General features: G+C 38.5%; 64 protein-coding genes (2 of these 64 cut by a window edge). 27 read left to right on the top strand and 37 right to left on the bottom strand.

From position 1 onward, the window contains the following. The 10 genes from HH214_RS01080 to HH214_RS01035 all read right to left on the bottom strand — a co-directional run. A protein-coding gene (locus tag HH214_RS01080; RefSeq protein ID WP_211166284.1) for a glycosyltransferase crosses the window boundary here: on the bottom strand, positions 1–270 show its start. It extends 951 nt beyond the left edge of the window; only the first 270 of its 1,221 coding nucleotides appear in the window; the start codon lies at positions 268–270; the stop codon falls past the left edge of the window. A gap of 21 nt (positions 271–291) precedes the next feature. After that, positions 292–1,389: an O-antigen ligase family protein gene (locus tag HH214_RS01075; RefSeq protein ID WP_169605582.1), complete on the bottom strand. Its 1,098-nt coding sequence runs from the start codon at positions 1,387–1,389 to the stop codon at positions 292–294. A 23-nt stretch (positions 1,390–1,412) separates the two neighbouring features. Then, positions 1,413–1,814 (bottom strand): hypothetical protein, encoded by a 402-nt coding sequence (locus HH214_RS01070; protein ID WP_169605581.1) that lies wholly within the window; start codon positions 1,812–1,814, stop codon positions 1,413–1,415. Further along, positions 1,815–1,964, bottom strand: a complete 150-nt coding sequence (locus HH214_RS01065) for a hypothetical protein (protein WP_169605580.1) — start codon at positions 1,962–1,964, stop codon at positions 1,815–1,817. Then, positions 1,954–3,153, bottom strand: coding sequence for a glycosyltransferase (locus tag HH214_RS01060; protein ID WP_169605579.1), 1,200 nt, complete (start codon positions 3,151–3,153; stop codon positions 1,954–1,956). The genes HH214_RS01065 and HH214_RS01060 overlap by 11 nt, the downstream gene beginning before the upstream one ends. A 37-nt stretch (positions 3,154–3,190) precedes the next feature. After that, positions 3,191–5,350, bottom strand: coding sequence for an exopolysaccharide transport family protein (locus HH214_RS01055; RefSeq protein WP_169605578.1), 2,160 nt, complete (start codon positions 5,348–5,350; stop codon positions 3,191–3,193). After that, positions 5,350–6,063 carry a TolC family protein gene (locus HH214_RS01050; protein ID WP_169605577.1) on the bottom strand — a complete coding sequence of 238 codons (714 nt, stop codon included), beginning with the start codon at positions 6,061–6,063 and terminating at the stop codon, positions 5,350–5,352. The genes HH214_RS01055 and HH214_RS01050 overlap by 1 nt, the downstream gene beginning before the upstream one ends. Positions 6,064–6,197: 134 nt before the next feature. Next, entirely contained in the window at positions 6,198–7,289 is a 1,092-nt protein-coding gene (locus HH214_RS01045; protein ID WP_169605576.1) for a DegT/DnrJ/EryC1/StrS family aminotransferase, read from the bottom strand. Then, positions 7,286–7,660 (bottom strand): sugar 3,4-ketoisomerase, encoded by a 375-nt coding sequence (locus HH214_RS01040; RefSeq protein WP_169605575.1) that lies wholly within the window; start codon positions 7,658–7,660, stop codon positions 7,286–7,288. The genes HH214_RS01045 and HH214_RS01040 overlap by 4 nt, the downstream gene beginning before the upstream one ends. 24 nt (positions 7,661–7,684) lie before the next feature. After that, the gene (locus tag HH214_RS01035) at positions 7,685–8,548 is read right to left on the bottom strand and encodes a beta-1,6-N-acetylglucosaminyltransferase (RefSeq protein ID WP_169605574.1); all 864 of its coding nucleotides are present in this window, start codon (positions 8,546–8,548) and stop codon (positions 7,685–7,687) included. 200 nt (positions 8,549–8,748) lie between these two features. On the opposite strand from HH214_RS01035, the gene HH214_RS01030 reads away from it, so the two are divergent. The 4 genes from HH214_RS01030 (at position 8,749) to araA (ending at position 13,614) form a co-directional block, all read left to right on the top strand. Then, positions 8,749–9,456: an NUDIX hydrolase gene (locus HH214_RS01030; RefSeq protein ID WP_169605573.1), complete on the top strand. Its 708-nt coding sequence runs from the start codon at positions 8,749–8,751 to the stop codon at positions 9,454–9,456. Between the two features lie 78 nt (positions 9,457–9,534). Then, positions 9,535–11,238 carry a ribulokinase gene (locus tag HH214_RS01025; protein WP_169605572.1) on the top strand — a complete coding sequence of 568 codons (1,704 nt, stop codon included), beginning with the start codon at positions 9,535–9,537 and terminating at the stop codon, positions 11,236–11,238. Positions 11,239–11,323: 85 nt separating this feature from the next. Next, a complete protein-coding gene (locus HH214_RS01020) occupies positions 11,324–12,025 on the top strand; it encodes an L-ribulose-5-phosphate 4-epimerase (protein WP_169605571.1) in 702 nt (233 codons plus the stop codon). Positions 12,026–12,114: 89 nt separating this feature from the next. After that, complete coding sequence (gene araA / locus HH214_RS01015; protein ID WP_169605570.1) at positions 12,115–13,614, top strand: L-arabinose isomerase; 1,500 nt, start codon at positions 12,115–12,117, stop codon at positions 13,612–13,614. 102 nt (positions 13,615–13,716) lie between these two features. Here the strand turns inward: araA and HH214_RS01010 are convergent, their stop codons facing one another. After that, positions 13,717–15,060 carry an APC family permease gene (locus HH214_RS01010; protein WP_169605569.1) on the bottom strand — a complete coding sequence of 448 codons (1,344 nt, stop codon included), beginning with the start codon at positions 15,058–15,060 and terminating at the stop codon, positions 13,717–13,719. A 167-nt stretch (positions 15,061–15,227) separates the two neighbouring features. On the opposite strand from HH214_RS01010, the gene HH214_RS01005 reads away from it, so the two are divergent. Both HH214_RS01005 and HH214_RS01000 read left to right on the top strand, forming a co-directional pair. Further along, entirely contained in the window at positions 15,228–15,815 is a 588-nt protein-coding gene (locus HH214_RS01005; RefSeq protein WP_169605568.1) for a hypothetical protein, read from the top strand. A gap of 119 nt (positions 15,816–15,934) precedes the next feature. Further along, complete coding sequence (locus HH214_RS01000) at positions 15,935–17,812, top strand: DNA topoisomerase IV subunit B (protein ID WP_169605567.1); 1,878 nt, start codon at positions 15,935–15,937, stop codon at positions 17,810–17,812. A 107-nt stretch (positions 17,813–17,919) separates the two neighbouring features. Here HH214_RS01000 and HH214_RS00995 read toward each other — a convergent pair whose 3' ends face one another. Further along, positions 17,920–19,944 carry a PAS domain-containing sensor histidine kinase gene (locus HH214_RS00995; protein ID WP_169605566.1) on the bottom strand — a complete coding sequence of 675 codons (2,025 nt, stop codon included), beginning with the start codon at positions 19,942–19,944 and terminating at the stop codon, positions 17,920–17,922. 275 nt (positions 19,945–20,219) lie between these two features. On the opposite strand from HH214_RS00995, the gene HH214_RS00990 reads away from it, so the two are divergent. Further along, the gene (locus tag HH214_RS00990) at positions 20,220–20,420 is read left to right on the top strand and encodes a hypothetical protein (RefSeq protein ID WP_169605565.1); all 201 of its coding nucleotides are present in this window, start codon (positions 20,220–20,222) and stop codon (positions 20,418–20,420) included. 408 nt (positions 20,421–20,828) lie between these two features. On the opposite strand, the gene HH214_RS00985 is transcribed toward HH214_RS00990, so the two are convergent. Continuing rightward, a complete protein-coding gene (locus HH214_RS00985; protein WP_169605564.1) occupies positions 20,829–21,107 on the bottom strand; it encodes a hypothetical protein in 279 nt (92 codons plus the stop codon). 219 nt (positions 21,108–21,326) lie between these two features. On the opposite strand from HH214_RS00985, the gene HH214_RS00980 reads away from it, so the two are divergent. The 4 genes from HH214_RS00980 (at position 21,327) to HH214_RS00965 (ending at position 23,890) form a co-directional block, all read left to right on the top strand. After that, positions 21,327–21,791, top strand: coding sequence for a BLUF domain-containing protein (locus HH214_RS00980; RefSeq protein ID WP_169605563.1), 465 nt, complete (start codon positions 21,327–21,329; stop codon positions 21,789–21,791). 141 nt (positions 21,792–21,932) lie between these two features. Further along, entirely contained in the window at positions 21,933–22,757 is an 825-nt protein-coding gene (locus tag HH214_RS00975) for an MOSC domain-containing protein (protein WP_169605562.1), read from the top strand. 76 nt (positions 22,758–22,833) lie between these two features. Continuing rightward, positions 22,834–23,076: a hypothetical protein gene (locus tag HH214_RS00970; protein WP_169605561.1), complete on the top strand. Its 243-nt coding sequence runs from the start codon at positions 22,834–22,836 to the stop codon at positions 23,074–23,076. Between the two features lie 196 nt (positions 23,077–23,272). Then, on the top strand, positions 23,273–23,890 hold the full coding sequence (locus HH214_RS00965; protein WP_169605560.1) for a GAF domain-containing protein: 618 nt from the start codon (positions 23,273–23,275) through the stop codon (positions 23,888–23,890). A gap of 187 nt (positions 23,891–24,077) precedes the next feature. On the opposite strand, the gene HH214_RS00960 is transcribed toward HH214_RS00965, so the two are convergent. Further along, on the bottom strand, positions 24,078–25,130 hold the full coding sequence (locus HH214_RS00960; protein ID WP_169605559.1) for a spore photoproduct lyase family protein: 1,053 nt from the start codon (positions 25,128–25,130) through the stop codon (positions 24,078–24,080). Between the two features lie 137 nt (positions 25,131–25,267). On the opposite strand from HH214_RS00960, the gene HH214_RS00955 reads away from it, so the two are divergent. Continuing rightward, on the top strand, positions 25,268–25,717 hold the full coding sequence (locus tag HH214_RS00955; RefSeq protein ID WP_169605558.1) for a hypothetical protein: 450 nt from the start codon (positions 25,268–25,270) through the stop codon (positions 25,715–25,717). 2 nt (positions 25,718–25,719) lie between these two features. Here HH214_RS00955 and HH214_RS00950 read toward each other — a convergent pair whose 3' ends face one another. The 3 genes from HH214_RS00950 to HH214_RS00940 are packed head-to-tail and all read right to left on the bottom strand — an operon-like array spanning position 25,720 to position 28,768. Next, positions 25,720–26,079 carry a hypothetical protein gene (locus HH214_RS00950; protein WP_169605557.1) on the bottom strand — a complete coding sequence of 120 codons (360 nt, stop codon included), beginning with the start codon at positions 26,077–26,079 and terminating at the stop codon, positions 25,720–25,722. A 32-nt stretch (positions 26,080–26,111) separates the two neighbouring features. After that, the gene (locus HH214_RS00945) at positions 26,112–26,534 is read right to left on the bottom strand and encodes a response regulator (protein WP_169605556.1); all 423 of its coding nucleotides are present in this window, start codon (positions 26,532–26,534) and stop codon (positions 26,112–26,114) included. Next, complete coding sequence (locus HH214_RS00940) at positions 26,534–28,768, bottom strand: ATP-binding protein (RefSeq protein ID WP_169605555.1); 2,235 nt, start codon at positions 28,766–28,768, stop codon at positions 26,534–26,536. Before HH214_RS00940 ends, HH214_RS00945 begins: the two co-directional genes overlap by 1 nt. Positions 28,769–29,007: 239 nt before the next feature. On the opposite strand from HH214_RS00940, the gene HH214_RS00935 reads away from it, so the two are divergent. The 3 genes from HH214_RS00935 (at position 29,008) to HH214_RS00925 (ending at position 32,587) form a co-directional block, all read left to right on the top strand. Then, positions 29,008–30,876: a PAS domain-containing sensor histidine kinase gene (locus tag HH214_RS00935; protein ID WP_169605554.1), complete on the top strand. Its 1,869-nt coding sequence runs from the start codon at positions 29,008–29,010 to the stop codon at positions 30,874–30,876. Positions 30,877–30,988: 112 nt separating this feature from the next. Further along, entirely contained in the window at positions 30,989–31,342 is a 354-nt protein-coding gene (locus HH214_RS00930) for a YtxH domain-containing protein (RefSeq protein ID WP_169605553.1), read from the top strand. 126 nt (positions 31,343–31,468) lie between these two features. Beyond that, positions 31,469–32,587: a TlpA disulfide reductase family protein gene (locus HH214_RS00925; protein ID WP_169605552.1), complete on the top strand. Its 1,119-nt coding sequence runs from the start codon at positions 31,469–31,471 to the stop codon at positions 32,585–32,587. 72 nt (positions 32,588–32,659) lie between these two features. Here the strand turns inward: HH214_RS00925 and HH214_RS00920 are convergent, their stop codons facing one another. Beyond that, positions 32,660–32,938 (bottom strand): hypothetical protein, encoded by a 279-nt coding sequence (locus HH214_RS00920; protein ID WP_169605551.1) that lies wholly within the window; start codon positions 32,936–32,938, stop codon positions 32,660–32,662. 98 nt (positions 32,939–33,036) lie between these two features. On the opposite strand from HH214_RS00920, the gene HH214_RS00915 reads away from it, so the two are divergent. Next, positions 33,037–33,213, top strand: a complete 177-nt coding sequence (locus HH214_RS00915) for a hypothetical protein (protein WP_169605550.1) — start codon at positions 33,037–33,039, stop codon at positions 33,211–33,213. Positions 33,214–33,258: 45 nt separating this feature from the next. On the opposite strand, the gene HH214_RS00910 is transcribed toward HH214_RS00915, so the two are convergent. The 6 genes from HH214_RS00910 to HH214_RS00885 all read right to left on the bottom strand — a co-directional run bounded on the left by HH214_RS00910 (position 33,259) and on the right by HH214_RS00885 (position 36,894). Further along, positions 33,259–33,639: an RNA recognition motif domain-containing protein gene (locus tag HH214_RS00910; protein ID WP_169605549.1), complete on the bottom strand. Its 381-nt coding sequence runs from the start codon at positions 33,637–33,639 to the stop codon at positions 33,259–33,261. 278 nt (positions 33,640–33,917) lie between these two features. Then, positions 33,918–34,157: a hypothetical protein gene (locus HH214_RS00905; protein WP_169605548.1), complete on the bottom strand. Its 240-nt coding sequence runs from the start codon at positions 34,155–34,157 to the stop codon at positions 33,918–33,920. 267 nt (positions 34,158–34,424) lie between these two features. Then, the gene (locus HH214_RS00900; RefSeq protein ID WP_169605547.1) at positions 34,425–34,736 is read right to left on the bottom strand and encodes a hypothetical protein; all 312 of its coding nucleotides are present in this window, start codon (positions 34,734–34,736) and stop codon (positions 34,425–34,427) included. Positions 34,737–34,780: 44 nt separating this feature from the next. Then, complete coding sequence (locus HH214_RS00895) at positions 34,781–35,275, bottom strand: ankyrin repeat domain-containing protein (RefSeq protein WP_169605546.1); 495 nt, start codon at positions 35,273–35,275, stop codon at positions 34,781–34,783. Positions 35,276–35,467: 192 nt separating this feature from the next. Continuing rightward, entirely contained in the window at positions 35,468–36,574 is a 1,107-nt protein-coding gene (locus HH214_RS00890) for an NADH:flavin oxidoreductase (RefSeq protein ID WP_169605545.1), read from the bottom strand. Positions 36,575–36,594: 20 nt separating this feature from the next. After that, positions 36,595–36,894 carry an ArsR/SmtB family transcription factor gene (locus HH214_RS00885; protein WP_169605544.1) on the bottom strand — a complete coding sequence of 100 codons (300 nt, stop codon included), beginning with the start codon at positions 36,892–36,894 and terminating at the stop codon, positions 36,595–36,597. 212 nt (positions 36,895–37,106) lie between these two features. Between HH214_RS00885 and HH214_RS00880 the strand changes: the two genes are divergently transcribed. Both HH214_RS00880 and HH214_RS00875 read left to right on the top strand, forming a co-directional pair. Further along, on the top strand, positions 37,107–37,487 hold the full coding sequence (locus HH214_RS00880; RefSeq protein ID WP_169605543.1) for a hypothetical protein: 381 nt from the start codon (positions 37,107–37,109) through the stop codon (positions 37,485–37,487). A 5-nt stretch (positions 37,488–37,492) separates the two neighbouring features. Further along, positions 37,493–37,942, top strand: coding sequence for an SH3 domain-containing protein (locus tag HH214_RS00875; protein WP_169605542.1), 450 nt, complete (start codon positions 37,493–37,495; stop codon positions 37,940–37,942). 143 nt (positions 37,943–38,085) lie between these two features. Here HH214_RS00875 and HH214_RS00870 read toward each other — a convergent pair whose 3' ends face one another. Beyond that, positions 38,086–38,331 (bottom strand): hypothetical protein, encoded by a 246-nt coding sequence (locus HH214_RS00870; RefSeq protein WP_169605541.1) that lies wholly within the window; start codon positions 38,329–38,331, stop codon positions 38,086–38,088. Between the two features lie 394 nt (positions 38,332–38,725). Between HH214_RS00870 and HH214_RS00865 the strand changes: the two genes are divergently transcribed. From HH214_RS00865 to HH214_RS00855, 3 genes are all read left to right on the top strand, one after another. Further along, complete coding sequence (locus HH214_RS00865) at positions 38,726–38,983, top strand: hypothetical protein (protein ID WP_169605540.1); 258 nt, start codon at positions 38,726–38,728, stop codon at positions 38,981–38,983. Positions 38,984–39,307: 324 nt separating this feature from the next. Continuing rightward, complete coding sequence (locus HH214_RS00860; RefSeq protein WP_169605539.1) at positions 39,308–39,988, top strand: porin family protein; 681 nt, start codon at positions 39,308–39,310, stop codon at positions 39,986–39,988. Positions 39,989–40,231: 243 nt separating this feature from the next. Then, positions 40,232–40,804: an NUDIX hydrolase gene (locus HH214_RS00855; RefSeq protein ID WP_169605538.1), complete on the top strand. Its 573-nt coding sequence runs from the start codon at positions 40,232–40,234 to the stop codon at positions 40,802–40,804. 19 nt (positions 40,805–40,823) lie between these two features. Here HH214_RS00855 and HH214_RS00850 read toward each other — a convergent pair whose 3' ends face one another. Then, entirely contained in the window at positions 40,824–41,513 is a 690-nt protein-coding gene (locus tag HH214_RS00850) for a pseudouridine synthase (RefSeq protein ID WP_169605537.1), read from the bottom strand. Between the two features lie 124 nt (positions 41,514–41,637). Between HH214_RS00850 and HH214_RS00845 the strand changes: the two genes are divergently transcribed. Both HH214_RS00845 and HH214_RS00840 read left to right on the top strand, forming a co-directional pair. Next, positions 41,638–41,952 carry a hypothetical protein gene (locus tag HH214_RS00845; RefSeq protein ID WP_169605536.1) on the top strand — a complete coding sequence of 105 codons (315 nt, stop codon included), beginning with the start codon at positions 41,638–41,640 and terminating at the stop codon, positions 41,950–41,952. A gap of 2 nt (positions 41,953–41,954) precedes the next feature. Continuing rightward, positions 41,955–42,341, top strand: coding sequence for a hypothetical protein (locus tag HH214_RS00840; RefSeq protein ID WP_169605535.1), 387 nt, complete (start codon positions 41,955–41,957; stop codon positions 42,339–42,341). Positions 42,342–42,400: 59 nt separating this feature from the next. Here HH214_RS00840 and HH214_RS00835 read toward each other — a convergent pair whose 3' ends face one another. The 6 genes from HH214_RS00835 to HH214_RS00810 all read right to left on the bottom strand — a co-directional run bounded on the left by HH214_RS00835 (position 42,401) and on the right by HH214_RS00810 (position 48,455). After that, the gene (locus HH214_RS00835; RefSeq protein ID WP_169605534.1) at positions 42,401–43,162 is read right to left on the bottom strand and encodes an SDR family NAD(P)-dependent oxidoreductase; all 762 of its coding nucleotides are present in this window, start codon (positions 43,160–43,162) and stop codon (positions 42,401–42,403) included. A gap of 70 nt (positions 43,163–43,232) precedes the next feature. Then, positions 43,233–43,655, bottom strand: coding sequence for a helix-turn-helix domain-containing protein (locus HH214_RS00830; RefSeq protein ID WP_169605533.1), 423 nt, complete (start codon positions 43,653–43,655; stop codon positions 43,233–43,235). Between the two features lie 76 nt (positions 43,656–43,731). Next, positions 43,732–44,631 carry an aldo/keto reductase gene (locus HH214_RS00825; protein WP_169605532.1) on the bottom strand — a complete coding sequence of 300 codons (900 nt, stop codon included), beginning with the start codon at positions 44,629–44,631 and terminating at the stop codon, positions 43,732–43,734. Between the two features lie 17 nt (positions 44,632–44,648). Next, on the bottom strand, positions 44,649–45,893 hold the full coding sequence (locus HH214_RS00820; protein WP_169605531.1) for a cation:proton antiporter: 1,245 nt from the start codon (positions 45,891–45,893) through the stop codon (positions 44,649–44,651). Between the two features lie 58 nt (positions 45,894–45,951). Beyond that, positions 45,952–47,250 (bottom strand): MFS transporter, encoded by a 1,299-nt coding sequence (locus HH214_RS00815; RefSeq protein ID WP_169605530.1) that lies wholly within the window; start codon positions 47,248–47,250, stop codon positions 45,952–45,954. A gap of 56 nt (positions 47,251–47,306) precedes the next feature. Then, a complete protein-coding gene (locus tag HH214_RS00810; protein WP_169605529.1) occupies positions 47,307–48,455 on the bottom strand; it encodes a GAF domain-containing protein in 1,149 nt (382 codons plus the stop codon). Positions 48,456–48,721: 266 nt separating this feature from the next. On the opposite strand from HH214_RS00810, the gene HH214_RS00805 reads away from it, so the two are divergent. Next, on the top strand, positions 48,722–50,008 hold the full coding sequence (locus HH214_RS00805; protein WP_169605528.1) for a DUF2851 family protein: 1,287 nt from the start codon (positions 48,722–48,724) through the stop codon (positions 50,006–50,008). Between the two features lies 1 nt (position 50,009). Then, positions 50,010–50,228 carry a PspC domain-containing protein gene (locus HH214_RS00800; RefSeq protein WP_169605527.1) on the top strand — a complete coding sequence of 73 codons (219 nt, stop codon included), beginning with the start codon at positions 50,010–50,012 and terminating at the stop codon, positions 50,226–50,228. Between the two features lie 21 nt (positions 50,229–50,249). Here the strand turns inward: HH214_RS00800 and HH214_RS00795 are convergent, their stop codons facing one another. After that, on the bottom strand, positions 50,250–50,609 hold the full coding sequence (locus HH214_RS00795; protein ID WP_169605526.1) for a PleD family two-component system response regulator: 360 nt from the start codon (positions 50,607–50,609) through the stop codon (positions 50,250–50,252). Positions 50,610–50,912: 303 nt separating this feature from the next. Continuing rightward, positions 50,913–51,062 (bottom strand): hypothetical protein, encoded by a 150-nt coding sequence (locus tag HH214_RS00790; protein WP_169605525.1) that lies wholly within the window; start codon positions 51,060–51,062, stop codon positions 50,913–50,915. A gap of 304 nt (positions 51,063–51,366) precedes the next feature. On the opposite strand from HH214_RS00790, the gene HH214_RS00785 reads away from it, so the two are divergent. Together HH214_RS00785 and HH214_RS00780 are read left to right on the top strand one after the other, a co-directional pair. Continuing rightward, on the top strand, positions 51,367–52,431 hold the full coding sequence (locus tag HH214_RS00785) for a M20 family metallo-hydrolase (protein ID WP_169605524.1): 1,065 nt from the start codon (positions 51,367–51,369) through the stop codon (positions 52,429–52,431). Positions 52,432–52,439: 8 nt separating this feature from the next. Further along, on the top strand, positions 52,440–53,354 hold the full coding sequence (locus HH214_RS00780) for a DUF72 domain-containing protein (protein WP_169605523.1): 915 nt from the start codon (positions 52,440–52,442) through the stop codon (positions 53,352–53,354). 129 nt (positions 53,355–53,483) lie between these two features. Here the strand turns inward: HH214_RS00780 and HH214_RS00775 are convergent, their stop codons facing one another. The 3 genes from HH214_RS00775 to HH214_RS00765 form a co-directional block, all read right to left on the bottom strand. Further along, positions 53,484–56,060, bottom strand: coding sequence for a zinc-dependent metalloprotease (locus tag HH214_RS00775; protein ID WP_211166283.1), 2,577 nt, complete (start codon positions 56,058–56,060; stop codon positions 53,484–53,486). 122 nt (positions 56,061–56,182) lie between these two features. After that, positions 56,183–56,875, bottom strand: a complete 693-nt coding sequence (locus tag HH214_RS00770) for a DUF1345 domain-containing protein (RefSeq protein WP_169605522.1) — start codon at positions 56,873–56,875, stop codon at positions 56,183–56,185. A gap of 80 nt (positions 56,876–56,955) precedes the next feature. Then, positions 56,956–57,010, bottom strand: partial view of a YwbE family protein gene (locus HH214_RS00765; protein WP_169605521.1) — the final stretch only. The gene runs 149 nt beyond the window's last position; only the last 55 of its 204 coding nucleotides appear in the window; its start codon lies off the right edge, out of view; it ends in the stop codon at positions 56,956–56,958.

Here is a 57,010-nt window from a genome sequence, read left to right as displayed (position 1 = left end):
TTCATCCGGGTAAAGGTTCCAGATGTTATCCTGTATTTTTACCAGCCCATTGGCTTTACCTTTTATTACCTGAAGACGTTTTTGTACTGCGGAAATATTCTTATGCTTAAACAGCGTAATTCTGTCTAACGGCGAGTTAATGTACAAAACCCGGTTATGCTTACTAAACTCAAGCGCAATGTTTTTGCAGTTGCTGCCAATTTCAACATCCCAGGGTTGCTGGCCTACAATCAGAATGTCTCTACCTTTAATCATATTGTTTTCGTTCATCTGCTTTTACGCAGCATATATTTAGGAAAGTTGTGTTTTTAAGGAATTTTGTTTTTGCAGCGTAAGCTCCTGATCAAGACGTAGTGTAATATTTATAAGCGCCACTTCCATATAAAAGAATATGTTAGACGGATACTGCACTAAAGCCTCCTGCGGAAAGTTGCCTAAGTTGTAAGCAAACAATACCATCGTCATGGCCAAACAATAGGTTTTCAGTTCCGGGTCTTGTATCTTATAAAAGTTGCTGATGCCTGTTTTTAAAATCAAAAACATCATTGTGCAAAAAATGAATAAACCTAACCAACCATCTTCTACCGCTACCCGTATGTAGCCGCTATCGGGCGGGAAACTAGCCAGATAAGAACCCGGTGCAAATTTTTTACCCCATGCACCTGTAGAGCCCAAGCCACCACCCATGGGGTGTGTTAAAATATAAGGTTGTATGCGTTTCTGGTTGTTTTTACGTGCCGTGTAGGAGTCGTCATTATTAGGCCGGAAAGCGGTTTGAAAACGCAAGAGGTTCTGATTGCTGGTAGGCATATTAATCAGTACAACTAAAAATACAGCAGCAACACAGGTAAATATTAATACATTTTTGTTGTAATTCAGAATGGCGAAAATAACCAGTGCGCCCGGTAGCAGCACGTTGGCACCACGCGTGCCTGAAAACAACATAGCATCAAAGAAAAACAGGATTAGAAGCCCTAACACTATCTTTTTCCAAAGCTTAATTTTTCCGGCAATCAGGCAAATGCACAAAATGCTGGGCATAACCATATTGTAAGAGAATGCTACTGGATCAGAAAAAATAGAGAATTTTCGCCAATGCCCACCTATCAGCAGTAGAGATGCAATATTAGGGTCGGAGTTAAGATAAGCTTCTTCAGAGGCCGAGAAACCAATGTATTCCTGCTTAAAAGCGTATGCCGCCGCTATAACGCTTAACAGCAACCATAACTTAAGTAGTAACCTGATGAATTTAACTGACCGTACATTGTACATGTATATGAAGTACCCTAATGTAACTACGGCAACACTACGCACTGTATATATCCATGCTCCACGGGCTTCAGTAGTGGGATTGCCTACTTCCAACAGGTTATAAACCAGCCAGACCATCAGGATGTTGGTGATAGGGCCTTTTAAAATGTCACCATCTTGGTTTTTTTTGGAATGTATAAGTACCCCAATAGCAATAAGCCTTGTAAACCATCCATAGCAGTACCTATGGGTATAGGTATGTAATCAGCCACTTGCCATAACATGTATGCCATGACCAATAGTATAATAATGCCGAACTTAGGATAAGTAACAATACTATATAAAAGAGGGAAAGCGCATAAAACCCCAACTAATATAGCACCAAATATAACCCCTTTGTAGGCGGTACCTGCGGCTATAATTAAAGCAAATACAACTAATAAGGCAACCCCGGTTTTGTTGTACAACTTCTCAATAATAAATACATTCTTTAGCCTGCTCAAAAAACTTTGGCGAGCAGATGCATGGTCAATGCCTTGGAGGGTTACAAAAAAATCAGTCACTTACAGGAATAAAATTTTTACGAATAAGCCGAATGTGCTTAGAAATGCAACCACGATAGCCACAATGCGGGTAATCCGATCTATACGTGCTTGTGTTACCGGATTAACAACATTACCTCGCAGAACTTTTTCACTAGGATTAATTCTCATGATTATTCAGGTTAACGTTATCGGATGTACTATTATAGGTGTGCTGTGTAGCTACTGAATACTGGTTTGCTTTGCGCGATTTAAGTAACGACAATACCTGGAAATAGATGAATTTAGGAATGTTAACCAACGATTGATAAATACGCTTATCTGTAGGCGACATTACCAGCGCTATCCAAAATCCTAATACAAACAGCAGAAATCCGCTTACCCAAACCAACACACCTGCTACGCTGATGAATAGATTAGCTATTAAGCAGATGATAGCTAATAGTAAAAATATAAACAGCGGCGGACGTAGTAAAATCAACCCGAACAAAAATTGATTCATGCTCAGGTTACTGAAAGATTTGCCTAGTAGGGTAAAGCCGTATTTGAAATATTTAAACCAAGTATTAATCCAGCGTGAACGTTGTTTAACCAACTGATCGGAGTGGGTGGTTTTTTCATCATATACAACAGCTTTACTGGTAAAAGCTATTCGTTTATTCTGGCTTAGTATAGCTGATTGTAAAACTTTATCAAAACCTGCACCCGATACATCACGGCTCTCTAAGCAGTCACGGTACAATTTCGTGGTAAAGGCCATACCGGAACCTGCCAGCGTTGCTGATGAACCTAAACCAAACAATATTTTACCATCATAAAAATGATAATATATATCACGAGCTGCATCCAGGCAGGCGTAAGTAGTGTTCAGGTTTTTAGCTTCACGAATACCTTGTACAGCTACAAAACCTTGATTAAAAAGCTTATTTAATTCATGTAAGTATGTTGGTTCAACTAAATTATCACTATCAATAATTGTAAGTCGTTCATGCGGACGTTTAAAATGATTGATAGCATAAAAATGTGAGCGCGTGTTGCTGGCTAAAGTTTCTTCTGGGCGCAAAATAACTACACGTTCATCAGCAAAGTGCAGAGTACTGATATCGCATTTATCAGCAACTACATAAATAAGATAGTTGCTATAGTTCAGCTTTAATAAAGAGTTTACTACATCGGGTATAGCGCTTATCTGTTCATAAGCTGTTACAATAATGCCGTAATCAGCTTCTTCAGTAGGAGAGGCAACCAGCGGGTAATTTTTTCTTTTTAGATTATAAAATAAATATAGTATCACTGGCAAAAACAGATTATAGCCAACCAGTACTTGAAATGCAATCCAAACTATTTTTAATATTATCATTACGCTATATTCCGCTATCTATTTTAAACTGATTAAATTATGATGCAGGCAACTGATTTTTATCTACTTCATTTAGTACCCATCCGCTAAAATGTGCATCCAGGCTTTTCAAATAATTAACCTGCTGCTTTCTGGTTCCTTTAATGGTTTGCCCTGCTTTAAACACGGTTACTATTTTATCGGTAAAGTCAATCCACTCTTTTGATTTGTTGAGGGTAGATAAAGCTGATGCCTCAATAATAATGATGTCAAATTGCGCTTTAAGTGCATTAAATGCATTGGTAATGTTATGCTCAGTATCCAATTGTAGTAAAGAAATATCACCGCCTTTATTACCCAACACGCTTACCTTTGATGCAGCTACTAAATTTTCTGCCGAGAGTTTACCTGATAAATAATCTTCCAAAAAATATTTAGCTTTTACCGCTTCAGTAATGCCAGGTGCATTAAAATTACCATCAATCAGCAATACATTTTTGTTAATTAATGCATAAGCATAAGCCAGGTTAAGGGCTAAAAATGTTTTACCTTCGGCAGCTGTTAAGCTGTTGATCAGAAGCACTTTGTTTTCATGAAGGTCGTGGTCTACCTCATAACGGATAGACTGCAATAAATTTTTAAATAGTTGTGTATCCTGGTCAGTTTGCGCACCGGTCCAAATCTGTCTTAAATCAAGCGATGAGCCTTTAAGTTTGTGTAGATAACCTAATACCGGAATTTTGGTGGTATTAGCTAGTTCATTAGGGGTCTTAACGCTATTATCCAGGTAGAACAAGATAAATAGTACCACAATACAAAACACAAAGCTGATTATACCGCTGATAATTACCAGCAGCATCTTTTTCGAGGGCTGTGCCGTGCCAGGCATGGCCATTTCAATTTGGCGTAACTGCACCGAAAAGTTTGATTGCAGCTGGCTTTGATTGTATTTGTTTAAAGCATCAATATATTCATCATGCGCCACGTTAATGGCATTCTCGTCGGCTTGTACAACAGCCTCGTGCGGTACTAAAGTGTTCAGTCGAACATTAAGCCGGTTCAATTCATTCTGAATAGATTTAACACTGTTTTGAGATAAGTCATACTGTATTTGTAGTGCAAGCTTTTGTTCTATTAAGTGCTGTTTAGAACTCAACGGATTAACCGTATAGGTATCAGAGTTCTGGTAAATTTGTCCGGTTAATACACTGTTTAACGAGTCGAGCTGCCTTTTAATAGCGGGATTGAAGCTGCTTTGTACATATTCGCTATTCAAGCGCTGTAACTGAAAGCGGGTATTCAGTACTTGCTGACTCAGCTTAATCATGGAGCTTTCCACATATTTCCGATCGGCTGGGTCAAACTGCTTGTCAATATCTCGTATGGCAGCTAGGGTAGAAATAGTGTTTTTTTGAGCTTCTTCTGCACGGGTTTCAAAATCAGCAATCTGCCCGTATAAAGCTCTCGCCTGTTCATTCAAATTTAGTACACGATTTTGAATCTTATACGTTTTAAGGCGGTTCATGCGCACGTTAAGACTATCTTCTTTGGCTTTCATTAAATCGCCATAGAATGTTACTGCTTTGTGCTGATTATCTTTTACCAGTAAAGTATAGTACTGAATAAATTCTTTACACAAATCATTAATCAGCAAAGCTGACAAATTGGGGTTTTCTGAATCATACTGCAAATCAATAAAGTCGCTGTTATCTGCACGATATATTAACAGTTTTTGAAGTACTGATTCATCATCATATTTCATGGATTTTATCAGCTCATACAAACCTTTCTGGTCAGAGTTGAATAGCGATAAGGACTGGCGTTTGTTATAATAACTTGTGTAAACCTCAACAGCATGTTTTTTAGCATTCGAATTTAACTGCTCCATCAATTTGCTGGGCTTCCGAAAAGGGGTGGCACTGGTTAAGTCATGAATCATTAACTGGTAAGATACCTGATCCAACATCTTTTTGGATTTAATCATCGCAATCAGATTGCTGAATTCCTGGCTAATGCGTGAATCTTGCAATACCTCACCGGCAATGCTTAAACTTTGCTGCGTTTGATCAACCAAGCCTGTAGCCAGCTGCGCGTTAGAAGTATAAGTATCCGGTTGGTTACGTACCAGAAAGTAAGTAATAATGACAGTAACTAGCGGAATAATAATAAGGGTGAACTTGTGACGTACAAGTAATTTAATAAAGCTACTTAATTCCATTACTTAATATTTTCTAGTTTATCACCTATCAGTTCTTCCAAGTCAGCTTTAGCTAAAAACAGGTTAGCTTCAGCTCCAATTTTACTTTCGTTCTGTTGAGTGAGGGTGATACGCGCTTTGGTGTAGTTATCTAAAGTTTCTTCTCCTTTTTCAAACTTATAGCGTACATTTTTCAGCATGGTTTCAGCATCAATGCTAGCTTCCGATTGCAATTTTAATGCGGCTATTCTTTGCAGGTAAGTGTAATAACGTTTTTTTACCAGGGTAGCCAGGGTAATTAGATATTCATCCTTTTCATCAGTAGCTACTAATAGTTCTTTTCTAGCCTGTTTTACTTGATAAGGCTTTTGCAATAAGGAGCCCAAACTGAAAAATAAGCCAAATTGTGCACCATTAAATAAGCTTTGATGACTGTTCACGCTCCCGCTATTATCAACCGATTGGTACAGGTTCAAGGTGTTATTGGGCTGATATACGTACGAAACGGTAAACGGATCGAAGTATGCAACTTTAGCTTTGCCAATGTTGTTCTTGGCAACATCAACACGGTGATCCAATGCTTTTACGTGCGGGTAATTAGCTTTTGCTGTAGCTATTAATTTATCCAGATAAGTTTCAGAAATGTCTGGTATAATCGTGTTTTGTGCCAGTACAAAGCAAGGTATGCTTACTGTAAATAACAAAAAAGTAGCAATTGTAAATATTTTGTTCATCAATAAGTATCTCTCTAAAATTAGGTTTCTTAATTTTCTTGAATAGGGCTGAAGTACCTAAAGTATCCTTATACGATAAAAATTTAGCTTAGTTATTTACACAACAAAGTTTTGTAAAACTGAACAGAAAGTCACTAGCTTTCAAATGCATTCATGGTTTCAATCACCTGCATAATGTTTTCAGGTGTATGGCAATATGAGCAAGGTAAGCTTAGTGTGGTTTGATGTATTTCTTCAGCAATTGGGTATCGCTGGTCCTTAAACAAGGGCTGCAACGCTTTTTGCTGGTGTGGTGGTAGAGGATAATGAATCTCGGTTCCAATACCGTTTTGCTGTAAATAATCTTTCAGCTTATTACGTTGTGCATAACGTATATTAAAAATGTGGTAAACATCTTGATAATCATCTTCAACAACAGGTAATACATAATCACTTTTTAAATGCTTTATGTACAAGGCGGCCAGTTTTTGTTTGTGCGTGTTAATTTCATCCAGCGCCTTCAATTTTATAGTTAAGAAGACAGCCTGCAATTCATCTAATCTGGAATTAACGCCAACACGCTCGTTGTAATATTTCACTGATGAGCCATAATTGCGTAACTGTCGGATGATGTGAGCAAGTTCACTGTTATTAGTAGTTAGTGCACCGGCATCACCCAATGCACCCAGGTTTTTAGTAGGGTAAAAGCTGAAAGCACCAAATTCACCGAAAGTGCCTGCTTTTTGGCCCTTGTAAGTAGCACCATGGGCTTGAGCGCAGTCTTCAATTAAAATCAACTGATATTGACTTCTTATTGCCAACAATGCATCCATATCGCAGCATTTGCCATACAGGTGCACAGCCATAATTGCTTTGGTTTTAGACGTAATAGCTTGCTCTACTGATTGCGGATCCAGGTTGTAGGTGCGAATATCCGGCTCCACTAAAACAGGCACCAAGTTGTTGTTCAAAATAGCGAGTATAGTAGCAATGTAGGTGTTGGAGGGAACAATAACTTCACTACCCGGTTCAAAGTTGTAAGCCTTGAGTGCCAGTGTAAGCGCATCTAGCCCATTGGCTACGCCCACGCAAAAATCTGACTGGTTGTAGGTAGCAAATTGTTGCTCAAATTCTGCTACTTGTTTACCTAATATATACCAACCCGAATCTAAGAAAGTGGCAAATTGGCTTTTAAAGGCTTCTGTAAAGGGCTTGTTTAGTTGCAACAGATTTTCATACGGTATCATGCGCTGTGCTGGTAAGGTTCAAAAATATAATCCTTAGCATTGAATGATGTAGAAGCCATCACCAGCAAAATAGCATCAGGACTAAAGTTGGTCATTACATGCCAGTCTTGCGTTTCCAGAATCAAGCATTTTTCAGGCGTATCCATTTCAAAGTGCTCAGTTACATCACTATTATCATTAATAATGGTACAACTGCCTTGTATGCAAATGGCAGCTTGTACAGTGGTGTGATGCCGATGACCGCCACGGGCCGAATTGTCTACACCATAAATGTAAAAGATACGTTTAATATCAAAGGGGATGGCTTCATCCAGTACAGAAAGGTGTCCGCGGTTGTCAGTAAATGTAGGTATATGAATTAGGTAAGCCATTCAATAAGTATGCTCAGATTTTTACTAGAAAGTATCCAGTATATCTAACAAACGTTCGTCTGTATTTACACTGAATTTGCGGGCAAACAAATCATCTGAGGCTTTAAGTTTTTCTACGTCCTCCATACCTAATACTTTAGGATGTGATCCGCCTGCCGACCAATCAATATACCGATAATCGTTATTGACTAGCTCATCCTTGTACGGCGAATTCATTAAAATAGTTTGAAAAACAAATTCATCACTGCCCCAAGTGAAGTTAAAGAAGCGCCTGAGATGTGGATTACTTTCTACATAATCAACCACATACAAAGCTTTTTCTATTTGCAGCATCCAAAACATGCTTTTGCCATAAGGTTTAAGATCATTCGGTATACGACGCGGCGGAAGTATTCGGTTAATCCAGCGTTCTAAAAAGTATTGCCCTTTAAACTTGTAATTAGTAAAATGGTATTTTGTAATGCGCGGAATTGCTTCATGCCATTCCTCTTCAAAGCTTTGATATTCAAGAAATTGTTTGCCATTGTTGCGCTCTAGAAAGTCCAGAATATATTCAGCTGATTTAATAGGGTAATCTTGTCCGCTTATAAAATTTAAATACTGGTAAGTTTTACCTGTAGCTGCAACTTCCTTAATACATTTAAAAGTGGCTTTTATGGTGTTGTAACCTGCCCATCTTACATCTTCCCGATCTTTTATAAAATAAACATTAGGGTATTGTTGTAGATAGAGGTATGGCTCCAAACTGTATTTTTTATCTACATGTATATAGAAATCAAACTTATTGTGCGACAATCTTTTAATTAGTCGCTCAGTAAGTTGAGGATTGGTATAGGTAAGTATAATATGTGCTACTTTCATATAATTAGTATCCATTCTGCTGCGCATAGATGGATAGTTTTAGCGTATTCTGCAATTGATATGTGACATTGCTAACAATATTGTGCCACTTCATTCAGACTTATACTGATTGTATAGAATTTTAGTTTAAAGAAATTGATAATGAATTAAGATTTACAACTGATTGAAAAGCTATAGGTAAAGCTGTATTTATTACACTAATTTGCTACTTTAGCCCTGTTAACATTATGAAACATATAGGCTCGCCTAAACTTACCGTTGCTGTTGATTGTATTGTATTTGGTTTTGACGGCTTTAATCTAAAATTGCTATTAATTAAGCGCGCATTGCAGCCTCAACAAAACAAATGGAGTTTAATGGGCGGTTTTGTTAATGAAAGCGAAGGCGTAGATGAAGCGGCTAGCCGGATATTACAAACCTTAACCGGGCTTACCGGCGTGTACCTGGAGCAATTGCATGTTTTTGGCGGTGTAGACCGTGATACAACGGAGCGAACCATTAGCGTAGCTTATTTTGCTTTAATTGATATTGAAAGATATAAGTTGCAGCTAAGCCATGAGTACGCTGCCGAATGGTTTCCGGTACAAAGCACGCCTAAGCTGATTTTTGACCATGACCAAATGGTAGAAGCAGCTAAAAAGAAGTTGCAGTATAAAGCAGCATTACATCCAATATTATTTGAATTGCTGCCCAGTAAATTTACCATTCCGCAAATACAGAGCATGTATGATGCTATTTATAATGTAAGCTTTGATAAGCGAAACTTTAGTAGAAAACTGCTGTCAACCGGGTTGCTGATCAAACTAAATGAAAAGGATAAGCTAGGCTCAAAGAAAGGTGCTTTTTATTATACATTGAATAAAGACAAATACCAGCAAAATCTGTATAAGATTTTAGGGTTAATTATAGCACCGGAACACTTGCAACTTTTATAATAAAAATTTTTGGTTATTGCCGCAGACACTTACTTTTACAGAAGTATTTAAGTGTCAAACTAACAATTAAAACCAATTATGAAAGAAGATGCCTACGTCATAGGAGTAGATTATGGTTCAGACTCTGTGCGTTCGGTAATTGTAAATGCCGGCAATGGGAAAGAATTGGCTACTTCGGTGTTTTACTATCCGCGCTGGCAAAAGGGTTTATATTGCCAAGCTTCCGAAAACCAATTTCGCCAGCACCCGCTGGATTATGTGGAAGGGTTGGAGCATACCATCAAAGCTTGCATTGCTAAAGCAGGTACAGAAATTGCATCCAAAATTAAAGCTATTGCGGTAGATACTACTGGGTCAACTCCGGTGGCTATAAACCAGCAAGGAGTACCTTTGGCCTTACTTCCTGAGTTTGCCGAAAATCCTAATGCCATGTTTGTGCTCTGGAAAGATCATACTTCGGTTCAGGAAGCCGCTCAAATCAATCAGCATGCTACACAGTTTTCTACTAATTATTTGCAGTATGTAGGTGGTATCTACTCTTCGGAGTGGTTTTGGGCTAAGCTGCTACATATTTTGCGCGTAGATGAACAGGTGCGGCAAGCTTGCTACTCCTGGGTAGAGCATTGCGACTGGGTTCCATTCCTGTTAACTGGCGGTAATGATGCCGCTGCTATAAAACGCAGTCGTTGTGCGGCAGGGCATAAAGCACTATGGGCTGCCGAGTTTGGTGGTTTGCCACCTAATGAGTTTTTCTCTTCACTTGATCCGCTATTGCAGGGTTTTACCGAGCGTTTGTTTAAAGATACTTATACTTCTGATGTTGCAGCTGGCAATCTATGCCAAGAGTGGGCGCAACGTTTAGGCTTATCTGCCGATGTAGTGGTTGGTGTAGGTGCTTTCGATGCACACATGGGTGCTGTAGGCGGGCAAATTGAACCCTATCACCTGAGTAAGGTAATGGGTACATCTACCTGCGATATTTTAGTAGCACCTAACCGGGATATGGAAGGTAAACTGGTTAGCGGTATTTGCGGGCAAGTGGATGGATCTGTTATCCCGGGCATGTCGGGCCTGGAAGCTGGACAGTCAGCTTTTGGGGATACCTATGCATGGTTTAAAAACTTAATTGCTTGGCCATTGCATAACCTACTATCTGGTTCCAGCCTGATTGATGTGCAAACTGCTGGTGCATTGCGTGAAGAAGCTGAAGGCAAAATCATACCTGAACTGAGCCGCCAAGCCGCCTTATTACCCTTAGATGAAGAGGCGGAGCTGGCAATAGATTGGTTTAACGGTCGTCGTACGCCGGATGCTAACCAGTTGTTGGAAGGTACCATTACTGGCTTAAATTTAGGCAGTGATGCGCCTCGGGTATTCCGTGCTTTAGCTGAAGCAACTTGTTTCGGTGCCCGCAACATTGTGGAACGGTTCCGGGCTGAAGGCGTGCCGGTAGAAGGCCTGATAGGTATTGGTGGTGTAGCTAAAAAATCACCATATATCATGCAAATGATGACGGATGTACTGCAAATGCCAATCCGCATACATCAGTTTGAGCATACGTGTGCTCTTGGTGCAGCCATGTTTGCAGCTACCGTAGCTGGTTTGTACATTAAGGTAGAGGATGCAATGGAAGCTATGGGTGGTGGTTTCGAAATCGAATACCAGCCTGATGCTAATAATGCCGAGTTCTATAACAAACGCTATCAGCGTTATTTGAAATTAGGTGCATTTACCGAGCAAATGATAGTGGGTGCTGATGAATTTGCATCAAGCAATGGATAGTAGTGCAAGCTGTCCTATACACTATCAAGCAAATTAACTCTAACCCGAAAAAACATAAAAATAAATATTCGATAACCGAATCAAGATGAGCCAATACGAACATATACAGAAAGCCGCTTACGAGGCAAATATGGAACTACCTAAGTTGGGGCTGGTTATTTTTACCTTTGGTAATGTAAGCGCAGCTGATCATACTCTTGGCGTATTTGCTATTAAGCCAAGCGGTGTGCCTTATGAAGATTTATCACCCGAAAAGATGGTGATTGTTGACTTTGACGGTAATACAGTTGAAGGTACTTTACGCCCTTCATCCGATACCAAAACTCACGCTGTTTTGTACAAGAACTGGCCAGAAGTTGGTGGTATTTGCCACACACATTCTACATACGGAACAGCATGGGCTCAGTCTCAGCGCGATATCCCGATTTTTGGTACTACCCATGCCGATTATAATACGTTTGATATTCCATGTGCTCCACCTATGAGTGATGAATACATTCAAGGCAATTATGAATACCAAACAGGTTTTCAGATTATGGATGCATTTACCCAAAAAGGCTTGGATTATAAGGAGGTAGAAATGGTACTGGTAGGTAATCACGCACCTTTTACCTGGGGCAAAACCGCAGCTAAAGCAGTACACAACAGCGCCGTACTAGAAGCCGTTGCTAAAATGGCTTATCTCACCGAGCAAATTAATCCGCAAGCGCCCAAGCTAAAAGAATCTTTAAAAAGAAAGCACTTTGAACGCAAGCACGGACCTGATTCTTATTATGGTCAGGCCTAATTTCAGCTAAGTTATTACTTGATGAATATAATAGTCTTAATAACTCAATGCACTTAAACTAAATTAATATTTAATAACCATTAACCACAATGATAAATTTAAAAGAACTTGAAGTATGGTTTGTAACCGGTAGCCAAGATTTATATGGTGAAGACACTCTGCGCCAGGTAGCTGAACATTCGCAGCAAATTGCTGCGGGTTTGAATAATGCTGCACCAGTACCTGTTACTGTAGTTTTTAAACCTACTGTAAAATCATCTGAAGAAATATTTAACCTTATTCAGCAGGCTAATACAGCAGGGAATTGCATTGGTTTAATTACATGGATGCACACTTTCTCGCCAGCTAAAATGTGGATACGTGGATTGAGTATCTTGAAAAAGCCAGTGCTGCATTTGCATACACAATTTAACAGCGAAATTCCATGGTCAAGTATTGATATGGACTTTATGAACCTAAACCAAAGTGCTCACGGCGATCGTGAGTTTGGTTTCATGATGTCGCGTATGCGTTTACGCCGCAAGGTAGTGGTAGGTCACTGGCAAGAGGCTGAAGTAGCTGAACAAATTGGCGTGTGGGCTCGTGCAGCGGCTGGTTGGCACGATTGGCAAGGCGCTAAATTTGTACGCTTTGGCGATAATATGCGCTTTGTGGCCGTTACTGATGGTGATAAAGTGGAAGCTGAACTTCAGTTTGGGTTTTCAGTAAATACTCACGGTATAGGCGATTTAGTGCAGGTAATTAATGCAGTAGATTACGCGCAGGTTGATCAGCAAATTGCTGAATATCATGATTTGTATGAGGTGGTACCAGCATTACAAAAAGGCGGCGACCAACATCAGTCGTTGGTAGAGGCAGCAAAAATTGAAGTAGGTCTGCGTACCTTCCTGCAGCAAGGCGGCTATAAAGGTTATAGTGATACTTTTGAAGATTTGCATGGTATGGCGCAACTGCCTGGTATAGCATCACAACGCTTAATGGGCGAAGGTTATGGCTTTGCTGGCGAGGGTGACTGGAAAACCGCAGCCTTGGTACGTGCCATGAAAGTGATGGGATCAGGATTACCGGGTGGTAACGCCTTTATGGAAGATTACACCTATCATTTTGATGGTAATAATTCATTGGTGCTGGGTTCACACATGCTGGAGGTTGATAGCTCGTTAGCAATAGGCAAAGCACGTGTAGAGGTACACCCGCTAGGTATTGGTGGTAAAGCTGATCCGGTACGATTGGTATTTAACGCAGGATCAGGTGCAGCGCTTAATGCTTCTATCGTAGATATGGGTAATCGTTTCCGAATGATTGTAAATGAAGTAGAAGCTGTTGAGCCACAGAATGATTTACCAAAATTGCCAGTAGCACGAGTATTATGGAAGCCATACCCGGATATGAAAACCGGTTGTGCTGCCTGGATTCAGGCTGGTGGTGCTCACCACACCTGCTATAGCCAGAACTTGACTGATGAACATTTACACGCCTTTGCTGAAATGGCCGGTATTGAATATTTGCTGATTGGTAAAGAAACTAAGCTACGTGAACTGCAAAAAGAAATTGCCTGGAACGATGCTTATTACAAAATGATTAAATAATAAATTTCATCATCTTATATTCAAAAGCCACAGCTGTTATTAGCTGTGGCTTTTGGTTTTTAATACAATTATGGTTGAAAATACGTCTTTGTAATAGACGAATTATAAATTGATTTCCGCGGGGTTGCCTTTTCTATCTTTACTCCATTTAGTAAGATAATAAATTAGTAAGCCGGCTGCAAATGCGCCCAGACAGTATAATGCTCCCATCGGGTTTGCTACAAAAATGCTGAGGGTTACAAACCAGTAAACAATAATAAATAACAAAGGTACAAATGGGTACCATTTAATAGTATAAATGCCGGTGTTGTTGAGGTGCTTGGTTCGCTTGCGTAAAATAAAAATAGCCATAGCCGCTGTTGATAGGCTAATGGTTTCAAAAAACATACTATAGTTCAGCATCTGGCTAAACGAGCTTACAAAAAACAAGATCACCAAAATGCTGGCGGCTAAAAAGGTCATGCCAAACTCTTGTACCTGTGTACGTGGGTTTACTCGTTTAAATATATTAGGCAACATGCCATCTTCGGCCATTGCATAGTACACGCGGGGTATAGCCATCATGTTTACGTTTACATAAGCCAGCACCGAAATAAACATGAGTACTGAAGTTACTTTAGCACCTACGCCGCCAAATAGTACCGCTGCCATTTTAGCCGCTAAGGCAGTATTTTGTTGCAACCCGATCATACCTAGTACTTGGTAATAAGCAAAGTTCACTGCCAGATACACCGCTATCACAACAGCAATACCCATAAGTATAGCTTTAGGGATATTACGCTTAGCATCTACAATATCACCTCCAAAATTGATGGTTTGCTGATAGCCGGTATAGGTAAAAAATACGGCTACCAAACTTAGCCCAAATGAGGATAGTGGATTACTTGCTTGTATAATAACTGGTAATGCTTGTGACGGAGCGTTATTTTTGAACACAGCCATGCATAGCATAGCTATCATGCCGATTTTAAATAAGGTAAGCAGATTTTGCGCTCGGGCACTCATTTTTATGCCTAAAAAATTAATCAGATAAACTATAATCACCATAGCGATGGTTGTGATTTTAGTACCTGTTTCATTTTGCAGGCTGGCAGGCAGTAGCATGGGGTTGATATATTCTGCACCAATTAGGGCTACAGCTGCTACCGATGCTGTGGTGCTAATAATAGCTATCCAGTTAATCATGAAAGCAAAAGCCGGATGGTAGCAGTAAGAAAATAGCTTATAGAAACCACCTGTGTTAGGGTAACGGGCACCAATTTCGGCAAAGGTAAGGGCTCCGCATAATGTGATCAGGCCACCAAACACCCAGGCTGTAAAAAATAATGGTGTGCTACCTGCACGTATGGCCACCTCGCCCGGCGATTTAAAAATGCCTGTACCTATAATAAGGCTGATTACAATCATGGTTAAATCGAAACGGCTTAGTTTAGGCTTGATCGACATTGTTTGGCTGGGAGTTTAATTTTAAAATTAATGTTATACTTTTGTTTGATATTTACGATAGCAAGTTTAATATATAAATATTAAAATAGTTAATAGTGCTACTAATAATAAAATCTATAAAAAAGCGGGTATATGCTATCGCTATAATAGCTTTGAGCACAGTGCTAATGCATTTTAATACGATAGCACAAAATAAAGCCAAAACCCGGCAACCTGTGGTGCCCGATCATCAGGTAGTTACATTTAAAAAGCTGGCTGAAGATGCAGGTATCAGTTTTACTATGCCTGATAATTTCAAATCAATAAAAGTTATCAATAGTGAAAATCTTTCTTTCGATTATGCTATGACTATGCCAGGGCATACTTTTGAAATCTTGTTTAATGTACAATCGGTAAAGCCTGATTGGGATAACTATGAACATAATAAAAATACACCAGGCAGAATCGTTCCAAATCCGGATTCAAGTTATTTGGATGCAAGCCAAGCTCAGGCTGCTACGCTGAGCGCTGAATCTAAGTATTTTGTAAGAAACGTTTCGCCACATATTCTTACGCAGTTTAATGCAGATGCCGGTAAAACTTATTTAGTTAATTTACAGGATCTGCCCGAAACACATCATTATAAATATGCGTTGATTTTTGCACTGGAAAAAAATCGTATTGGCTATTTTACCGCAGTGTGTTTAACAAACGATAAAGGACCTGAGTTTTACCGTACCATTAACCAGGCTCGGAGTTGTATTAAGTTTAACTAACTATAAGTTGTATAATGCTAATTATTTTAGTATATTTGATGTGCTTTTACAGGTTGTACTATGTACCTAACCTGTAGGTTTTATAATGAGACAATTCTGTAAATTACTGATTTTTTACTATGGCAGAAGTTAATTATAGCGAAGATAGTATTCGCTCGCTCGACTGGAAAGAGCATATCCGTTTAAGGCCGGGTATGTACATAGGCAAGTTGGGCGACGGTTCAGCTTATGACGATGGTATTTATGTATTACTGAAAGAAATTATTGATAACTCTATTGATGAGTTCGTAATGGGGGCCGGTCGTACTATTGATGTAAACCTAAGCGACTACAAAGTAACTGTGCGCGATTATGGCCGCGGAATACCACTAGGTAAGGTTATTGATTGCGTATCGAAAATAAATACCGGTGGCAAATATGATAGTAAGGCTTTTCAAAAATCGGTAGGCTTAAATGGGGTAGGTACTAAAGCTGTTAATGCGCTTTCTGCAGCATTCACTGTACAATCGTATAGGGAGGGGCGAACCAAGATTGCTGAGTTTAATAAAGGCGAACTGCTACGTGAGGAGCCTGAAAAAGAAACCACACAGCGTAATGGTACAGCTATCAACTTTACGCCAGATGATAGTATTTTCCGAAACTACCATTTCATACCGGAGTTTGTACAAAACATGATCTGGAACTATGTGTTCCTGAATGCTGGTTTAACCATTAACTTTAACGGGCAAAAGTTCTTTTCGCAGCATGGTTTGAAAGATTTGCTGCAACGTAATACTGATGCAGAAACTATTCGTTACCCAATCATTCACTTAAAAGGTGAGGATATAGAAATAGCCATGACGCACGGGCAGCAGTATGGTGAAGAGTATTACTCGTTTGTGAATGGGCAACATACTACCCAGGGTGGTACACACCAGGCCGCTTTCCGTGAAGCCGTAGTTAAAACCTTACGTGAGTTTTATAAAAAGGAGTATGATGCGTCAGATATACGTGCTTCTATAGTAGGAGCTATAGCTATTAAGGTGCAGGAGCCAGTTTTTGAATCACAAACTAAAACCAAACTGGGTTCGCAAAACATAGGGCCAGACGGGCCAACCGTTCGCGGCTTTGTGAATGATTTTGTTAAAAATGAGTTGGATAATTACCTGCATAAAAATCCAACTACGGCGGCGGCACTTGAAAAACGTATTCAGCAATCAGAACGCGAGCGTAAAGATATTGCCGGCATTAAAAAGTTGGCTAATGAGCGGGCCAAAAAGGCATCGTTACATAATCGTAAATTACGCGACTGCAAACTACATTTTGATGATACGCACGAACGTAAACAAGATACTACATTATTTATTACCGAAGGTGATTCGGCCAGTGGTTCTATTACAAAATCGCGCGATGTATTAACGCAGGCTGTATTCAGTTTGAAAGGTAAACCGCTTAACTGCTTTGGTCTTACCAAGAAGGTGGTTTATGAAAATGAAGAGTTTAATTTGTTGCAACATGCTTTGAACATTGAGGATGGTCTGGATGGTTTACGGTATAACAATATTGTATTTGCTACCGATGCCGATGTGGATGGTATGCACATACGGTTACTTCTAATGACTTTCTTTTTGCAATTTTTCCCGGACCTGGTAAAAGCCGGGCATGTTTCTATCCTGCAAACTCCGTTATTTAGGGTGCGCAACAAAAAAGAAACTATTTACTGTTATAGCGATGAAGAACGCCGTAATGCAATAGCTAAATTGGGTAACAAGCCTGAAATTACCCGATTTAAAGGTTTGGGCGAAATTTCACCTGATGAGTTCGGCTTGTTTATTGGCAAGGATATGCGCTTAGATCCAGTCATTTTAAAAGATGCTAACATTAAAGGCTTGCTGGAGTACTTTATGGGTAAAAACACACCAACACGTCAGCAGCACATTGTACAAAACCTACGAGTTGAAAAAGATGATGAAAGCGTTAATCCGCTGGTGGCCGAAAGTGAAGCCTTAGTAGCTTAATGTACATGTTTAATATTGTACATTCACTATAAATGAATAGCCTTTGTAAACCTATTTACAAGGGCTTTTCATTTATTAAACATTTACGTAAATAATAAAAACTTGCTTTATTCAGCAGTGATGGGTAGAGTAAACCAAAAGGTTGAACCTGTATCTGCGTTACTTTCTACCCCAATGTTTCCATGATGCCGTTTAATGATCTCGGCACATAGGTATAAACCAATACCAAAACCCGATATCGTTTGGGTATGCTTAGTTTCCACCCGGTAAAAGCGGTCAAATAGCTTAGCTTGATCTTCCGGCTTAACGCCCATACCTTCGTCTTTTACCCACACTTTAGCCATGCCGTTTTCTATAGTACAACTTATTTCAATAGCTTTCCCTTGAGGCGAATACTTTACTGCATTACTAAGCAGGTTGTTTATGACTTGCAGTATCTTCTCTCTATCACCAGTAATATTTATAGGTTGGCACGGTGTATAAGTGAATTGATGGCTGTTGGTATATAGAATTGATTCATCCACTACTTCTTTCAATAAATCCTGCAAATTAAAAGTTTGAGTAGCTAAATGGATTTTACCTGATTCTAGTCGAGCTACATCCAAAAAACCCTTAATCAGGGTGTTCATCTTGTTAATTTGCGCATCTACCTTGTCGAGGGTGGCGGCAGTAAAATTATCTTGTACTTTTTTTGCTTTGGCGCTGAGTACTTGTATATAAGCCTTTGCCGATGTAAGGGGCGTTTTTAGTTCATGGCTAACAATAGCAATAAAATCATTCTTACGTATATCATCTAGCTTGCGTTCAGTAATATCTAAGATAGTGCCTGAGAAATGAGCATGCTTGCCATCTTCTGGTTGATATACTTTTCCGGTTGCTCGTACCCACCTGAGCTGGTTATCATGGTAGCCTAAAATAGGGTACTCCAAATCATAACTTTCCCCTTTGTTAATAGAATTTTCTACTGCTTTAATTACAAGGTCTCTATATTCATCAGTTATTTGGGTTATGGCAACATCATAGGGCATAATCTCGTCCGGGTAGTAGCCAAACAATTCCTTTAATCGAAGAGAAGGTACAAATTCTCTGGTTTCTGCATCAATATACCAAGTACCCAAATTGGCCGATTGTACAGCCATGTTAAACATTTCCTGAATACGTTCTTCTCGTTTTTTTTGCTCTACTCTTTGCGTTACATCCTCCAGAATAACCAATATACTAGTTACTGTACCATGATTATCTTTTATTGGTTGGTAAACAGAGTTAATATACGCATCTCTTAATGTACCTTGGTCATATAATTTTATACCTATTTCAGTATTAATTCGAGTTGTACCTGATGTGAAAGTTTCATCTAACCACTGTAATATAGGTTGATTTCCAAGTTCCGGACGGGCTACACTTTGAGGGAAATCAATTACTTCTTCGTACCGCCTTCCCCAAATTTTGAGTATGTTTTCATTGGCAAGTTCTATCACCTGTTCTCGTCCTCTCAGCAGGCACATGCCTAATGGGGCTTGGTCAAATATTGCTCTGAAGCGTTCTTCGCTTTCTAATAACTTATCGTAAAGCTTTTGAAGTTCATCTTGCGCTAGTAGAACCTGATTGCTTAAGGTAAGTAGTTCTTCATTGGTTGCTGTTAATTCTTCATTAACTGCCGACAGCTCCTGGTTGGTGGTTGTTAACTGTTCGTTAAGCAAACGGTTCTCAGTCGCTGTTTTCTCCCTTGCTGTTCTTGACAATACCAGCTCAGTTACATCTGTAGCTGTGTGTAAAATACAACAGGTTTCACCATTGTTGTTTTTAATAGCACGGTAAACAAAATCAAAGTACGATGTTTGGAGTTGTCCATTTATTTGCAGTGTTGCTGATGACTCCTTTGCTTCATAAGTAATACCGGTTCGCCATACTTCTTTCAAGAAGCCTAAAAAAGGCTGATCTTTAAGTGCGGGAACAGCATCCGCTAAATTTAGCCCGATAATGCTTCGGTCTTTACCCCATAAGCCTAGCATAGCATCGTTTGCCATCTCAATTGTAATATCTTCAGATGAGTATATTGCCGTGGCATCTTTAGAAAGCGCTAAAATCTCAAGCAGTTGCCGGTCGCTGAAACGGGCGTTAGAATGATTCATGTACAGGTAATAGTGGATAGACAAAATTAAGTATTTTTTCGGGGCATACTAAAACATCATATTTTGTTTATAGCTCCTTTAGTGATAATAGTTACAATAACAGGTGTTCTCATAAATAAGCTTATCGGATGTTTTATAATTATCATTGTACCCCGTGCTTGTTATGAATAATGTTTAATATGTAACAGTGTTGTGATATGACTACTCTGTTGGAGATCAAGTACAAATTAGGTATAGTATGGATTGATTCTTGAACAAAGGATTGTATAAACATTATGACTACGCCCAACAAAATGAAAATGTTTACAGCTATAGTAGCTATATGCATTTTATCTATTTCACATGCTTTTGCTCAGAAGTACAAAACTTTAGCCGATACGGTAAAGCTTAATGCTGAATACAAAAAAGTAAATACTGAAATTACTGACTTAAACAATCAACTTACAGAAGCAAAAGCTAAACTGCCAGATTATTAATCGGCTAGCAAATCAGACGCTTCTGATGCCAAGGCTACCGCGATGGCTAGTAAACAACAGGCGGACAAAGCTACTGGCGGAAATTTATCCGATATTAAAAAAGAAGAAAAATAAGCAAAAAAGGCTGATAGCGAAGCTGAAAGTGCTAAAGAAGCAAACAACAAATTAAAAGATCAAAACAAAAAAATAAAAAGTCTTACATCACAGCTGAATAAAAAGCAGAAAAAATTAGCTGAGTTAGATAAAGAACGAACAGCTATCATGAGTCAAGGCCAATAATTAGGACTTGAATAAACATTTGAAAAAGAGCCTTCTTGTAAGTGGTACAAGAAGGCTCTTTTTTGTATAAAGCTTTCACCTTGATATGAAAGCCTTTAATGCAGGAAGTTTAATTAAATACTAGCGAACCTACGATGCATCTGTATAAGTTTGTAATTCTTGCTTGTTTAGCTTAATATAAATACGACTTCCTGCATGAATTAAGCCTGATACCATTTGAAATGGTTCTTCAGTTATAGAATAGTAATGGTCGTATTTTTTTCTTAATACGCTGAGTAGGGGCTTTCTTTTAGCAGGCAACAATGTAATGGATACAACACTGTCTTGTAGTTCGAACTTAGCCATACAATATTTATAACCATGTTTAATCAGGTAGCCTAGCACCTTGGGTGTAAGTAAAATATCCATAGATGTATTGCTTACTACAAAGATAGATATAGATGGTTTTTGCGTATAGGTATAAATACTTGCTTTATTAGTGGTGTAAATACTTGATTTTGTTAATAAGTATTACATAAATATAGAGTATTATGCATATCAAATTAATTATTTTGGTAAAAATTTATAGACATATTACGGGTCTTGTATGTATGTGCTAATATTGCATAAACCTATTCCATATTGATAATGCCTTTTTATTTAATATACACCAGCAAAGCAGCTAAGTTAATGCAAGAGTCGGATTTGCTCAACATATTGTTAGAGTCTAGAAAGAGTAACCTGGAGCATGATCTTACGGGAATGCTGCTTTATATTGAAGGGCAATTTTCATCACAGCAAAGTGGGCGTTTTATACAAGTACTGGAAGGAGAGAAGGCTGATGTAATAAAAATATACGAAAAAATAGCGCAAGACTCACGGCACTACAATGTAATATTGTTGAATGAGTCAGAAATTGATAAAAGAAATTTCACAACGTGGTCAATGGGATTTGAATCATTAACATTAGATAAATTTAAGCAAATATCAGGTTACTTTGAATTGAATGATAATTTTTTGAAAAAAATCAACGTCCAAAAATTCAATATGCCGCTTACCATGTTAAAATCTTTTTACGAGTTGCATTTAGAGGCTAAAGCAAACAAAGAGTAGTAAGCGTTAGTGTAAATAATTTTATTAAACCTTTTACTGATTACATAAAATAATTATGGCCTTGCAGTTCATCAAAAACACGTTGAGTGCTTAAGTAGGTAAAACCTGTATCTTTATACCTTAACTTTATTATTGTGTGTCGTGTTTCAAATTAGTCAGCTTTATATTTATCCTGTAAAATCGTTAGGTGGAATATCAGTTACCGAAGCACAGGTAACTAGTCGGGGCTTACAGCATGACCGTCGGTGGATGTTGGTAGATGAACATAACCAATTTCTATCTCAACGTACCTTGCCCCAGCTTGCTTTATTCAAGCTAAACTTCGTAGTTAATGGTTTACAGGTTACCTATGCAGATGATTGCTCAATTGTTATACCTTTTCAACCTACTACCACAGAGTACATTGAAGTAACAATCTGGAACGACCAATGTAAGGCTCAACTGGTAAGTACTGCTATTAGCAAGTGGTTTACTGGAAAATTAGGTTACACTTGTAAGCTGGTTTATATGCCTGATGAAACCCACAGGGGGATTGATCTGCGCTATGCCTCACCGGATGATATTACCTCTTTTGCAGATGAATACCAGCTATTACTAATTAGCCAGAACTCGCTTGATGATTTAAATAGCCGTTTAAACGAAGCGGTACCCATGAACCGTTTTCGTCCTAATATGGTGATTACAGCGCTCGAACCTTATTGGGAAGACCAATTGGAGCATTTCACCATAGGTTCCATAAGCTTTTATGGAGTGAAGCTGTGTGCCCGTTGCACCATGATAGGAGTAAACCAGCAAAATGCAATAGCTGGAGTGGAGCCGCTAAAAATATTATCTACTTATCGTAAGAGGAATAACAAGATTTATTTTGGGCAGAATTTATTGCATGCCGGAGAAGGAATTATACAAGTTGGGCAAGAAATTAAGGTTGTTAGCTTAAAGCAGGTAGCAAGTTTTGCATCTGTGTAGTTAGATTATTATTGGTAGTTGCTTAAAAATCTAGGGGCTGGCAGAACCATGTGCTTGTTTTTTAGTTTAAGTTTATATGGCAAATACATTTGAAATAGATATTCCCATGAAAGATCATCCCATGGCTGTTGTTGTGAAAAGCCGTGATGATGAAAGTACAGCAGTGGTTTATGACTTGTTTTATTGTGACCAACTATGTGGTTGCATTTTTAAAAACGAGCATAGCATTTGGATTTATGAGCCGCATCAACATGCCGGCTTGTTATTAGGTCCCGAACAAATACAACATTTGGGTAAAGAAATTGATGCACAGGCTTGATTGCTAAACTCCCTGTTTCATGTAGTTGGTTTAAATGCGTTTGCTATGAGGTATTTCTTGTTACTCTTTCTTGATAGTATCTTCTGTTTTTCAGATAGTTTAGACATTTTCCCGTTGGGTACCTTTGTGCATTCAAATATGCTTGACATTCGGAAATACTTTATTATATTAGTAGTAGATTGATACGCTATAGTTGATGAACTATAAACTAATGATGAGCAGTGAAATTGAACGTCTGAAAGCAGTGGAACGTTTTAAGCAATTAGATGCTGGCTTAAAACGTGATCTGGATGAAATAACTAACCTGGTTGCACTAATTTGTGAAAAATCAATCGCAGTTATTAGTTTGATAGATGATAATATACAATGGTTTAAATCTATTGTAGGTATGGGTGAAATGGAATGCGGAGATAGAGAGTTGTCATTCTGTAACCATACCATACGAAACGATGGTTTGCTAATTATAACTGATGCTACACAAGATAGCAGGTTTGCACAATTGCCTGTGGTAATTAATGAGCCTTACGTGCGTTTTTATGCAGGCACACAGCTGAAAACTTTTGATGGTTACGTGGTTGGAACATTATGTGTACTGGATTCAAAGCCTGGCTCATTAACTAACACACAAATCACGTCTATAAAGGTACTGGCCAAACAGGTGTCTAACTTACTTGAACTAAATTGGAGCTTGCAAACTTTGATGCATCAGCATGAACAGGAGCAAACTAAAAAACAGTTAATTGAGAATTCAGCAGCTATGTTTAAAGCTATATCTAACAATTCAGATAACAAAAATGCTGATTCGTTACATTAATATATGTTGTGATTTAAACAAGTTATAACTTTTGACAAACACTTCTAATTACTCTAATCATATATAGTGGTTGCATATATAAACAAAAGCAGCACGTTTTAAACGTGCTGCTTTTGTTTATATATCTGGTTAAATCATAGCGAGCTAAGTTCTTTGTGCCTGTGTAAAACCAACGACTAAGCACACACTAAAAAATATACCGTATGCCACACCAAGGTATTTCTTCAGTAAGTATATTAATGAAGGTATTTATCATTTTGGCCTTAATGTTATGCTCGTAACGGATATTAATGCCTCCAAAGCTGCTTTGTTTAATTTCTTGCAATTCCGGCAACCATAACAACTCTTCAGCCTGAGGGTTAATTTCTAAATTAGCTAAGTGCTGCCACTCGTTATGAGTTAAAAAGATAACTTCACAATCCATTTGTTTCTTCACGTCTGGGTTAACGGAAGCGTTTAGCTGCTGAAACAACTCACGATAATCTTCTTCCCAGTCGCGCTCCACACCACGTACACGATCATAAACTATAACAGGAGAGAAGTTGACATGTACATCATAGCCAGCCTCATAAAAATCATTAATGGCTTGCAAGCGCTTTTCAACACTATCCGTACGTACATCAACCAAGCGGCTAACTGCAGCAGGCATTAAACTAAAGCGGATACGCACTTTGCGTTGCGGATCAAAGTTAAGCATGTTCCGGTTAACAAATTTGGTAGCAAAAGTAGCTTTAGCACGAGGGTGACTTTTGTAAAACTGGAAAACGTCAGCTATACTATTTGATATGTCATAATCGATTGAGATATCTGAGTTGCAACCAATATCATAAGTATAATAGTACGGGTCGGTTTGATTGGGTACACGTGGCCAGGGCTGAGCCATTACATGCTTATCAACCGTGGCTAAAATTTCATCTACATTGGTAAATACCGTGATAGGGTTAAGTTTTTTGTGACGATCAACGTAACAGTAAGCACAACCACCATAACAACCATTTGCCAGGCTCGGTGAAATAAAATCTGAGCTGCGTCCGCTAAACTTAACTTCTTTAGTCTTAAGTTTACCTAATACCAAAATATCTGATTTGGCTTTGTAATGCGGCATATCAATTTCAGGCAAACGGTTATGCTGCTTTATTTGCATCATGCTGGCATCAGGATATTGTGCAGTAATAACTTCTGCTCGTTCGTTCAAGGCATCAGGAGTAAATAGTATCTGTTTCGGATTAAACTCAGGCATCAAATAAGATTTGTTTGTGTAGTTTATGAGCTTAATAACCGTGCCATAGCCCAAGTTTGGCAGTATTTTAATGTAATGTATTCATCATAATATATACCTTTAAAACCTTGTTGTTTATAGCTTGTTACCAGGATATTATGCCTACCGAAAATCAGCCTGCATCAACGTTATACGTAGTAACTATACAGCAGTTACAAACTCAGGATATGGCCATTGGTGGCCGCTTATTATGGTTGATTAATGCACAGGCATTTTTGTTCGGTATATATTCAGCTTCGGTAGTATTTATGGCACCAACGCCGGATATGAAAACCTTGCAGAGGGAATTAGGCATGGCAATGCCATTGATAGGATTATCTATAGCCGTATTTACGCTGCTGGATATTATAAGCAGCATCGCACAAATGAATAGGCTAACTAAAAATTACAGGCAAAGTAATAATGGACACGACCAGGAGTTTGAGTTTCCATTAGTAAGCGGAACTTACTATGATCGTTTGCTCAGGCGGGTTTCGCCAATTATAAGTACGCTGATATTTATTAGTGTATGGTCATACCTTATTATGTATGACCATCACTGGTTATAAAATTATTGAGCTTTAATTTGATCAGGGCTAGTGATGATAATTTCAGGTTTACCTTTATAATCTATTACAGTGCCGGTAATTGTAACTTGTTTATTTTTAAAGGCTTCTTCTGGTGGAGTGCTGAATTTTTTTCGGTCATCACCTTTAATCAGTAAGGTTAGAAGTTCGTTAGGGTGAGTGCCGCCTATATCCAGTAAGGTAATGTTAGAATTACTCAAAAATTTGCCACCAAAAACTTTATCGGTTATGGTTACTTGCTCATTGATGTGTTTGGCTGCATCTTTAGCGGTGATAGCTGTTTGGCTAAAGACTTTTGAAGTTCCCAATAGCATAAATAAGCCGAAAATTACTTTCTTTTTCATACGGTATGTTATGATTATAATAACTAAAACTTTTAAGCAGAATACGTGCTGGTGGTATTCAACCAAAACTCATGTATAGACGAAAGGCACTTAACTAGGTTTAAATAACCTAGCGGTTTAGTTACATAAGCATTAGCCCCGAACTCTAACGATGTACGTACATCTGCCGGATTATCAGAAGTTGAAAATATAACTACCGGAACATAGCGTAAGGGCTGTGTTTCTTTAACTCGTTTCAATATATCTAATCCTGACAATCCCGGTAAGTTTAAATCAAGCAGAATGAGCTTAGGTATTGTTTTGCTTTCTGCCAGTTTGTTTAAGGTTTGTAAAGCTTGGTTGCCGTCGTCAATACTTTTTAGTATGGTTTTGTTGTCTATCTGTACTATAGCACGCTCCACAACATTAATAAAATCATCATTATCTTCAATATACAAAATATCAGGTGCTACCATTACTCATATTTATTAAAAGCCACGTAAAATGTTGTTCCTTTTCCTAATTCACTTTCAACCCAGATACGGCCATTGTGTTTCTCAATAATACGTTTCACAATAGCCAAACCTACACCTGTACCTTCATAGTCACGCACATTGTCCATGCGTTTAAATAGGTCGAATATCCGGTTATAATAATTTAAATCAATACCTATGCCATTGTCACTGATGGTATAGGTAATTTGAGCTGAAGTTTCACTTCCCATTACCTGCACTATTGATGGCTTAGAACGGCTGGAATATTTTATGGCATTGTTAAGCAAATTGGCAAATACCTGCCTTAACATAGTAGGGTCTCCGTAAAGATCAGGAGTTGGGCCAATGGTTAACTGCAGGTTTTCAGGCTTTAATGCTACAACTAGCTCACTTTCCAAATCATGTATCAAACTACCCATATCAATTCGGGTATGGGAAATTTCTAAACGCCCAATGCGCGAATAGTTTAACACTTCTTTAATCAGGAAGTTTAGCCGATCAGCACCGCCAATTATTTTACTCAGAATTTTGCGGGCGTCGTCATCTAAACTGGTATTAACTTCCAGCAAAAGTTCTGAATAGTTTTTAATGGTTGACAAAGGCGTACGCAAGTCGTGTGATACTGTAAAACTGAAGGTATCCAGCTCTTCGTAAGCCTGCTTCAATTTTTCGTTCAGTATGCGTATTTCATTAGCTTGCCGGTTAATGGCATATACCATTTCTTCTCGCAAACGTAGCACATAAGCAATCTCTTCCCGCTGCCAGCGTTGCGATGTGTATCTTACAGTTTCCGTCCAAACATCAAATGATTTACGTGGACTTAAATTAGCAAATCCGTTATCGTCTACTTCAACGGGTTTTTCCGGGTTGCCTGCCCACTTTACGGTACTTACTTGTTCCGGCTTAAACCACAACATCAGCTCGCCCATTTCTTTAGATAGAGTACAAGCCAGCAAGCCGCTTGCTATATTGCTATAGGTTTTGGCTGGAAAATAAACTATCGGAAGATTGTTTGTGTAATACACGCGGTCTTCCATGTGGTTTTTCAACCATTCCAGCAGTTGTTCTAATTCTTCGGTATCTGGTGTTTGCCCTAGAGTGGTAATTTGATTTTCAAAAACAATAGCTGCACCCGTAGCATCTACTATCTGTAGCAGTGTTGTTGAGTGGCTGGTTACTGCATCAACAATATTATCACTTTTACGAAGCAAATCATTAAGTGCTTCGTATGCAGTTTTAAAGTTGTCTGTTTTGGTCGATGTTTCTTCAACCTGTTTAAACTCCAGTGCCGAAGAAATAATTTGTCCTACTAACTTTGATGCTTCACGTGCTTTAAAGTTAATAAAGCGTGGCGTATAGTTATGGCAAGCAATTAAACCCCATAGCTCATCCTGATGCATCAATGAAATACTGAAGCTGGAAGCTACTCCCATATTTTTAAGGTATTGAATATGGATAGGCGAAACAGCCCGAAGTGATGACCAGGTTAAATCGAGCGGTTTAGGTGTTTGATTATCCGGAGCTAAGGTTAAGATAGGCGAAGCTTCGGCATTTACATCCGTGATAATACGAGTTAAGTTAAGCTTGTAAAGTTCACGTGCTTGTTTTGGTATGTCAGTAGCTGGATAATGCAAACCTAAAAAAGGTTCCAGATCATCATTCTTAACTTCGGCTATTACATGACCATGGCCATCTTCCAAAAACTTGTAAATCATGATACGATCATAACCAATCAGGTTTTTGATCTGTAGGGCGGCGTTATCCAGTAAATATTTGAGTTGTTTGCCTGCCAGCATTTCTGTAACCGATTTGCCTATAATTTTTTGAATGTCCAGTTCAGCAGCACCTGTAGCAGGTTCAAACTCCAGCAAGTAATACTCACCCGATTTAGATAGGATTAAATTATATTGCCCATTATCAGTATTAATCAAATAAGGATTTAAGTTGTCAAAGCTTTTAGCATGGCGCCCCAGGTTTAATATTTGGTTTAAAAAGCCGGGCACCTCATCATGCAAAAGCACAGATTCTAAATAGGGCAAATCTTTGTTAAGCAACTGACGGGCATCAACAGATAAAAAGTAAGCAACATTTTCACTAATGTAGCAAATTGTACCAGCACTGTTTACAGCTACTAAAAAGCCGTGCGCCTGTATTCTACCTGGAATATGTATAGGTTCACGGTCACAATTAGTAAGATCAACTTTAAAATCTGTCATCAGTATGTGTTATTAGAGTATCGGATTACGGGTCAGACAAAAGGCTGCGAAATTTACTTCATTTAATTGAATTGTTGCAAATTATTGGTAAGCAGCTTAGCGTTATTTTTATTAAAAAAAGGTATACATAGGCTGTTTCGCTGATACCAAATAAATGTAACACACAATATTCTAGTGAATTGGAGATTATAGTTGATATTGTGTAATTAAATAGTGACTTTAGTTTTAACATCTATTATATGCTGCCAGAAACAGATAATGCTGGTTCATCAACCGGTAGTTTTTATCAGACTGATAATCAGTTGAAACATTTGTTTATGCAAATGCCGGGGCCCGTTGTTCTTTTACGATGGCGCGAAGGTGTTTGCGAGCTTTTTAATCCCGTGTTCCACAAGCTTTGGTCAGGTCGGGATCTGCTAAATAAACCTATGCGTGAGATATGGCCGGAATTGGATGGGAGAGGCTGGTTTGAAACTGTAGAGCATGTTTATGATACTGGCGAAACTGCTTATATGCATGATTTTGCCGTACTGTCTAACTGGCATAATGGCTTGATTAAAGAAACGTTTTTTGACTTTGTATATTCACCATATTACAACCAACAGGGGCATATTGATGGCGTGGTAATTACCGGATTGGATGTTACAACTAAAGTTGCCTCTCGTAAACAGCTTGTTGATCATCAACAGTTACTTACCGATATGACTGATGCGGCAGATGCGGCCTTATGGATGGTAGATGCTAAAGGTAATATTACATTTGTAAACCAGACTTGGGTTGATTGGACAGGGCAACCTAAAGAAGCTCATTTTGGCCGTGGTTGGGTTGAATTTGTGATGCCGGAAGATCGTGAGCATGTAATCATGCGTTATATACGTGATGGTAACTCGAAAAAAAAATTTGAGATTGATTTCAGAGTACTTCGTAATGATGGTAAAACCCAATGGGTAGCAGCCAGCGGTAAACCCCGGTATTTAGCAAACGGCAATTTTGCAGGCTATGTAGGATCGTGTATGGATATTACAGAGCGCAAGAATGCAGAGCAGTTAATAAAGGATAGTGAGGAACGTTTCCGAAATATTGCCGATTCTGCTCCGGTACTTATCTGGATGACGGATACTGAAAAAGAAACTACTTTTCTGAACAAAAGCTGGCTACAATTTACAGACACTCATCATTTACCTTTTGATAGCGGCTATTTACAAAGTGATTTACTGCATCCGCAAGATGTGAATGGGGTAGCTGAACGCTACAATAAGGCTTTTGATACCCGTGAAGAATTCTATATTGAATACCGCATGAAAAGCAACAGTGGCGCCTACAGGTGGATTGGGATGAAAGGGGTACCACATATTTCGCCTGATGGAGCATTTGCTGGTTTTATTGGCTCGGGTATGGATATCACCGAGATGAAAGAACATGAGCAGATAAAAAATGATTTTATTGGCATGGCTAGCCATGAGCTTAAAACTCCTATAACTTCTATCAAAGCTTATGTACAATTGCTACTTAATATTTATAAAGATGCCAATGATGATGATTTTTTGAAAAAATCGCTTAATACAGTTAACAAGCAGATCAGCAAGCTTACGCGTTTAATTTCAGATTTATTGGATGTTTCTAAAATGGAAAGTGGTCAGTTAAGCTTGAATACTGAACCTGTAAAGTTAAATGATTTGCTGAAGGAAACTGTTGAAGAGGTGCAGCATACGGCTACTCACCACGATATTGTTTACCAGCATGAAGGCGTTTGTACCGTGTTGGCTGATCGTGACCGAATAGCACAGGTGATTACCAATTTCCTGACTAATGCCATTAAATACTCTCCAGAAAATGATCGAGTAGATGTTAAATTATCTATAAAGTATAATGAAGCTTTGGTTGCTGTGCAAGATTATGGTATTGGCATCAATCCTATTGATCAGAATAAAATATTTAATCGTTTTTATAGAGTAGAAGGCCGTAATGAACAAACCTTTTCAGGCTTTGGTATCGGGTTATATGTAGCTGCTGAAATTATTAAGCGCCATAATGGTAAATTTTGGGTAGAAAGTGAAAAAGGAAAAGGGTCTGTTTTCTACTTTTCTATTCCATTAATAACACCATAGGTATAATAAAAACTACTTTCTAATAGGTTTATTTACGTTTTTGTAAAAATTAATTAAACCATAAGTTTTAAATGTTGTTATAAAAGAAATCATCTACTTAAAAGAATTGAACATGAAAGATCAAACTAAAGTTATCGCAGCATTATTAGTAGGCGCTGCAGCAGGTGCTGCAATTGGTTTATTATTAGCACCAGAAAGTGGCTCAGAACTACGTGAAGACATTGCTGATTACGTGAATGACTTAATTGAAAAAACCAAAGATAAAGCGCAGATTACTGCTGATGATCTGAAAGAATACAGCACATCATTGGTTGATAAAGCTAAAACTAAATTAAATGGTGTAGTAAGTAGCGCAAACGAGTACAAAGAAGATGCTGAAGATGCAGCTTCTGATGTTTACGGCGCTGCAAAATCAAAAGTAAAAGGTACTGCAAGCGAAGTGAATGATTCTATTCAAGGCGCATAAGTAAAACTTTATTTAAAAAGCCCTGCTTACAATAAGTAAGCAGGGCTTTTTACGTTTTATGGGATGTTATTGTGAAGTAGTTACAAATTAGTATATTTAAAGTATTCATCCTAAACCACAAATGCTATGAAACCGAAATGGTTATTTGCAACAGCTACTATAAGCCTACTATCAACTGCTTTCGTTTATAAAACTATTCAGAACAAAGAACCACTATCTTATAAAAAAGGTTTCCAGATTATAGGTGAAATAAAAGGCTACCCTGACGGAACCAAGATTTATTTGCATGATTCAGAAACTGAAAGTAACTTAGATTCAGCCATATTAAAGAAAGGTAAGTTCCTGATAAAAGGTACTTTAAAGGTTAAGGCTAAGCCTTTTTTTTTGCTGTTACCAAATAGCCAGGATTATAGTTACTTATGGATTGAAAATACAGTTATACATTACAGTGCCACAAAGGGAAAGTTTAAACAGGCCATAGTTAAAGGATCATTTACGCAACTTACCCAAAATAAGCTTAATAAGGTGATTATGCCTGTAAGAGCTAAGCAGTTTAGTCTTAAGCAACTTATTGGCAAAGATACATCTTCAACTTACACGCAACATTTAAGACGACAACTTAATGCTTCAATAGATCAGGAGATGTTAATTGAGCAACAATTTATTAGGGATAACGGCAACTCATTGGTGAGTGGTAATGATTTAAATATTTATAAAGAAGAATGGGGTAAACAAAAAGTAAAGCAACTATATAGTTATTTGAGTCCGGCAATAAAGCAGTCCGACTATGGCAAAAGCATAAAAAATTATATCAACTATAATCGGGATATTAAGATAGGAGATAAATACGTTGATTTTAAGTTAAATACATTACAAGGTAAGGCTACTAGCTTATCTAGCTTAAATAATAAAGTTATTTATTTAGAGTTTTGGGCATCTAATTGTGGCCCATGCCGGATGGCTAATCCACAGCTAATCAAAGTTTATCAGCAGTATCAAAGCAAAGGATTCGAGATTTTGGGAGTATCTTTAGATGCTAATTACAGTAATTGGAAACAGGCGGTTAATGATGATAAACTACCATGGACAAATGTGGTAGATTTAAAAGCCTTTAATAGCAAAGTAGCTAGTATTTACGGTATCTATGCTATACCCAACAGTTTTCTGATTGACAAAACTGGAACAATTATAGAACATAATTTAGAGCCAGCAGCGTTGCGCAAGAAGTTAGATGAGCTGCTGTAATACTATGTACTAGTCTAAAACGTCATAAAAAAAGCTCCTTGATTTTCAAGGAGCTTTTTTTATGACGTTTAATTACCATCTGCGGTAAACCATACGTGGGCGGTAGAAGTGCCTTGCATAATAAGCATGTCGGTAATAAACCGGAGCGGCAGGGCGTGCATAATATCCGTACTCATTGTAAACTACTGGTGCAGGAGGTGCTACAATAACCGGTTGCGGACGATAGTAGTGTGGATGATAGTAATATGGTGTGCCAAAATTTAAACCTACGTGTACGCCTACTTGTGCTTTGGCTGAGTTGATAGTAAATAATGCAACTACTAATACTGCTAAAAATGTTATACGTTTCATAGTCATTTATAATTTAGTTGGTTGAATGCGGTTAAGCATCATACTTTTAATATCTGACTATAGCCTTATTTGAAAGTTTAACCGTAAATTAAATATAAATGTATGAAAAGTTGAATTTTGTAGATAGTACTGGAATAGGTTGGGGAACGTTATTGTATGCCAACAATTTAAGCTCAACCGAGCTTTTCCTGAAAAAGATTGAGCATAAGAGTAGCTCAGCTGCTGTAAGTAGCAGCTTGAATATGTTGGAACTAGAAGAGATACTCAAAAAATAAACGCCGACTAAATTTAGTCGGCGTTTATATAATTATAATTTGCGATTAGCTCCAACGGCCACCGCCTCTGTTGTTATCTTTTTGATAGCCACCGTTGCCACCGCCACGGTTGCCACCACCGTAGCTACCGCCACCACGGTTGCCACCGCCAAAACCACCACGGCTGCCACCGCCACCGCTAGGTTTTCTGTCTTCAGCCTGGCTTACAGCAATTGCTCGGCCGCTTACTTCAGCACCGTTAAGGCCAGCAATGGCTTTCTGAGCAGCTTCGCTGTCAGGCATTTCAACAAAACCAAAACCTTTGCTTCTGCCGGTTTCACGGTCAATAATTAGCTTTACTGAGTTTACCTCTCCGTATGCTTCAAAGAGTTCTTTCAAATCTGCTTCCTCTAAGCGATAGGGAAGGCTTCCTACAAAAATGTTCATTTAATTAAAATATTACAGGTTAAGCATGCTTACTTAACAACGCAATTAACGGAAAAAAATTGAATTTTTCAAAATATTATTTAATAGTTTTTTTTAATTATTTGCTTCTAATTAAAGGTTGTTATTTGAGAGTTAAGTAGATGTTGCCATGTGTAGCGTTAAGGCCTTTATATTATTAAAATGTACTCTTGGATTCTTACTAAATAATAAAAGCTGTACCCTATTGTAGGATACAGCTTTTATTATTTAGTAAGTTATACTTTAATCAGATACAACGTTTAGTAACGACGGTGATAAAAACGATGTCTGTCCATCATACGATGACGGTAAAAGGCACGTCTGCGATATACACGACGACGATAGACGCGATGACCGTAACCTGGGCGCCAGTGTTGTTGCGGGCTGATAGCAGTAGTATTAACTGAATGACTAACTGAAGTAGTTTTAGCTTCGGCGTCAGCAAAGCTCAATGTCATGGCTGTAAATAACAGCAAAGCGAACGTTTTAAGGATCTTCATGGTATTTGTATTTAATACTTAAACTTAACTCAGACCTTAAGGTTTATTCGGGATGTGAAAAATTGTATATAGCTATTTCAAAAGCTATATAAAGTATGTACTAAATTAGACTAGTTGTTAGCTATATCAGTTGTATATAACGGAAAGAGCCGGTACGAACAACACAACGTACCGGCTCAATATTATACTTATGAAAACATTTGAACGCTGTAAAGATAGAAATTATTACTCCTATAAGTTGTTTAACTTAGAAGAAAGCAAAATTATTTACACTCTGTTTGAAACATCCAGCTTATGACCTTCTAAAGCATAAAACTTTTCCGCTGAAAAACCATTTAAAACTGGCTCTAGTATTAGAGCCGTTTCCCTACTGTTAGTTTCTCCATATTCAATGGTTTCAACAGCGTCAACTACATATGCAACAAGATTATCTAAGTGGTTAAGCCTGATAATATTTCCTGCTTCAACCCGACCTTCAATTATATGGCCAGCTAGTATATAACCGATGCCCACAATGCTCATAGCCTTGCTCACCTTGAATCGACCATTTATAGCAGCATTATTCAATTGGTGGTGCATGCAAACAGGTCTTTAAAAATTATAATCAGGAAAGCTATACTATTTTACTCTTCTTCCAGGAGCTCAGGGGCTAATAATTTCAAACCTTCAATATTTTCCTGAATGCGGGCATAATCAATCGGACTTTTACCAAAACGGTCGCGTAAGTTTTTGTTAGCACCGTGTTCCAATAATAGTTTAATTAATGGTGTATGGCCGAAGGTTGCTGCAAAAGTTAAAGCAGTAGCACCATTACCATTCGGTAAATCAACTGTAGCACCATGTTCTAGTAGTAACTGGCCAACTTCGGTGTAGCCTTTGAAGCAAACGCCCATCAAGGCCGTATTACCCATACCATCCTGCAAGTCTGTATCTGCACCAGACACTAATATAACCTTTACAGCGTCAGCATTATTATAATAGGCTGCAACAATCAGTGGGGTAGAGCCTCGGCTATCTGTAGCATTAATATCAGCGCCGGTTAAAGCTTCTTTTAATTTTTCAGCCTTATTAGAACGGGCTAATTCAAAAATATCGGGTGATGTGGGTTGCGTACTCATGATATTAGGTTAACAATAAACGTTTAAAATGTTTGCGCAAAGTAGGGCTTTTTGCTGGCTTAGCTTGATTGATATTGTTGATGTAATATAGATAAAACTTACATTTACAGATATTTATACACCTAATAAGATAAAAAAGTAAGCCCTAAAGCATAGCTTTAGGGCTTATGTAGTATAATAAACTTGATACAATTAATCAATTATTAACTGCGCTAAAGCTTCTTTGCTGAATCCTTTCAACTCATTGGTGCGTTGTTCGCGTATTTTTTGTACCCAGAATGGGTCTGATAATAGTGGACGGCCAACAGCAACTAAATCAAAATCGCCACGATCCATACGGCGTACCAGTTCATCTAAAGAACTTGGTTGAGAGCTTTCACCGGCAAAAGCGCCAAAGAAATCACCACTTAAACCAACTGAACCCACAGTGATAGTAGCTTTACCACTTACTTTTTTAGCCCAACCTGCAAAGTTCAAGTCCGAACCTTCAAATTCAGGTTCCCAGAAGCGGCGTTGTGAGCAATGAAAAATATCTATACCGGCTTCAGCCATAGGGTTAATCCAAGCTTCAAGTTCTTGAGGTGTATGGGCTATTTTAGTATCATAAGCTGAAGGCTTGAATTGTGATAGGCGAATAATCACGGCAAAATCATCACCAACTTGTTTACGCACTTCTTTAATTACCTCCAAGGCAAAACGGCTGCGCTCTGGCAAGTTTTTACCGCCGTAAATATCTGTACGCTCGTTGGTGCCTTCCCAGAAAAACTGATCAATTAAATAACCATGTGCACCATGTATTTCAACGCAATCAAAACCCAGGCGCTTAGCATCGGCAGCAGCACGGCCAAATGCAGCAATAGTATCGGCAATATCGCTTTCAGTCATGGTTTTGCCGTTGTTATTATCTGGGCGATTGGTACCTGATGGACCTTCAAACGGTTCAGCTGGTGTCCATCCTGAAGCGTGGTTGTCCATAATACCCATATGCCAAATTTGCGGTCCCATAGCACCACCGGCGCTATGTACATTATTAATTACGTTCTGCCAACCGGCTAGAGCTTGGTTGCCATAAAAGTGCGGAACATCTTTATCATTAGATGAAGATGGCCGGTCAATCACTGTGCCTTCTGATAAAATTAAACCAACTTCGCCTTCAGCTCTTTTGCGGTAATAGGCGGCTACTTCAGGCGTAGGCACACCATCTGGCGAAAAAGACCGTGTCATAGGTGCCATAACCAAACGGTTCTTTATATTTAATGATTTCAGTTGAAAGGGACTGAATAAGCTATTTGTATTCATAATTATAGAGTTAAGTGTTTCTAAATTTTAGATTGAATCAATTGGCTCAGCAAAGCAAAGTTTTCTTCGTTGCGTTGATAATAGGTCCATTGTCCTACACGAGTAGCTTTAACCAATCCTGCACGCTGTAGGGTAGCCAAGTATTCAGATACAGTAGATTGCGTTAAACCAGCTTTAGCTTGTATCTGACCTACACAAACACCAGCATCAAAGCCTTTCTCGGCTTGTTCAGGAAAGTTAAGCTGCGGATCTTTAAGCCACAGTAATATTTGCAATCGGGTTTTGTTCGATAGCGCTTTGAAAATTTCTACCTGATCCATGCTACAAATGTATATCGGAATTTTTCGATATGCCTATGTCGCTTACAGAGATGACATTAACTTGATTATAAGATAAGGCGCTTTCTGAAATAAGGGAAGGTGTTCATTTTCTGATTGTGAACACTCGTGAACGTGATTAACGTAGATAAACACTGTGAATAGTTGCTGAAACAAGGTCCGCAGTTTAATGTTAAAACATAAATTCAAATACTATGAAAACATTACATCGATGCTTATTCCTGTTCTTTATGGTAGGGGCAGCGCTTACCTCATGTGGTAAAAAATCACCTGAAAAACTGGTGAATACCTGGCAGGTAACTAAAATTGATACTAAAATCAAACTGCCGGAATCAACTAAAAATGCAATGATGGCTGATGCTAAAATGATATTTACCAAAGATGGGCACTATAATACTACCGGAGGTATTGGTGCTGATGAGGGTACATATACTATGGATAAAGATGGTAAAACACTATCTACCGTATCGGCTGCTGGTAAAGGGAGTACGGTTTATACCATTGATGACTTAAGTGATGAGCAATTAAAATTAACTAACCAAGGCAATACAGTGACCTGTATGGCTGTAAAATAAAAAACATGGGCTTATTTGATGCAGTAAATAAAGCTGTTGCCGATCAGCAGCAACACAACGATTACGAAACCTTACTTAAAAATGCAGGTATTACAGTACAAAACTTTAAGGCCGATTTAACCAATGGCGTACTTACGTTGTTTGGCACTGTGTCTGATACCACAACTGGCGATAAGGCTGTAGCAGCACTAAAAAACCAACCTGGAGTTACCAGTATGGTAAACTTGTTGGAGATAGAAGATTTAACGGCTAAAAATATATTTATGCTGGTAAATACAGCCAATTCGAATTTGAATGTACGCCGCGGACCAGGTACAGAGTATGATGTTGTAGGTAAAGCGGCTCATCATTCTAAAGTGCAACTGCTGAAACGTATGTATAACAATTGGTATTACATTAAAACAGATAATGGTATAGAGGGCTTCTGCGCAGCAAATTTTTTACAGAACTTATAATCTAAATTTTCTGATAAAGGGGCGTATAACTATTTGTTATACGCCCCTTTTGTATTGTAGATATGTCACTAATTGTCTGTAGATTGCTGCTTTTAAGTCTTATATTAGTTCACGTATATTAACTACTTTAAATGCTCGTTTACTTACTTAGATTTTGTAGGTAAACGCGGTCCAGGGTATGGTGTTAAAGGTTTATCCTGGTATTTATGCATCAGCATTATTCCTACTGCTATAATCCAGATAAGTACCAATACGTTCCGGATATAGTGCATCCATTTCCTACTGTCATATACCTGCTGGCGACCATAATAAACAGCTAGCTGGTTGAATACGATAATAAGTACGGGTATGCCGAAAACCAGATATTTAATGTAAAGCTTAATCTCCATAATATTTCTATTTACCGGCTGAGCCGTTATAGATTTAATTACAATAAGGTTTTAATCAGCAAAGTGTTTGCGGTTTGTTAGTTGTATAATGATACATTAAGGAAATAACAGTGTGTTTGTAAGTGGCAGTTGGCTGTAGGCATTAGCTTTAATAGTTAGAATATAAACCAAGACTAAAAAAGATTAGGCTTGTACAATATTTGTGAAACAAATACGTTATTGACCCAAGCAGCTTCGTAAAGTTTACGTATTTCAAAGATTGTTACGTAGCTTGGATATATTTTGTAAGTAATAACAAGATTATTATTCTGCCTGTTTGCCCCTTTATTCAAGCTTAACAGTACCCGATTTAGTTAAAATATTCTATTTTAATAACTATTGTTAAATACCAAACATGGAGACTTTAAAAGCACAAGTAGTTGAGCAGTTGAAGAAAGATTGTACTTTCGATGGAAGTATATCTTCTTACATGAACCAAATTATGATTCGAATTCCTGATGCTGATTTTGATGGTAAGGTCAAAGAAATTAAACAAGAAGTACAAGATGTGGTAAGCCATACTTTTGATCATCGGGGTGAAAACCTGTCAGTTGTAATTCAATGTGATGACATCGAAAAGGAAGTAGCTTTTACTATTTGGAAAACCAACTAATATTTTGCTTAGTTAAATCCTTTGGCTGATATTAGATACAAGTTATTCGTTAATATACAAATAGTTGTGAGGTATATCTAAAGTTTTATAAAGTATTATATTGAGATTTGTTTTACGAATGGGTTGCAATAATAAGATAACCTATCTTATTATTGCAACCCATTTTTTGTAAATTATGTGTAATGCTTAGTATTTATTGTAGACAAACCGAAGTTGATTATATAACCGTAATATACCTACTACGTTATTGATTTACATGTAACCAGTGATGAAGTTTTATTCCTAAAAATACTATTTTAGCGGCTTCAAATTTTATCACAGTATATGATCAATAAAAAACTTGTCGCAGTTACCTGCGCTTTGTTGGGCACACTTGCTACAAAAGCCCAAACACAAAAAGGTAATCAGCTCTTGGGAGGATTTTTGGGTTTAACAACTTCAAAAGGTACCAATAGCAATTCTATGATTGGACCCAACTCTATTTATGATTATACTACCGATTATCGGAGCAATCAATTTTCTATAGGTCCTAACTACAGTTACTTTATAGCTGATAATTTAGATTTGGGTGCTAGTGTTGGCTATAATCATGTAAAAACTAAATACACGAACACAGGCTATAACTTTGTCAATACACCGATTGAAAATACAGCGCATGCTATTTCTGGATCAATTTATTTGAGAAAATATTTGATGTTTGAACAAAAAATAGGCTTTAGAGCCGGGCCTTTTGTGCAATATCAATATAGTAAAAGCAGCGATAGTTATAATAATCAGGTTAATGATACTGGTGCACAAACAAATAAGTCTGTTGATGCAGGTATAGGCCTGGATTTTGTTTACTTTCCAACCAAAAGATTCGGATTGGCTACTACGCTGGGTTCATTAGCTTATAGTCATACCGATCAGAAACAATCACTCCAACACCAAAAGTCAGATTCATTTGGCTTGAACTTGGCCACGAGTGGCTTAACCGTTTCACTATTTTATTCTTTTGGCAAATAAGGTAATGCAAAGGAATAAAAAAGGCCGGTTTGTAAACCGGCCTTTTTTACTGCTGTTAATCTGTGCCGCAAGTTGCTAATAGTATGCAAAATTTATTGAATGCATTAGGCCACTGTGTAAGCTATAGAAAACGCTTCCCAATTAAATAGTCAGTTGGTGCATTTATATGTTGTATAAAATGCATTATACTAACGCTAACCCACAATAAACCTGTTATCAAAGATTTGTTTACATTAGCTGCCTATGAATACAGCACCTATTAAAAAGTGGATTGTTCTGGAAGAACAGGATGTATCACCAAGCCCGTGGTTTCCATTACTATTGCATAAAGTGCAGCTGGCTAATGGGCAGATTGTTGATGATTATTACTTTGCGCCTTTAGGAGATGTAGTAATGGTACTGGCAGTAACACCCGACAACCAGGTTGTTTTGGTGAAACAATATAAGCATGGCTTAGGTGAAATTTTGATTGAACTACCTGGTGGTATGAAACAGAAAGGCAGGACGTTAGTTGAATCAGCATTGAACGAACTAGAGGAGGAGACCGGCATTAAAACGACAGCCGACAAACTAATATCCCTTGGCAAAATATCTAATAACCCTACTAAAACCCGGCAAATAACATATGGATATATCGTGTTTGATGCTGAGTTTAATTCCGTGCAAAAGCCAGATGAAACTGAAGCCATAGAAGTGCTGACTATGCCTGCCCCTGAAGTATTGCAGCAGGTAAAAGATGGTGGTATTTACGTTACCGATTCCATGAACTTTATCTTTAAAGCGGCTGCTTTGTACCCTGAGGTATTTGGTTGCTAAGTATTACTCAAAAAAAATGTCAGTCAGGTTGAGTCCAGCCCATTAGGTCCATCATGCGCCTGAACTCAGGTTGTACACTGGCTCTGATCATTACCTGCTGATCTGTTACCGGATGCTGAAAGTTAAGCTCTACGGCATGTAGAAGCATAGTATTCATCTGCCAGGTTTCGGTAAACAATTTGTTCTGCTTGTTGCAGCCATGTGTCCGGTCGCCAATAATGGGATGGAAGATATGGCTGAAATGCTTTCTTAACTGATGCATGCGCCCAGTAGCTGGTTGGGCTTCAACCCACGAATAACGGGAGGTGGTATGCTGCCCAAAAGCCACCGGTAGTTCAGCATGGGCTAACATAGTGTAGGCGGTAAACGCTTCTTGTATGGCACCGTTTTCCTTACGTAGTGGATAGTCGATTTCACCTGAAGTGGGTGTGTGGCCGCGTAGTACAGCCCAATACTTTTTATTAACCAAATTGGCAGCGAATTGTTGCTGCATGGCTATCTCATTAGATTTATCCAATGCGAAAAGTAATACACCGCCTGTTTTTCGATCAAGCCGATGTGCAGGATAAACATGGCGGTTTAATTGATCGCGTAGTAATTGCAGGGCAAAATCTTCAGCATCAGCCGCAATAGATGAGCGATGTACTAGTAGGCCATGCGGCTTGTTGATGGCTACCAAGTAGTCATCCTGAAAAACAATTTCTAACATGTAAATATAAGTGAGTGCTAATTTAACCTTTTCATACGTTAGAAAGCAACTGTGCTTTTCGTGGAGTTTAATGGGGTACAAAAGCCTGATTTATGTAGTATATTTGAGTTAGGGAACGTGATGTATGAGCAAGGTTAGCGAAATAAAATGTCCGCATTGCAAAGAATGGACCTTGTGGAGAGGAGGTGTAGATGATCGCTGTTTGTACTGTGGCGGCTACATTGATCCTCAGCGTTTCTCACGTGAAATAGAAAAGAAGATCAGGGCAGAGGTGGTGGAAGAAAAGGATATCTTTTTCATAAAACCGAATGATGGATGGCTCAGGCGTAAAACTAAGCAGTTTCTGAATGCCATGCGCTGGTATGTATATTATTTCCAGATTGTATTTTTTGTTTTTGTCAGTTTGCTGCTGGTTCTGATTAGTTTATTAGCCACTTGAATTTGAAAACGCTACAGAATCCATGGTTTATAGCAGGCTGTTTAGTGTGGGCAGTAATTATCCCAGCCCGCAAATTGAACTATCCTGTTCCATTTTTAAATGGTTACTTGGATGATGCAGTCGCTGTGCCTGTTATCGCTAATTTAAGTTTGTGGTTTAAACGTACAGTTATGATTAAAAGTAATTATTATGTGCTGTTGCCTGGCCACGTTATCTTTATAGTAATTTATCTCAGTGTGTTGTTCGAATGGCTGCTGCCACACTATTCAGCAACGTACACGGCTGATTATTGGGATGTATTGCTCTATATACTTGGCGGTTTATTCTTTTATGCAGTGATGAACAAGCCGGTTATGGAAGTTAGAAACGTTCGTCGTATCGACTTGTAAATGTACGGTCATGCTATACTACTATAGCATGACCGTATGTCATTACCAAAAGTTTCTGCTTACAAAAACATACCACCAGATGCTTCAATGCGTTGTGCATTAATCCAACGAGCTTCATCGGTACATAGAAAAGCGATGAGGCCACCAATATCATCTGGCTGACCTACACGGCCCAAAGCTGTAATAGATGACATGTATTCGTTTAGTTGAGGATGAGCCGTAAAGGCTTCTTTGGTAAAGTCAGTTTCAATAATACCCGGTGCTACTAGGTTGGCAGCAATGCGGCGTGGGCCAAGTTCTTTAGCCAGGTACTTAGTAAACACCTCAATGGCACCCTTCATGGATGCGTAAGCAGCATAGCCCGGCGTAGCAAAGCGCGTTAAACCTGTAGAAAGATTGATAATGCGGCCACCATCGGCAATATAAGGTAAGGCCTTTTGCGTTAAAAAGTAAACGCCTTTGAAATGCACATTGAACAAATGATCAAAGTCTTCCTCAGTTGTTTGAGCAAATGGTGAGGCTGCATCAATACCAGCATTGTTAATCAGAAAATCAAAATTGTTGCGGTTCCATTTTTGCTGTAAAGATTCAGCTAAAGTCTGAAAAAAATTATCAAATGCTTTTGTGTTGGCGATATCCAATTGTAGAGCTATAGCTTGTTGCCCTTTTTGTTCAATCGCATTAACTACATTGTTCGCTTCCTCTTCTTTACTTCGGTAAACAACAATTACGTCAATGCCTTTATCGGCTAAATGTAAAGCAGCGTTTTTGCCTAATCCGCGGCTACCGCCGGTAATCAAAGCTATCTTGTTTGTACTCATATTATTTTGTTGAATGATGTAGTACAAAGTTGCGTTAAGCTACCTACATAATTATGGTGATAGTTTCAGTTCAAATGGTGATCATTTCAGATTTTTCTGTTTCTGATTGAGTTGCTTGTTCTTTTTCTCGGTATTGTTTAGGCGAAGTGCCTTCAAAACGTTTAAAAAATTTAACAAAATTAGAAGGATCAAAAGTAAGCTGCCCGGCTATTGCAGCAACAGGCTTGTTAGTTTCTTTAAGCTGCTGCCGTGCAATGTTCATAATCTTTTCTTCATAAAATGAACAGGGCGAGCAGCCGGTAACAAGTTTAATAGTATTACTTAAATGAGTAGGGTGAATGTGTATAGTATCGGCAATATCCTTGATCTCGAACATTTCGGTAACTCGGTTAGCTAATACATCATCCAGATGCTGATCTATTATCTTCATAAAATCAGCGGTAATCTCATGCTGCCTAAGCATAATCTTTTTAGGTAACTTACTGGTGTTCATATACAAGTAGTTTAAGCGCAGTATAATAAATATAAAACAATGCAGACTAATTCTTTGAAGTTAGTCTGCATTGTTTTTAACCTAAGTAGGCCATGTCTTCTGCCGTTAGCTGAATGTTGGCAGCCTGTAAGTTTTCATCCAGGTGAGCCAGCGATGAAGTGCCCGGAATTGGTAATATCCAACGTGATTTATGTAGCAGCCAAGCTAGATTAATCTGTGCTTTGCTTACCTGATACTTCTGCGCTATCATTCCTATTTTATCATTTTGTGTAGGTAGAGAAGTAACTAAAGAGAAATAAGGAATAAGCGGAATCTGATTTTTTTCACACAAATCCAATACTTCCTCACCACCCCGGTTTTCGTTATGGTGTATTACCAAAGTAGTGCGCTGGTGGTAGCTGTACATGTTTTCAACCGTAGCAATATGACCTTTGGTTAAGCCTAGTTCCAATTGATCGCGGGTTACATTACTTAGGCCCACATGCAAAATTTTACCTTCTTTCTGCAGTTCAAACATAGCTTCTATTGATTCCTCAAAAGGCACATCGCTATCTAACATTACCCTGAAGTGTACTAGCGAAATTTGTTCTTGCTTCAGCGTGCGCAAATTATTGTCAATACTGGTACGTAATTGTTCGGGGCGGTTAAAGGCTACCCAGCTTTTATCGGGTTTACGGGTAGCACCTACTTTAGTGCAAATAATTAAATTTTTAGGGTAAGGGTACAAAGCCTCGGCTATCAGGCGGTTGGTTACATCCTCTCCATAATAGTCGGCGGTATCAATAAAGTTTACACCGGCTACTTGCACTGCATTTTTAAGTATTTGCAAAGCTTCTTCGCGGTTGGCTGGCTCGCCCCATATGCCCGGTCCGGTGAGGCGCATAGTGCCATATCCTAACCGGTACACGGTTAATGGATTTTGTGTGTTTTGGCCTATAGTAATTTCTAAAGGCAGGGTTTTGGCAGATGATGACATATGAAATGATGTTTGTGTTACACTAAATACTTAAGGCGGATCTCTTCGGGTTCTTTTTCTGCTTTTTTGATTTTAATAGCAGCTTTCTCTGTAGCTAACGAAGCTGCCACACAGGTAATCATGATTAATATAATGGTTCCGTTTAATATATTTTCGTCAATAATGCCAGCTTGAAAGCCCACTAGTATTATTGCCATGGTAGCGGCTGCATGCGAGCTACTCAATCCAAATATAAGTTGTTGTTGAGCACGGGTGTATTTAAAAATATATTTTGTAAAGCAAGCACTTAGCCATTTGCCTAATAATGCTACTATAGTTAAACAACCAGCAATGAGCAAGGCATGAGTACCATTGAACAATACATGCAAATCAACCAGCATACCTACACTAATCAGAAAAAAGGGGATAAATATAGCATTGCCCACAAACTCAATTTGCTTGGTTAATTTAACTGAACGTGATACTAACCGGTTAAGTGCTAAGCCAGCCATAAAAGCACCAATAATTGGCTCAATACCTGCTAATTGTGCTAAAAATGCCGAAACAAACACCATAAGTAACACAAATATATAATGAGAGGTAGTTTGGTTTTCTATGCGGTTGAAGAACCATTGCGCTATCTTAGGTAGTAAAATAAATTGGATTAACGAGAAAATGAGCAAGGATACAATAAGCTGTATCCAGAATGAAAATGTTAAACCGCCTTTAACTGATCCCATAACAACAGCCAGTATAATGAGCACGGCCGTATCTGTCAATATAGTACCGCCAACAGTTACAGCTATAGCTTCATTTTTAGCAATACCATAGCGACTTACAATTGGATAGGCAACCAGCGTATGGGTAGCAAACATACTGGATGTAAGTATGGAAGTAACCATAGGGTAGTGCAATACATAATAACAAACCGGAAAGCCTAACAAAATAGGGATGGCAAAGGTGAATAAGCCAAAGGTGAGGCTTTTATGCTTTTTAGTTTTAAAATCTTTTAGGTCCAGCTCTATACCGGCAATAAACATGATGTATAATAGGCCGATAGTCGAGAATAATTCGACAGCCGCATTTTTTTGCAAGATGTTAAACCCATGCGGACTTATAATAATACCAGCTACAATGTAACCAATTACCCCGGGTATTCTCAACTTTTTAAGCAGCAGGGGAGATAATAGTATAATAAAAAGTATAAGCGAAAAAATAAGTACCGGATTAGATAAGGGTAAATGAAATTGGTTGTCAATGTGGTCCAAAAAACTGGAATGCATATGTGAATAAGGGATTAACTGTTATTTGGTTAGATGTTGATTAAAGATATTACTTTAGTTAATCTTCAATTTTAGAGTGTTTATGGGTGTCGTTCATAAATACATAGATGACTAATGAAACGGCAATACAAGCAGTAACATACCAATAAAAATAGCTGGCATGTCCGGCTTGTTTAAAGTCTAGTGCAATGTATTCGGCTGTGCCGCCAAACACAGATACGGCAATGGCATATGGTAAGCCAACGCCCAACGCACGTATTTCAGCCGGGAATAATTCGGCTTTTACTACGGCATTAATAGAAGTATATCCGCTCACAATAAGTAAGGCTATCAATATAAGCCCCAAAGCCGGCCAAAAGCTGGTTGTATGGCTTAGGCTGGTCATGATGGGAACGGTACTAAGCGTACCTAATAACCCAAAGGCAATAAGCAAAGGCCGACGGCCTATACGATCAGAAACAGCACCAAATAGAGGTTGCATCAACATGAACACAATAGTAGTTAAGGTGGAAATTAGTGTAGCCTCAGCTTTGGAAAACCCGGCTGTATCTACCAAAAACTTCTGCATGTATGTAGTATAAGTATAAAAAGCTACTGTACCACCAACAGTTAAACCAATTACTGTAAGTACAGCTTTAGGGTGTTGCAGTAACCCCGCTAATGTGCCTTTTTGAGCTGAGCTGGTTTTTGTAGATGTTATAGCTACCGATTCATGTAAGCTACGGCGCAGGTACATTACAGTTATGGCTAGTATAGCTCCAACTGCAAAAGGAATACGCCAGCCCCAACTGTGCAATTGCTGTTCTGATAAAAATACCCGTTGCAGCAAAACCAATACGCTCAATGCGAGGAGTTGACCCATAATTAGAGTAACATATTGAAAGCTGGAATAAAAGCCCCGGTGCCGTTTGGCAGCCATTTCGCTCAGGTAAGTGGCGCTGGTTCCGTATTCACCACCTACGCTTAAACCTTGTATTACACGGGCTAATACTAAAACAATAGGTGCGGCAATACCTATTTGCTGGTAGGTGGGTACAACTGTAATCATGAGCGAACCTAGGCTCATGAGCAGTACTGATAAGGTTAATGCTTTTTTGCGCCCGTGTTTATCGGCAAAGGTACCCATTACCCAACCTCCAATAGGTCGCATTAAAAAACCTAAAGCAAAAACGCCTGCACTGTTCAGTAGTTGTGCAGTTGCATTTTGCGAAGGGAAAAAGCTTCCGGCAAAATACAACGTAAATGAAGAGTAAATATACCAATCATACCACTCTACTAAATTACCCAACGAACCACCGATAATAGATTTGATGCGTTGTGCTGTGGTAAGTGCAGGTGTATTTTCCAGATTTTGCATTTGTACAAGCTTTGCAACTAAGTAAGCAAATATAAGGTGCAAAGCTTGTATACTAATCAGGCAACTGGCATTTCAGGATAAGTGAAGTCGTTGTTTATGGTTATTTCATCATCTAGTAGGTGTGTGCTGCTTACTATTTTATGAATCATATCGTCCAGCTCCATAGTGGCTGCTTCCATCATGGTTAATGATTCTTCATTATGTCCGTAGCCATCCATTTTAACAATGTTCATCAATCCCAAAATGGAAGCAACAGGCTTGCGTAATCCATGTGACTGAAAGTAAGCTATTTTACGCAGCGCCTGGTTTTGCTGTAATATTTTTTGTTCATGATGTTTGCGTTCGTTAATGTTAGATACATTAAACGAAATACCAATAATGTTACCTTCCCGGTCATAAGCGGGGTTATAGGTAATATGGCACCAAATTGATCCAGCTACACCGTAATCCAGCAATCTTTCATGCTTTATAGGTGTTCCAATTAAAGCCAGATTAAAATTTTTAATAAAATCGTAAACATATAGATGATGAACATAATCTATAGCTTTCATCCCAATCTGAATTTTCACGCCATACATCTTATTTACAAAGTCGTAAAACGATTTGTTATGCGCCAGAACTTCCATTTCTGGCCCAATTAATAGATGTATTGATTCTGAACTTTCAAAAAATGAACGCAATTTATTTTCTGAATTGCGTGCTTCAACATATTGGGCTTTCAGAATATTTACACTGAATTCAAATTCCAGAATATGGATGATCTGACGTGAAAGTATTTCAAGCATCAATTTTTGTTGGTCCGTAAGTTGCCTGGGTTCTTGGTCAAGCACACATAAAGTACCTATGTTATGTCCATCATGCGTACTTAAGGGGGTTCCGGCATAAAACCGTATTTTAGAATCACCTGTTACTAATGGAAGATTAACAAAACGCCCATCTACTAAAGTATCAGGTACTTCTAATGTTTGTTTTGCCGGAAGTACATGGTTGCAAAAAGTTTGTTCACGGGGTATAAGTTCTACTTTCGTGCCTGTGCTATGTTTAACATAAGTATAGCTTTCATCAAGTATAGTAATTAATGCAATTGGGGTCTGGCAGATTTCAGCAGCTAGTTTAACAATGTTATCTAGCTCTTCTTGCCTAGATGTTTCTAATTTTAAGAAACGGTTTACCGCTTGCAATCGTTTAAGTTCTTGTAGTGGCATGTCAATGTAATAACAGTATTTCGCAGGTTGATTTTAAACAGACAAAAATCAGCATTTATTATTATCCATACGTCAAATTCATATCATGTAGCTTGCAACATATAGGTGTATTTTTGCATTAATGACATTAATTTCACATTTATGAATTATTGATTAAATATTTAATATCTGGTTAATACAAGAATTTAGTTATCAAATAAATCCAGAGAGCTTATTACATAAGAAATAAATACTACTTAAAAGTTAATTTTCCTTATCTTAACATCATGCTTTTCACCGAAAATTTTTTGCACTATATATGGAAGTTTAAGCTGTTTAATCATGATAGCTTGCAAACTACTAGTGGTGAAGAATTGCAGATTCTATCGGCAGGTTTGCATAACCACGATTCCGGACCTGATTTTCATAATGCTCGTATCCGGATAGGTGAAACAACATGGGCTGGTAATGTAGAAATCCATGTATCATCATCAGACTGGCGTAAGCATAAGCATCAGGATGATGCCGCTTATCATAATGTGATACTGCATGTTGTTTATCATGATGATGAACCTCTACATCAGCCATCGGGTCAGAAAGTAGCTACTTTGATTTTAAAAAATCGAATCTCTGGTGATTTATATGCCAGGTATCATCAACTGGTTTATGGTAACCAGCAGGTTATTCCTTGTGAGGGTAGTATTAAAAATATCAAAAGTATAACTCTGCACAATTGGCTTACCCGGGTATTGGTTGAGCGTCTTCAAAAAAAATCACTCGCCATTATACAAGCTTTGCAATACAATCGTGGCAATTGGGAAGAAACTTTCTACCAGCAGCTGGCTATTAGCTTCGGTTTCAAGGTGAATGCTTTGCCTTTTGAGTTGTTGGCTAAAGCATTACCCCAGAACTTACTAGGTAAACATAAAAACAGTTCGTTACAGATTGAGGCGTTGATATTTGGCCAAGCAGGGTTTTTAGCAGATGAGTTTACAGACACGTATCCAAATATACTCAAGGCAGAATACCTGTTTTTGCAGAAGAAGTACGGTTTAGTACCTATTGAAAAACATTTATGGAAGTTTATGCGCTTGCGGCCTCAAAACTTTCCGACTATACGCTTAGCCCAATTTGCTGCTTTAATAATGCAATCCAATCACTTGTTATCTAAAGTGTTGGAAACTGATGATGTTACAGCGTTAAGAAAGCTTTTCACCGTAACCCATGTTAACGAGTATTGGGAAAATCATTACAGGTTTGATAAAGAAGCCAAGCCATCACCAAAAAATATGGGGCAGGCATCGGTTAATTTACTTTTATTAAATACTTTAGCAGTATTTTTGTTTAGTTATGGTCATCATCAGCAATTGCAACCTTACGTGAACAGGAGTTTACAGTTGCTGGAAAATTTACCTGTAGAACAAAACCATATCATCAACGACTTTGAAGACTTAGGTATAAAAATAAACTCTGCTTTTGAATCGCAGGCCTTATTGGAGCTGAGAAACAGCTATTGTAATTTCAAGAAGTGCTTGCAATGTGGGGTAGGTAACCAAATATTAAACATAACCTGATATGCTGCAGCGACTGTTAACTTTTCTTGAGAGATACTCATTCGGAGTATGTACCTATTTAGGCGAGCGCCTTGATATTTCGATTGCTAAAATACGGCTGTTTTTTATTTATTCTTCATTCCTGGCGGTTGGCTTTCCGCTCATATTTTACTTTTGTGCAGGTATAGTATTGGATATACGTAATTACGTAAAGCGTATGCGTACCAGTATAACTGATTAAAACACGAGGTGCATTTATAATCTAGGCTACAAGCTGATGCTCAATTTTTTGAATGAAAGTATCTAAGCTCGTTATATGCTTTACATTTTCCTGGCTGGCTAGCAAAGAGGTAAAACCAGAGTAGTCGCTTTCTGAAAATTTAACAACGGGAATATGACTTGAACCATCAATAGCATTAATGGAACGCTCAATTACATTGCTGCTGATGGTTGATAATATATCATGCAATAAAATCAAGTCGGGTTTACACTTAGGAATTTCATAAAACACGCGTTCTATACGTGGTAGTGAACATACCTCATAACCCATATAGTTCAATAATTGCGATAGCAAGTTTGCTCCAATAACGTCATCATCAATTAGTAAAATTCTCTTTTTCATTGCACTTTATAAGGTTTCTACTATTTAAGAATGTTCAACAAACATGCCATACTAAATACTTAACTCTTAATGTTGGTAATAAATGATGTTTGATGTTATACATTACCAAATTAATTGGCTGCAATAAGGTATAGCTGTATACATTCGTAAACTGTGCCTTGCAAAAAAAACACTTGTTAGTTCTTAAAGTAGCTAACATATATTAATGAGCATCTAGAATAAATAATCTATAATAAAATAAAAAAGGAGTCTTTACTAAATAAAAACTCCTTTGATTTCATAGGGTAGATAAATATATGTAGATCAGGCAGCTTGTTTGCTCATGCCTTGGTTGTTGCTGTTTTTCTTAAACTGAGCTGTACGGAAATTTTTAATATCCTGGTTTAATAAAGCTTTAAGTTCCAGATCGATAGCTTTTAAAAGTATTTGGGTTTTGGTATCTAATGTTTTCATAAGTCAGTTCGTTTTAGTTGTAAAGGTTTATACCAATAGTGTGCCAGAATTTGACTAATAATGGAATTTTTCATGCAAAAGCTAATTGGGAACTCTTGATAATCGAAATAATATAATAGATGTATTTTTTTATGTACAAACCAGACATTAGTGCTGTACATAACTGCTACAATGAGGCGTTGCATAGTCATAAATGCGTAATGAAGATGATTAGATAACTTTAAGGAAGTTATTATACAATTTAACCTTTTAAATAATTACTTTATTTTTACCTGCTTATTTAAAGGGAATATTGATAACCTGTATGGCTGATACCAATCTATTATACCAGCAAGCACTTGAATTGCTGGAACAACTTATAGCTTCGCCGTCTTTTAGTAAAGAAGAAGATAAAACAGCTGATATAATTGAACACTTTTTACAAGCGCATCAGGTATCTACCCACCGGAAGCTGAACAATGTGTGGGCCTACAATAAATACTATGATGCTGGAAAACCTACCATTTTACTCAACTCGCATCATGATACTGTAAAACCCAATACCGGGTATACCTGTAATCCGTTTGAAGCGACGAAAGAAGAAGGCCGTTTGTATGGTTTGGGGAGTAATGATGCTGGTGGCTGTTTAGTATCCCTGATACAGGTATTCTTATATTTTTATAATAGGAGTGATCTTAAATACAACTTTTGCCTGGCTGCCACTGCTGAAGAAGAGATTTCTGGTGTAAACGGCTTGGAGCTGATTATACCAGATTTAGGCATGCTTGATTTTGCCATAGTAGGAGAGCCTACGCTGATGCAACTGGCCGTTGCCGAACGCGGCTTAATGGTACTGGATTGTACCACTTACGGCAAAGCCGGTCATGCTGCCCGTGAAGAAGGGGAGAATGCTATCTATAAAGCGCTGGCTGATATTGAATGGTTCCGGACTTTCCGCTTTCCAAAAGAGTCTGATATGTTTGGGCCACTTAAAATGTCGGTTACCATCATTAATGCAGGTTCACAGCACAATGTGGTGCCGGCTACCTGCACCTTTACGGTTGATGTTCGGGTAACGGATGCTTACCGCAATGAAGAAGTGCTGGAAATTGTTAGGCAGCATGTAAGTTGTGAAGTGAAACCACGTTCAGTAAGGTTGAAGCCATCATCAATAGATAAAAATCATCCTATTGTACAGGCAGGCTTAGCTTTAGGACGAACTTCTTATGGTTCTCCAACTACTTCCGACCAAGCTTTGTTGGATATTCCGTCCCTTAAAATTGGTCCTGGTGATTCTGCTCGTTCTCATATGGCTGACGAGTTCATCTATATGGATGAGATTAAAGAGGGCATTGCTTTATATATTCAGATGCTGGGAAGTATTAATTAAAACTGAACATGGAATTTGGCAAAGTAGCGCCTACACAATTAGCTAACTCTGATTTTTCCTTGCCGCCCGATCCGGCATTAACTACGGCCACTTTAAGCTTAGCTAAACCTGTACAACAACTAAAAGTACATGTTGGCTGCACGAGTTGGGGCAGGAAGGAGTGGAAAGGTAACTTGTTCCCGGCAAAAACTAAAGATGTTGACTTTTTACAAGAGTATGTTAAGCACTTCAACTGTGTAGAACTGAATGCTACCTTTTACCGCATATTTGAACCGGATACTATAGCTAAGTGGCGCGAAAAAACTGAAGCTAATTCAAATTTTAAGTTTTGTCCCAAATTCAACCAAACTATTAGTCATTTACAACGGCTGAGAGGAGTGGATGAACTGACAACAGCTTTCTACAAAAGCATGCTGGCTTTTGAAGATAAGCTGGGTCCTATGTTTTTGCAGCTGAACGATAATTTTTCACCTAACAGCTTTAATGAGCTGAAAAAATATTTGCAAAGTCTTCCTCATGATTTACCGGTATTTACCGAATTACGGCATCGCAACTGGTTTATGCAACCCAAGGTAGAAGAGGCAGTTTTTGAAATGATGCACAACATGAATATTGGTGCTGTAATTACTGATACTGCCGGACGACGAGATGTGGTGCACATGACCTTGACCGTGCCACATGCCTTTATACGCTTTGTAGGGAATGGCCTGCACCCAACAGATTATTTGCGTATTGATGCTTGGGTAGAGCGTTTAAAGCAATGGACTAAGCAAGGGCTGCAATCTGTGTATTTTATGATGCATCAGCCCGAAGAAGTAAATGCACCTGTGTTATGTGATTATTTCATAGAGCGACTTAATCAAAAGCTCAACTTAAAATTGCAACGGCCAAGATTATTGCCAACGAATGGTACATTGTTCTAAAATGATCTTAGAAAATATTTAATACAGCAACTTACTACAGTAAATTACCATATATGCTAAAGTAAAACAGCCGCTTTGTTTTTAACAATAGCGGCTGTTTGTTTAAACAGGAATTAATTTGAGCTAAAATTATGCTTTCGGATTTAACGCTTTTTGAATACGATCTGATAAATCTTGCAAGTGATAGCTAGTCATGGAGTCCGATTCACTTGGCAGAGCCGATTTAATCATCGTATCAATAGCACGCAGTTGTGCTTTAGCTACAGAAACCACATCGGTTTGCTCTAATTCGCGAGTGCCCATACCTTGGCCACCACGTCCACCAATAATAATTGTGGCAGCAGGTTGTTGGGGCGGGTTCACTATATCAATCAATTTATCTACATACAACTTTTGTAAGTTGCGGCGGTAAACATCAACTGGTTGCTTACTTTTTACCTCACGGAATACTATGTTCTGCATATCGCTCATAAAGTCCGTAATGGTATAAGCTTGCTTGCCATCAGCCGCTTCAAAAGCAATTAGCTTATTTAGAGTATGTGGCGTCATCAAACGGTTCAATACAGCATCTTGACTACGGTAAACTACTTGAACGTCAGTCTGGCCAATATTATTCAAAATAGGCTCGTTCAGTAACCAGGTTGGTGTAGTAAACAACTGGCGATCCAGAAAATTCATAGCTTCTTTCTGCGTAGCAGCCGGCGTGTAAGTATATACAGGGCCTACTTGTTCTACAGTTTTCGGATTTTCATAGATGCCACCAACGTTTTTAGCTACATGGCCCATGTAGCGGTTAAACTGCGTAACCAGTTGACCGTACATGTTTTGCAAATTATCATAATCTTCATTAGGCTCTTTAGTCCACTCCGGTAGTTTAGCCAGAATGCGTTTCAGGTTCATGATTCCATAATCACTGGCTTTCATGGCATTGTCACCTAAGTCCTCATTTTGTGAGTGCGGATCGTCAGGGTTGGTTTCAGTGCCAAACCATAATCTTCTGTTTTTAGCACTCTCAATAGTCATTTTATTTAAAACCGGTACTTCAGCTTCCGCATTTTTAGCATCCAGTACTTTGTAGCCCCATTCAATAGCCCATTTATCATAATCGCCAATGCGTGGGTATAAGCCTTTCGGGCCAATATTGTCTTCAGGTTGTGCTACGTAGTTAAAACGGGCATAGTCCATAATAGATGGAGTATGTCCATTGGCTTCCACGAAAGCTTTGTCGCGTAATTTTTCAACTGGTACACTTGAGCTTGAGCCGTAGTTGTGGCGTAAACCTAACGTATGACCAACTTCATGTGAAGATACAAAGCGGATTAAATCACCCATCAATTTATCATCAAACGTCATTTTACGGGCACGAGGGTCAACCGCAGCTGTTTGAATCATATACCAGTCATGTACCAGTTTCATAACGTTATGATACCAGTTGATGTGAGTTTCCAGAATTTCGCCGCTACGTGGGTCAGATACATGCGGACCGCTGGCATTTTCAGTTTCTGATGGTTTATAAACAATTACAGAGTGGCTGGCATCATCCAGGCTCCAGGTAGAATCTTGTTTGGCGGTAGGAGCAATTTTAGCAACAATAGCATTCTTAAAGCCGGCTTTTTCAAAAGCTTTTTGCCAGTCATTTACCCCTGCAATTAGGTAGGGCTGCCATTTTTTAGGCGTGGCTGGGTCAATGTAATAAACAATTTGTTTTTTAGGTTCAACTAGTTCTCCGCGCTTGTATTTGGCCATATCTTCTGGTTTTACTTCCAGGCGCCAGCGGGCAATCAGTTGTATTTCTTTAATACCTTGCGGGTTAGCATCAAAATCGGTAAAGCCGGTAGTAAAGTAACCTACACGCGGATCAAAAAAACGAGCCTTCATTGGCACTTTAGGTAAAATCAGCAAAGAAGTATTTAATTCTACCGTTTCAGAACCATTAGCCGCGGCAGCTCCACCCGCTGTAGGCATAGGTGTTCTGCCAGCACCACCAAATGGCGAAGCAGCAGCTAATAGGCCGTAAGTTTTTACAGTACTGATTTCAACATTGGTAGGGAAACTTCTGATATTTTCTATATAACTTCTATCTGGCAAAATGGTTCCTAGACGGGCACGTTGCTTGGCTTGCGGCGAGCTAAAGAAAAATACATCATTATCACTGTTAATGTAATCAGTTACATCAATAACGCTGCCTTTTTTATCAGGAGAGTAAGCCGCAATGTTAAAAGCTGCTGCGATAGCCTGAATATTGGAACGTTGTACAGCCTCGTACATGGACTTGGTACTATCAGGACTGTAGGTACGGTATGATATTTTACGTAGGAAGATGCGGTTGCTTGGGCCTTTTTCAAAGCGAACTACGGTGCTGCCAATTTGGTCGCCGGCATATACATCGGCTGCTCTCATTTCAGCGCCTGCACGTGCTACGCGGCTTACCACCAATATATCACGGTTTAAAACGCTATCGGCAATTTCAAAATAATATTTGTCATCTACCTTATGTGTTTTAAATAGCCCTTTGCGGGTAACAGCTTTGTCGGTAATTACCGAATTGTAGGGGCGAGGCTGTGCTGGTTGAGCGCGTTGCTGGTTGGCCATACCTGGAAAGCCGCCCGGCATAGCCGCACGACGAGCAGTACTATCCTGCCGACCTTGAGCATAGCCTGTAGTTGCTACGGCCGCAATAGCCATAGTCATGAAAAATTTGTTCATTTTTGGGGTTTCTTAATTAATAGCTACTAAAAGTACATTAAAGAAGCAAAATTGCCAGCGTATAGCTTATTTGTTACAGAAATGTTAAAACAAATGCTTCTTTAATTCTCTTAGCTGCAAGTTTAATGTGAAACTAGCCCCGAAATCACATTAATACTGAGTGCTACTATAGCGGTACTAAAGGCAAATGATATTAAACCATGCATCCAAGCCAGCCGGCGGATGGTACGTGAGGTAATATCCACATCAGAAACCTGAAAAGTCATGCCTAATACAAAAGAGAAATAAACAAAATCTAAATAATCAGGATTGTCTTCTTCTGGAAATTTCAAGCCACCAACTTTTTTGATATCGCCTTCGTCGGTGTCGGTATCATAATATTCATGAGCATAGCGCATAGTAAAAACAGTATGTACCAGCCACCAGGAAGTAATTACCGAGCCCATAGTAAGTATGATACTTCTGGTTACTTCGGCTTGCGAACTATGTTTGCTGGTGATTAATAAATAGCCAATAGCAAACAGGCTGACCAATGCAGCCCCAATTACAAATAAAAATATGAACGAACGGCTCGAATCCTGCAAGCGAGCAATGCTACGAATTTCGCGTGGGTGGGCAGTGAGGATAATAATCCACTCTGGAATTATAATGCTGAATGCAAAACATATCCATGCAATAAGAGTAGTTTGCGGTCCTGATAAATTGCGGTAGGATATAGCAGCAGCAACAATACCGACACCTAATGCAATAAACAAGCGGTGATGGGCATCTAAATAAAACTGGAGCTTCTTCTTGCTTGATTTATTAGCAGGCATAATTAATAAGATTAATGATTATTCCAGGAACAAGTTATTATAATCTAAATATTTAAAAGACAACAGTTTTTTAGTACAGGTTACAAATCTTCTTCTACAATAGAAGCAACCCGGCCAATCTGGCCATCTTCCAAT

The organism is Mucilaginibacter robiniae, from assembly GCF_012849215.1.
Taxonomy (GTDB): domain Bacteria; phylum Bacteroidota; class Bacteroidia; order Sphingobacteriales; family Sphingobacteriaceae; genus Mucilaginibacter; species Mucilaginibacter robiniae.
Note: the sequence above shows the minus strand (reverse complement) of the source record. Positions and strands in the feature narration are given on the sequence as shown.

Coding starts and splice junctions, on each gene's coding strand:
- HH214_RS00780 (WP_169605523.1), top strand. CDS start 52,440: ATGGAATTTGGCAAAGTAGCGCCTACACAATTAGCTAACTCTGATTTT.
- HH214_RS00930 (WP_169605553.1), top strand. CDS start 30,989: ATGAAAGATCAAACTAAAGTTATCGCAGCATTATTAGTAGGCGCTGCA.
- HH214_RS00935 (WP_169605554.1), top strand. CDS start 29,008: ATGCTGCCAGAAACAGATAATGCTGGTTCATCAACCGGTAGTTTTTAT.
- HH214_RS00885 (WP_169605544.1), bottom strand. CDS start 36,894: ATGGATCAGGTAGAAATTTTCAAAGCGCTATCGAACAAAACCCGATTG.
- HH214_RS00940 (WP_169605555.1), bottom strand. CDS start 28,768: ATGACAGATTTTAAAGTTGATCTTACTAATTGTGACCGTGAACCTATA.
- HH214_RS01025 (WP_169605572.1), top strand. CDS start 9,535: ATGAAAGAAGATGCCTACGTCATAGGAGTAGATTATGGTTCAGACTCT.
- HH214_RS00985 (WP_169605564.1), bottom strand. CDS start 21,107: ATGGATATTTTACTTACACCCAAGGTGCTAGGCTACCTGATTAAACAT.
- HH214_RS00920 (WP_169605551.1), bottom strand. CDS start 32,938: ATGAAACGTATAACATTTTTAGCAGTATTAGTAGTTGCATTATTTACT.
- HH214_RS01045 (WP_169605576.1), bottom strand. CDS start 7,289: ATGATACCGTATGAAAATCTGTTGCAACTAAACAAGCCCTTTACAGAA.
- HH214_RS01035 (WP_169605574.1), bottom strand. CDS start 8,548: ATGCGCAGCAGAATGGATACTAATTATATGAAAGTAGCACATATTATA.
- HH214_RS01005 (WP_169605568.1), top strand. CDS start 15,228: ATGCATTTTAATACGATAGCACAAAATAAAGCCAAAACCCGGCAACCT.
- HH214_RS00970 (WP_169605561.1), top strand. CDS start 22,834: ATGGCAAATACATTTGAAATAGATATTCCCATGAAAGATCATCCCATG.
- HH214_RS00810 (WP_169605529.1), bottom strand. CDS start 48,455: ATGCCACTACAAGAACTTAAACGATTGCAAGCGGTAAACCGTTTCTTA.
- HH214_RS00800 (WP_169605527.1), top strand. CDS start 50,010: ATGCTGCAGCGACTGTTAACTTTTCTTGAGAGATACTCATTCGGAGTA.
- HH214_RS01000 (WP_169605567.1), top strand. CDS start 15,935: ATGGCAGAAGTTAATTATAGCGAAGATAGTATTCGCTCGCTCGACTGG.
- HH214_RS00830 (WP_169605533.1), bottom strand. CDS start 43,655: ATGAACACCAGTAAGTTACCTAAAAAGATTATGCTTAGGCAGCATGAG.
- HH214_RS00925 (WP_169605552.1), top strand. CDS start 31,469: ATGAAACCGAAATGGTTATTTGCAACAGCTACTATAAGCCTACTATCA.
- HH214_RS00785 (WP_169605524.1), top strand. CDS start 51,367: ATGGCTGATACCAATCTATTATACCAGCAAGCACTTGAATTGCTGGAA.
- HH214_RS00815 (WP_169605530.1), bottom strand. CDS start 47,250: ATGCAAAATCTGGAAAATACACCTGCACTTACCACAGCACAACGCATC.
- HH214_RS00965 (WP_169605560.1), top strand. CDS start 23,273: ATGAACTATAAACTAATGATGAGCAGTGAAATTGAACGTCTGAAAGCA.
- HH214_RS00945 (WP_169605556.1), bottom strand. CDS start 26,534: ATGGTAGCACCTGATATTTTGTATATTGAAGATAATGATGATTTTATT.
- HH214_RS00860 (WP_169605539.1), top strand. CDS start 39,308: ATGATCAATAAAAAACTTGTCGCAGTTACCTGCGCTTTGTTGGGCACA.
- HH214_RS00805 (WP_169605528.1), top strand. CDS start 48,722: ATGCTTTTCACCGAAAATTTTTTGCACTATATATGGAAGTTTAAGCTG.
- HH214_RS01030 (WP_169605573.1), top strand. CDS start 8,749: ATGAAACATATAGGCTCGCCTAAACTTACCGTTGCTGTTGATTGTATT.
- HH214_RS00775 (WP_211166283.1), bottom strand. CDS start 56,060: ATGAACAAATTTTTCATGACTATGGCTATTGCGGCCGTAGCAACTACA.
- HH214_RS01055 (WP_169605578.1), bottom strand. CDS start 5,350: ATGGAATTAAGTAGCTTTATTAAATTACTTGTACGTCACAAGTTCACC.
- HH214_RS00955 (WP_169605558.1), top strand. CDS start 25,268: ATGCCTACCGAAAATCAGCCTGCATCAACGTTATACGTAGTAACTATA.
- HH214_RS01010 (WP_169605569.1), bottom strand. CDS start 15,060: ATGTCGATCAAGCCTAAACTAAGCCGTTTCGATTTAACCATGATTGTA.
- HH214_RS00950 (WP_169605557.1), bottom strand. CDS start 26,079: ATGAAAAAGAAAGTAATTTTCGGCTTATTTATGCTATTGGGAACTTCA.
- HH214_RS00825 (WP_169605532.1), bottom strand. CDS start 44,631: ATGTCATCATCTGCCAAAACCCTGCCTTTAGAAATTACTATAGGCCAA.
- HH214_RS00870 (WP_169605541.1), bottom strand. CDS start 38,331: ATGGAGATTAAGCTTTACATTAAATATCTGGTTTTCGGCATACCCGTA.
- HH214_RS00915 (WP_169605550.1), top strand. CDS start 33,037: ATGTATGAAAAGTTGAATTTTGTAGATAGTACTGGAATAGGTTGGGGA.
- HH214_RS00875 (WP_169605542.1), top strand. CDS start 37,493: ATGGGCTTATTTGATGCAGTAAATAAAGCTGTTGCCGATCAGCAGCAA.
- HH214_RS00905 (WP_169605548.1), bottom strand. CDS start 34,157: ATGAAGATCCTTAAAACGTTCGCTTTGCTGTTATTTACAGCCATGACA.
- HH214_RS01065 (WP_169605580.1), bottom strand. CDS start 1,964: ATGAGAATTAATCCTAGTGAAAAAGTTCTGCGAGGTAATGTTGTTAAT.
- HH214_RS01020 (WP_169605571.1), top strand. CDS start 11,324: ATGAGCCAATACGAACATATACAGAAAGCCGCTTACGAGGCAAATATG.
- araA (WP_169605570.1), top strand. CDS start 12,115: ATGATAAATTTAAAAGAACTTGAAGTATGGTTTGTAACCGGTAGCCAA.
- HH214_RS00820 (WP_169605531.1), bottom strand. CDS start 45,893: ATGCATTCCAGTTTTTTGGACCACATTGACAACCAATTTCATTTACCC.
- HH214_RS00770 (WP_169605522.1), bottom strand. CDS start 56,875: ATGCCTGCTAATAAATCAAGCAAGAAGAAGCTCCAGTTTTATTTAGAT.
- HH214_RS00790 (WP_169605525.1), bottom strand. CDS start 51,062: ATGAAAACATTAGATACCAAAACCCAAATACTTTTAAAAGCTATCGAT.
- HH214_RS00990 (WP_169605565.1), top strand. CDS start 20,220: ATGACTACGCCCAACAAAATGAAAATGTTTACAGCTATAGTAGCTATA.
- HH214_RS00850 (WP_169605537.1), bottom strand. CDS start 41,513: ATGTTAGAAATTGTTTTTCAGGATGACTACTTGGTAGCCATCAACAAG.
- HH214_RS01040 (WP_169605575.1), bottom strand. CDS start 7,660: ATGGCTTACCTAATTCATATACCTACATTTACTGACAACCGCGGACAC.
- HH214_RS00895 (WP_169605546.1), bottom strand. CDS start 35,275: ATGAGTACGCAACCCACATCACCCGATATTTTTGAATTAGCCCGTTCT.
- HH214_RS00865 (WP_169605540.1), top strand. CDS start 38,726: ATGGAGACTTTAAAAGCACAAGTAGTTGAGCAGTTGAAGAAAGATTGT.
- HH214_RS01050 (WP_169605577.1), bottom strand. CDS start 6,063: ATGAACAAAATATTTACAATTGCTACTTTTTTGTTATTTACAGTAAGC.
- HH214_RS00890 (WP_169605545.1), bottom strand. CDS start 36,574: ATGAATACAAATAGCTTATTCAGTCCCTTTCAACTGAAATCATTAAAT.
- HH214_RS00980 (WP_169605563.1), top strand. CDS start 21,327: ATGCCTTTTTATTTAATATACACCAGCAAAGCAGCTAAGTTAATGCAA.
- HH214_RS00960 (WP_169605559.1), bottom strand. CDS start 25,130: ATGCCTGAGTTTAATCCGAAACAGATACTATTTACTCCTGATGCCTTG.
- HH214_RS00995 (WP_169605566.1), bottom strand. CDS start 19,944: ATGAATCATTCTAACGCCCGTTTCAGCGACCGGCAACTGCTTGAGATT.
- HH214_RS00880 (WP_169605543.1), top strand. CDS start 37,107: ATGAAAACATTACATCGATGCTTATTCCTGTTCTTTATGGTAGGGGCA.
- HH214_RS01060 (WP_169605579.1), bottom strand. CDS start 3,153: ATGATAATATTAAAAATAGTTTGGATTGCATTTCAAGTACTGGTTGGC.
- HH214_RS00845 (WP_169605536.1), top strand. CDS start 41,638: ATGAGCAAGGTTAGCGAAATAAAATGTCCGCATTGCAAAGAATGGACC.
- HH214_RS00835 (WP_169605534.1), bottom strand. CDS start 43,162: ATGAGTACAAACAAGATAGCTTTGATTACCGGCGGTAGCCGCGGATTA.
- HH214_RS00910 (WP_169605549.1), bottom strand. CDS start 33,639: ATGAACATTTTTGTAGGAAGCCTTCCCTATCGCTTAGAGGAAGCAGAT.
- HH214_RS01075 (WP_169605582.1), bottom strand. CDS start 1,389: ATGGTCTGGCTGGTTTATAACCTGTTGGAAGTAGGCAATCCCACTACT.
- HH214_RS00795 (WP_169605526.1), bottom strand. CDS start 50,609: ATGAAAAAGAGAATTTTACTAATTGATGATGACGTTATTGGAGCAAAC.
- HH214_RS00900 (WP_169605547.1), bottom strand. CDS start 34,736: ATGCACCACCAATTGAATAATGCTGCTATAAATGGTCGATTCAAGGTG.
- HH214_RS00855 (WP_169605538.1), top strand. CDS start 40,232: ATGAATACAGCACCTATTAAAAAGTGGATTGTTCTGGAAGAACAGGAT.